The 55,175-nt window shown below is 63.7% G+C and carries 61 protein-coding genes and 3 pseudogenes (1 of these 64 running past the window's edge); 11 read left to right on the forward strand and 53 right to left on the reverse strand.

Annotation, left to right across the window (positions count from 1 at the left end):
- Positions 1-125 precede the first annotated feature (125 nt).
- The 22 genes and pseudogenes from QZM72_RS29875 to QZM72_RS29980 form a co-directional block, all read right to left on the reverse strand.
- A pseudogene (locus QZM72_RS29875) lies at positions 126-467 on the reverse strand (phage major tail tube protein); the annotation flags it as partial.
- Positions 468-522: 55 nt separating this feature from the next.
- The gene (locus QZM72_RS29880) at positions 523-1,707 is read right to left on the reverse strand and encodes a phage tail sheath subtilisin-like domain-containing protein (protein WP_301739860.1); all 1,185 of its coding nucleotides are present in this window, start codon (positions 1,705-1,707) and stop codon (positions 523-525) included.
- 73 nt (positions 1,708-1,780) lie between these two features.
- A complete protein-coding gene (locus QZM72_RS29885) occupies positions 1,781-2,614 on the reverse strand; it encodes a tail fiber assembly protein (RefSeq protein ID WP_301739861.1) in 834 nt (277 codons plus the stop codon).
- A gap of 13 nt (positions 2,615-2,627) precedes the next feature.
- Complete coding sequence (locus tag QZM72_RS29890; RefSeq protein WP_301739862.1) at positions 2,628-4,364, reverse strand: tail fiber protein; 1,737 nt, start codon at positions 4,362-4,364, stop codon at positions 2,628-2,630.
- Positions 4,365-4,569: 205 nt separating this feature from the next.
- Positions 4,570-5,085, reverse strand: coding sequence for a hypothetical protein (locus QZM72_RS29895; RefSeq protein ID WP_301739863.1), 516 nt, complete (start codon positions 5,083-5,085; stop codon positions 4,570-4,572).
- A complete protein-coding gene (locus QZM72_RS29900; RefSeq protein ID WP_301739864.1) occupies positions 5,082-5,345 on the reverse strand; it encodes a hypothetical protein in 264 nt (87 codons plus the stop codon). Before QZM72_RS29900 ends, QZM72_RS29895 begins: the two co-directional genes overlap by 4 nt.
- A gap of 3 nt (positions 5,346-5,348) precedes the next feature.
- Positions 5,349-5,903, reverse strand: coding sequence for a phage tail protein I (locus QZM72_RS29905; RefSeq protein WP_301739865.1), 555 nt, complete (start codon positions 5,901-5,903; stop codon positions 5,349-5,351).
- Positions 5,900-6,820 (reverse strand): baseplate J/gp47 family protein, encoded by a 921-nt coding sequence (locus QZM72_RS29910; protein ID WP_301739866.1) that lies wholly within the window; start codon positions 6,818-6,820, stop codon positions 5,900-5,902. The genes QZM72_RS29905 and QZM72_RS29910 overlap by 4 nt, the downstream gene beginning before the upstream one ends.
- On the reverse strand, positions 6,817-7,194 hold the full coding sequence (locus tag QZM72_RS29915; RefSeq protein ID WP_301739867.1) for a GPW/gp25 family protein: 378 nt from the start codon (positions 7,192-7,194) through the stop codon (positions 6,817-6,819). Before QZM72_RS29915 ends, QZM72_RS29910 begins: the two co-directional genes overlap by 4 nt.
- Positions 7,191-7,910 carry a phage baseplate assembly protein V gene (locus tag QZM72_RS29920; protein ID WP_301739868.1) on the reverse strand — a complete coding sequence of 240 codons (720 nt, stop codon included), beginning with the start codon at positions 7,908-7,910 and terminating at the stop codon, positions 7,191-7,193. Before QZM72_RS29920 ends, QZM72_RS29915 begins: the two co-directional genes overlap by 4 nt.
- A gap of 133 nt (positions 7,911-8,043) precedes the next feature.
- Positions 8,044-8,517: a phage virion morphogenesis protein gene (locus tag QZM72_RS29925; protein WP_301739869.1), complete on the reverse strand. Its 474-nt coding sequence runs from the start codon at positions 8,515-8,517 to the stop codon at positions 8,044-8,046.
- Positions 8,514-8,990 (reverse strand): phage tail protein, encoded by a 477-nt coding sequence (locus QZM72_RS29930; protein ID WP_301739870.1) that lies wholly within the window; start codon positions 8,988-8,990, stop codon positions 8,514-8,516. The genes QZM72_RS29925 and QZM72_RS29930 overlap by 4 nt, the downstream gene beginning before the upstream one ends.
- A complete protein-coding gene (lysC, locus tag QZM72_RS29935; protein WP_301739871.1) occupies positions 8,987-9,220 on the reverse strand; it encodes an Rz1-like lysis system protein LysC in 234 nt (77 codons plus the stop codon). The genes QZM72_RS29930 and lysC overlap by 4 nt, the downstream gene beginning before the upstream one ends.
- Positions 9,108-9,548: a protein lysB gene (locus tag QZM72_RS29940; RefSeq protein ID WP_301739872.1), complete on the reverse strand. Its 441-nt coding sequence runs from the start codon at positions 9,546-9,548 to the stop codon at positions 9,108-9,110. Before QZM72_RS29940 ends, lysC begins: the two co-directional genes overlap by 113 nt.
- Positions 9,545-9,994 (reverse strand): D-Ala-D-Ala carboxypeptidase family metallohydrolase, encoded by a 450-nt coding sequence (locus QZM72_RS29945; protein ID WP_301739873.1) that lies wholly within the window; start codon positions 9,992-9,994, stop codon positions 9,545-9,547. The genes QZM72_RS29940 and QZM72_RS29945 overlap by 4 nt, the downstream gene beginning before the upstream one ends.
- 35 nt (positions 9,995-10,029) lie before the next feature.
- The gene (locus tag QZM72_RS29950; RefSeq protein WP_015875760.1) at positions 10,030-10,434 is read right to left on the reverse strand and encodes a phage holin family protein; all 405 of its coding nucleotides are present in this window, start codon (positions 10,432-10,434) and stop codon (positions 10,030-10,032) included.
- Positions 10,422-10,799, reverse strand: a complete 378-nt coding sequence (locus QZM72_RS29955) for a hypothetical protein (RefSeq protein ID WP_301739874.1) — start codon at positions 10,797-10,799, stop codon at positions 10,422-10,424. The genes QZM72_RS29950 and QZM72_RS29955 overlap by 13 nt, the downstream gene beginning before the upstream one ends.
- A 73-nt stretch (positions 10,800-10,872) precedes the next feature.
- Positions 10,873-11,079 carry a tail protein X gene (locus tag QZM72_RS29960; protein WP_114179911.1) on the reverse strand — a complete coding sequence of 69 codons (207 nt, stop codon included), beginning with the start codon at positions 11,077-11,079 and terminating at the stop codon, positions 10,873-10,875.
- On the reverse strand, positions 11,079-11,624 hold the full coding sequence (locus QZM72_RS29965) for a head completion/stabilization protein (protein ID WP_301739875.1): 546 nt from the start codon (positions 11,622-11,624) through the stop codon (positions 11,079-11,081). Before QZM72_RS29965 ends, QZM72_RS29960 begins: the two co-directional genes overlap by 1 nt.
- A 51-nt stretch (positions 11,625-11,675) precedes the next feature.
- A complete protein-coding gene (gene gpM / locus QZM72_RS29970; RefSeq protein ID WP_301739876.1) occupies positions 11,676-12,374 on the reverse strand; it encodes a phage terminase small subunit in 699 nt (232 codons plus the stop codon).
- Positions 12,375-12,383: 9 nt separating this feature from the next.
- Positions 12,384-13,421, reverse strand: a complete 1,038-nt coding sequence (locus QZM72_RS29975) for a phage major capsid protein, P2 family (protein ID WP_301739877.1) — start codon at positions 13,419-13,421, stop codon at positions 12,384-12,386.
- Between the two features lie 45 nt (positions 13,422-13,466).
- The gene (locus QZM72_RS29980) at positions 13,467-14,339 is read right to left on the reverse strand and encodes a GPO family capsid scaffolding protein (protein WP_301739878.1); all 873 of its coding nucleotides are present in this window, start codon (positions 14,337-14,339) and stop codon (positions 13,467-13,469) included.
- 154 nt (positions 14,340-14,493) lie between these two features.
- Between QZM72_RS29980 and QZM72_RS29985 the strand changes: the two genes are divergently transcribed.
- Both QZM72_RS29985 and QZM72_RS29990 read left to right on the forward strand, forming a co-directional pair.
- A complete protein-coding gene (locus QZM72_RS29985) occupies positions 14,494-16,311 on the forward strand; it encodes a terminase family protein (RefSeq protein WP_301739879.1) in 1,818 nt (605 codons plus the stop codon).
- The gene (locus QZM72_RS29990; RefSeq protein ID WP_301739881.1) at positions 16,311-17,372 is read left to right on the forward strand and encodes a phage portal protein; all 1,062 of its coding nucleotides are present in this window, start codon (positions 16,311-16,313) and stop codon (positions 17,370-17,372) included. The genes QZM72_RS29985 and QZM72_RS29990 overlap by 1 nt, the downstream gene beginning before the upstream one ends.
- A 198-nt stretch (positions 17,373-17,570) precedes the next feature.
- Here the strand turns inward: QZM72_RS29990 and QZM72_RS29995 are convergent, their stop codons facing one another.
- On the reverse strand, positions 17,571-18,719 hold the full coding sequence (locus QZM72_RS29995; protein WP_301739882.1) for a TIR domain-containing protein: 1,149 nt from the start codon (positions 18,717-18,719) through the stop codon (positions 17,571-17,573).
- A gap of 519 nt (positions 18,720-19,238) precedes the next feature.
- Here QZM72_RS29995 and QZM72_RS30000 point away from each other — a divergent pair.
- The 3 genes from QZM72_RS30000 (at position 19,239) to QZM72_RS30010 (ending at position 21,039) form a co-directional block, all read left to right on the forward strand.
- Positions 19,239-19,493 (forward strand): type II toxin-antitoxin system HicA family toxin, encoded by a 255-nt coding sequence (locus QZM72_RS30000; RefSeq protein ID WP_015875749.1) that lies wholly within the window; start codon positions 19,239-19,241, stop codon positions 19,491-19,493.
- The gene (locus QZM72_RS30005) at positions 19,490-19,849 is read left to right on the forward strand and encodes a type II toxin-antitoxin system HicB family antitoxin (protein ID WP_301739883.1); all 360 of its coding nucleotides are present in this window, start codon (positions 19,490-19,492) and stop codon (positions 19,847-19,849) included. Before QZM72_RS30000 ends, QZM72_RS30005 begins: the two co-directional genes overlap by 4 nt.
- A 116-nt stretch (positions 19,850-19,965) precedes the next feature.
- Complete coding sequence (locus tag QZM72_RS30010; protein WP_301739884.1) at positions 19,966-21,039, forward strand: hypothetical protein; 1,074 nt, start codon at positions 19,966-19,968, stop codon at positions 21,037-21,039.
- A gap of 49 nt (positions 21,040-21,088) precedes the next feature.
- Here QZM72_RS30010 and QZM72_RS30015 read toward each other — a convergent pair whose 3' ends face one another.
- The 11 genes and pseudogenes from QZM72_RS30015 to QZM72_RS30065 form a co-directional block, all read right to left on the reverse strand.
- Positions 21,089-22,012 (reverse strand): ParB N-terminal domain-containing protein, encoded by a 924-nt coding sequence (locus QZM72_RS30015; protein WP_301739885.1) that lies wholly within the window; start codon positions 22,010-22,012, stop codon positions 21,089-21,091.
- Entirely contained in the window at positions 22,009-22,149 is a 141-nt protein-coding gene (locus QZM72_RS30020) for a hypothetical protein (RefSeq protein ID WP_301739919.1), read from the reverse strand. Before QZM72_RS30020 ends, QZM72_RS30015 begins: the two co-directional genes overlap by 4 nt.
- Positions 22,150-22,155: 6 nt before the next feature.
- Positions 22,156-22,374: pseudogene (locus QZM72_RS35715) on the reverse strand (ogr/Delta-like zinc finger family protein); the annotation flags it as partial.
- Entirely contained in the window at positions 22,292-22,570 is a 279-nt protein-coding gene (locus QZM72_RS30030; RefSeq protein WP_301739887.1) for an ogr/Delta-like zinc finger family protein, read from the reverse strand. The gene QZM72_RS30030 and the pseudogene QZM72_RS35715, both read right to left, overlap by 83 nt.
- Positions 22,567-24,474 (reverse strand): replication endonuclease, encoded by a 1,908-nt coding sequence (locus QZM72_RS30035; RefSeq protein ID WP_367620044.1) that lies wholly within the window; start codon positions 24,472-24,474, stop codon positions 22,567-22,569. The genes QZM72_RS30030 and QZM72_RS30035 overlap by 4 nt, the downstream gene beginning before the upstream one ends.
- A gap of 11 nt (positions 24,475-24,485) precedes the next feature.
- Entirely contained in the window at positions 24,486-25,460 is a 975-nt protein-coding gene (locus tag QZM72_RS30040; RefSeq protein WP_301739889.1) for a phosphoadenosine phosphosulfate reductase family protein, read from the reverse strand.
- A gap of 15 nt (positions 25,461-25,475) precedes the next feature.
- Positions 25,476-25,619: a hypothetical protein gene (locus QZM72_RS30045; protein ID WP_301739890.1), complete on the reverse strand. Its 144-nt coding sequence runs from the start codon at positions 25,617-25,619 to the stop codon at positions 25,476-25,478.
- 19 nt (positions 25,620-25,638) lie between these two features.
- Entirely contained in the window at positions 25,639-25,854 is a 216-nt protein-coding gene (locus tag QZM72_RS30050; RefSeq protein WP_175754532.1) for a hypothetical protein, read from the reverse strand.
- Between the two features lies 1 nt (position 25,855).
- Positions 25,856-26,761 (reverse strand): DNA adenine methylase, encoded by a 906-nt coding sequence (locus QZM72_RS30055; RefSeq protein WP_301739891.1) that lies wholly within the window; start codon positions 26,759-26,761, stop codon positions 25,856-25,858.
- The gene (locus tag QZM72_RS30060; protein ID WP_301739892.1) at positions 26,758-26,988 is read right to left on the reverse strand and encodes a hypothetical protein; all 231 of its coding nucleotides are present in this window, start codon (positions 26,986-26,988) and stop codon (positions 26,758-26,760) included. Before QZM72_RS30060 ends, QZM72_RS30055 begins: the two co-directional genes overlap by 4 nt.
- Positions 26,985-27,164, reverse strand: coding sequence for a hypothetical protein (locus tag QZM72_RS30065; protein WP_301739893.1), 180 nt, complete (start codon positions 27,162-27,164; stop codon positions 26,985-26,987). Before QZM72_RS30065 ends, QZM72_RS30060 begins: the two co-directional genes overlap by 4 nt.
- A 207-nt stretch (positions 27,165-27,371) precedes the next feature.
- Between QZM72_RS30065 and QZM72_RS30070 the strand changes: the two genes are divergently transcribed.
- Positions 27,372-27,701: a hypothetical protein gene (locus QZM72_RS30070; protein ID WP_301739894.1), complete on the forward strand. Its 330-nt coding sequence runs from the start codon at positions 27,372-27,374 to the stop codon at positions 27,699-27,701.
- On the opposite strand, the gene QZM72_RS30075 is transcribed toward QZM72_RS30070, so the two are convergent.
- Positions 27,692-28,570: a dATP/dGTP pyrophosphohydrolase domain-containing protein gene (locus QZM72_RS30075; protein ID WP_301739895.1), complete on the reverse strand. Its 879-nt coding sequence runs from the start codon at positions 28,568-28,570 to the stop codon at positions 27,692-27,694. The genes QZM72_RS30070 and QZM72_RS30075 overlap by 10 nt on opposite strands.
- 383 nt (positions 28,571-28,953) lie before the next feature.
- Here QZM72_RS30075 and QZM72_RS30080 point away from each other — a divergent pair, with 383 nt between their 5' ends.
- Positions 28,954-29,283 (forward strand): helix-turn-helix domain-containing protein, encoded by a 330-nt coding sequence (locus QZM72_RS30080; RefSeq protein WP_301739896.1) that lies wholly within the window; start codon positions 28,954-28,956, stop codon positions 29,281-29,283.
- Between the two features lie 136 nt (positions 29,284-29,419).
- On the opposite strand, the gene QZM72_RS30085 is transcribed toward QZM72_RS30080, so the two are convergent.
- The 5 genes from QZM72_RS30085 to QZM72_RS30105 all read right to left on the reverse strand — a co-directional run bounded on the left by QZM72_RS30085 (position 29,420) and on the right by QZM72_RS30105 (position 37,094).
- Complete coding sequence (locus QZM72_RS30085; protein WP_301739897.1) at positions 29,420-30,277, reverse strand: ATP-binding cassette domain-containing protein; 858 nt, start codon at positions 30,275-30,277, stop codon at positions 29,420-29,422.
- Positions 30,274-31,905 (reverse strand): cyclic peptide export ABC transporter, encoded by a 1,632-nt coding sequence (locus QZM72_RS30090; RefSeq protein ID WP_301739898.1) that lies wholly within the window; start codon positions 31,903-31,905, stop codon positions 30,274-30,276. Before QZM72_RS30090 ends, QZM72_RS30085 begins: the two co-directional genes overlap by 4 nt.
- Before the next feature lie 94 nt (positions 31,906-31,999).
- Positions 32,000-33,988 carry a Fe(3+)-hydroxamate ABC transporter permease FhuB gene (gene fhuB, locus QZM72_RS30095; RefSeq protein WP_301739899.1) on the reverse strand — a complete coding sequence of 663 codons (1,989 nt, stop codon included), beginning with the start codon at positions 33,986-33,988 and terminating at the stop codon, positions 32,000-32,002.
- On the reverse strand, positions 33,985-34,944 hold the full coding sequence (locus QZM72_RS30100) for an ABC transporter substrate-binding protein (RefSeq protein WP_301739900.1): 960 nt from the start codon (positions 34,942-34,944) through the stop codon (positions 33,985-33,987). Before QZM72_RS30100 ends, fhuB begins: the two co-directional genes overlap by 4 nt.
- Before the next feature lie 5 nt (positions 34,945-34,949).
- On the reverse strand, positions 34,950-37,094 hold the full coding sequence (locus tag QZM72_RS30105; RefSeq protein ID WP_256979611.1) for a TonB-dependent siderophore receptor: 2,145 nt from the start codon (positions 37,092-37,094) through the stop codon (positions 34,950-34,952).
- A gap of 221 nt (positions 37,095-37,315) precedes the next feature.
- On the opposite strand from QZM72_RS30105, the gene QZM72_RS30110 reads away from it, so the two are divergent.
- Positions 37,316-38,104: a helix-turn-helix domain-containing protein gene (locus tag QZM72_RS30110; protein ID WP_089467494.1), complete on the forward strand. Its 789-nt coding sequence runs from the start codon at positions 37,316-37,318 to the stop codon at positions 38,102-38,104.
- Between the two features lie 284 nt (positions 38,105-38,388).
- Positions 38,389-39,300: a LysR family transcriptional regulator gene (locus QZM72_RS30115; RefSeq protein ID WP_301739917.1), complete on the forward strand. Its 912-nt coding sequence runs from the start codon at positions 38,389-38,391 to the stop codon at positions 39,298-39,300.
- Positions 39,301-39,465: 165 nt separating this feature from the next.
- Here QZM72_RS30115 and QZM72_RS30120 read toward each other — a convergent pair whose 3' ends face one another.
- The 11 genes from QZM72_RS30120 to QZM72_RS30170 form a co-directional block, all read right to left on the reverse strand.
- On the reverse strand, positions 39,466-40,626 hold the full coding sequence (locus tag QZM72_RS30120; RefSeq protein ID WP_301739901.1) for a mandelate racemase/muconate lactonizing enzyme family protein: 1,161 nt from the start codon (positions 40,624-40,626) through the stop codon (positions 39,466-39,468).
- 60 nt (positions 40,627-40,686) lie between these two features.
- Positions 40,687-41,877 (reverse strand): benzoate/H(+) symporter BenE family transporter, encoded by a 1,191-nt coding sequence (locus tag QZM72_RS30125; protein WP_301739902.1) that lies wholly within the window; start codon positions 41,875-41,877, stop codon positions 40,687-40,689.
- Between the two features lie 40 nt (positions 41,878-41,917).
- Positions 41,918-43,579: a glutamate--cysteine ligase gene (gene gshA / locus QZM72_RS30130; RefSeq protein WP_301739903.1), complete on the reverse strand. Its 1,662-nt coding sequence runs from the start codon at positions 43,577-43,579 to the stop codon at positions 41,918-41,920.
- A 36-nt stretch (positions 43,580-43,615) separates the two neighbouring features.
- Complete coding sequence (locus QZM72_RS30135; protein ID WP_021156686.1) at positions 43,616-44,932, reverse strand: LLM class flavin-dependent oxidoreductase; 1,317 nt, start codon at positions 44,930-44,932, stop codon at positions 43,616-43,618.
- A gap of 68 nt (positions 44,933-45,000) precedes the next feature.
- Entirely contained in the window at positions 45,001-46,191 is a 1,191-nt protein-coding gene (gene metC / locus QZM72_RS30140; protein ID WP_089467498.1) for a cystathionine beta-lyase, read from the reverse strand.
- 2 nt (positions 46,192-46,193) lie between these two features.
- Positions 46,194-48,035 carry a dihydroxy-acid dehydratase gene (gene ilvD / locus QZM72_RS30145; RefSeq protein ID WP_089467499.1) on the reverse strand — a complete coding sequence of 614 codons (1,842 nt, stop codon included), beginning with the start codon at positions 48,033-48,035 and terminating at the stop codon, positions 46,194-46,196.
- A gap of 51 nt (positions 48,036-48,086) precedes the next feature.
- Positions 48,087-49,157 carry a DUF6421 family protein gene (locus QZM72_RS30150; RefSeq protein WP_226144601.1) on the reverse strand — a complete coding sequence of 357 codons (1,071 nt, stop codon included), beginning with the start codon at positions 49,155-49,157 and terminating at the stop codon, positions 48,087-48,089.
- Positions 49,158-49,183: 26 nt separating this feature from the next.
- The gene (locus QZM72_RS30155) at positions 49,184-49,708 is read right to left on the reverse strand and encodes a flavin reductase (RefSeq protein WP_089467500.1); all 525 of its coding nucleotides are present in this window, start codon (positions 49,706-49,708) and stop codon (positions 49,184-49,186) included.
- 37 nt (positions 49,709-49,745) lie between these two features.
- The gene (locus QZM72_RS30160) at positions 49,746-51,050 is read right to left on the reverse strand and encodes an MFS transporter (RefSeq protein WP_301739904.1); all 1,305 of its coding nucleotides are present in this window, start codon (positions 51,048-51,050) and stop codon (positions 49,746-49,748) included.
- Between the two features lie 467 nt (positions 51,051-51,517).
- Positions 51,518-52,033 (reverse strand): gamma-glutamylcyclotransferase family protein, encoded by a 516-nt coding sequence (locus QZM72_RS30165; protein WP_301739918.1) that lies wholly within the window; start codon positions 52,031-52,033, stop codon positions 51,518-51,520.
- On the reverse strand, positions 52,033-52,338 hold the full coding sequence (locus QZM72_RS30170) for an acyl carrier protein (protein ID WP_089467503.1): 306 nt from the start codon (positions 52,336-52,338) through the stop codon (positions 52,033-52,035). The genes QZM72_RS30165 and QZM72_RS30170 overlap by 1 nt, the downstream gene beginning before the upstream one ends.
- Before the next feature lie 169 nt (positions 52,339-52,507).
- On the opposite strand from QZM72_RS30170, the gene QZM72_RS30175 reads away from it, so the two are divergent.
- The gene (locus QZM72_RS30175; protein WP_089467504.1) at positions 52,508-53,143 is read left to right on the forward strand and encodes a glutathione S-transferase family protein; all 636 of its coding nucleotides are present in this window, start codon (positions 52,508-52,510) and stop codon (positions 53,141-53,143) included.
- A gap of 386 nt (positions 53,144-53,529) precedes the next feature.
- Here QZM72_RS30175 and QZM72_RS30180 read toward each other — a convergent pair.
- Positions 53,530-54,060, reverse strand: a pseudogene (locus tag QZM72_RS30180) (integrase core domain-containing protein); the annotation flags it as partial.
- Between the two features lie 117 nt (positions 54,061-54,177).
- Entirely contained in the window at positions 54,178-54,666 is a 489-nt protein-coding gene (locus QZM72_RS30185; RefSeq protein WP_027784485.1) for an aminoacyl-tRNA deacylase, read from the reverse strand.
- Positions 54,667-55,131: 465 nt separating this feature from the next.
- Here QZM72_RS30185 and QZM72_RS30190 point away from each other — a divergent pair, with 465 nt between their 5' ends.
- Positions 55,132-55,175, forward strand: the beginning of a protein-coding gene (locus tag QZM72_RS30190) for a YciI-like protein (RefSeq protein WP_089467505.1). The gene runs 250 nt beyond the window's last position; only the first 44 of its 294 coding nucleotides appear in the window; the start codon lies at positions 55,132-55,134; its stop codon lies off the right edge, out of view.

Raw genomic sequence — 55,175 nt, forward strand, 5'->3', positions numbered from 1 at the left:
GCAGTTCAGGCAGCGGCCCGCGAGCCGCCGCCTGACGCGCTACAGTTTGCCGTTTCTTCTTCATTGGCATATCCATGACTTTTACACCTCATGATATGCCTCGCCCACGAAATCACGGATAGGTCCCCGAAATCAACTTCGGAATAGCGACCGCGTGCAACGATTTCGACAGCGGTCCACTGGTCGTCGCTGTCGTTCTTGTATGCCCCGGCGAAGCGCAGCATCACGCCATCTACCGACTGCGTTCCCCACTGGCTCAACATGTTCTTGTCGATCCCGCCGAGCGACCATTCCAGTTCCATCGCCTCCGGCCCGAAATCGTATTTGACCGGCGCGACCATGCCACCACCACGCCATTCCTCCATCTTGCGCGTGAGCTTCGGCAGCGTCAGTTCCGCCGTCTGCCCGATGTACGACACGCCGTTGAGAAACACGTTGAAGTGTTTCAGTTTGGACGGCATTCCCATTTTTCTATCCTCCCTTCCCTACGTCTGACCCGGACCGGTTGTCCAGGCGGCTGTGTTACGCGTTGACCTGCGCAGCGAAATCGACCAGATAGCGGTCTGTCTGGCGCTGTCGCAGCTTCAGGTTTTCGAGCGGCGGCGTCGGCGTGTAGTCGTAGATCAGCGCCAGCGTGCCGTCTGCGAGCGAGGTTACGTCGTTGTCGTCTTCGTCGTACCATGCGTCTGCCCCGATCAGTTCTCGGCCGACCATTTTGCGCAGACTCGCCCGAATGCTTTCGAGCATGTCGCGCGGCAGCATCGGCTGCATGACGCCGTCGATATCCGGCATCTGTGCTTCGGCGATCGTGTCAGCCAGCACCTGCGCGGTGCGCGTGTAGTTCTCGAACGAAAAGCGGGGTTCGTCGGATGCCGTGCGCGAGCCCCAGAAGCGGAAGCCGTTTCGGTTGATCAGGGTCGTGACTTGATTCTCGTTCAGCAAACCCGCATCGGTCGCCGGGTTTTGCAAATCCCACGACACGGGCTTGCTGATTCCTTCGATACCGTTCACGGCAACGTTCGAAATCGTCTTGTGCCAACCGATCTGTTGATCGATCTTTGCGCGCAGCCCGACGGCGTATGCCACGGCGGGAACAACCGCCTCTTTCGATGCAAGGTCGTCCCACGCGACAAAATCCGGCCAGATCACCATGACTTCACGCTGGCTGAACTTCTTCCGGTACGCAATGGCATCTGCCAGCGTTTCGACCAGCTTGCCATCTTCCCCACGCGCTGCAACGTAGACCATCGCCCGCAACACTTGCGCCGTCGCCGCGAGCGCATTCGCGACCGGCTGCGTATCGAGATCGGGCACCGCGAGAATGCGCGGCTTGACCTGCACGGCGGCCGGGGCTGCTTCCAGCGCCTTGAGCCCTGTTTTCGTCCCGTCCGGATGCACCTCGCCGATGATGTTCGACGTCGTTTCGGCGAGGGTGGCGCCCTCCTGAACACGCACGACGACAGTCACCGGCCGGGTTTGCAGCGAAATCGCGCGAAGCGTCTTGTACAGCGTGCCCTTGCGCCCCGCCTTCCCCATCGCCGCCTGAACGTTCGTGAGCAGAACGGGTTTGTTGAGCGGAAAGGTGTCGGAATCCGCGTCCTCACCGGTGCAGACGATTCCGATAATGGCGGTCGAGACGGTCGTAATCGGGCGGGCGCCCGACGTTTCTTCGATTACGGTTACGCCGTGGTGATAAGCCTGCGGCATGGTATGTACTCCTATGGTGAGAATATTCGGGAGCGCGTCGAAGTGTTTCTATGCCGCGCGTTGCGTTGCTCTGCTATGCCGAGTCGTCGGACGATTGCGACGGCTCAGGGGGGCGCACAATCTGCATCGGCTCGTCCGGCCATTCCGGCTTCCCATCGAGCAGATGCGCATCCACGGTGCGATCAAGCGCGGCGGCATACTTCGCGTACTCGCGATAATTCGCCTCATCGACGGGGTCGAGCTTGCCGCTCTTGAACGCCTCCGCGTTCGCATCGAGATACGGACGCACAGAAGCCATGCGCGCGTCGTATTCAGCCAACATTGCGCCACACGCCGACTCGTACGGTGCCGGATCGTCGGGCCATTTCACCGACTGCGGAAAGCCCTTCGCCTCGATCGCGCGTACCAGATCAAGCTGATAGGACGACCACGCGAGGAACGAATAAGCCTCCTTTCGCGTGAGCATCCCGGCCGCGTATGCGTCTGCCTTGCCGTGATTGATGGCCCGCGCGCGTTCGAGACGCGATGTGAATTCCGCCATTGCGGCCGCCCGCTCGCGTTCGGCAATACGTGCCGGATCTGCGAGCCATTCGCCATCGACCCACACGTGATCGGGCGACGGTCGCGGGGCTTCGGTCAAACCTTGTGCCTCCGGGGTCAGCCCGGCCGTCATAAGCTCGGCGGGCTCGCCGGTGTCCTGGCGGTACAGCATCAGCCCGCGATAGTCCGGCAGCATCACCCACTTATTGCCACGTCGAAACGGCCACGTTTTCGGTTTGCGTTCCGGGAGCGGGTCCACCGTACTGAACGCCGGAATCAACCATTCGGCGGGATTTTTCGGGTTGATATCGGCCAAGCGGCTGGCGATGTATTCGCCGGTGTCGGAGCTATATTGGTGAATCAGCATTTCTCAGTTCCTGTTAGAAAGCGCGAATCATGGCGAGCAGCGCGAGATTGCGCGGCCGCGCTTCGTTTCCACCGTCACCGCCGATCGAGATAGCGTGCGAGTGGGCGCCTGCGCCGCCAATTCCGACGTTGTGTCCGTGTCCGCCCGCGTTGTTGAGCCAGATGCCAGTCCCCGAACCCCACGTCCCGTGCACGTCCTGTCGGTCCCAGTTGTACGGCCCCCACCCCTGCCCGTAGGACGTGGCCACGACACCGACGCGGCCCATCGGAACTTGGTGCGCGTGGCCCGGATCGTTGACGTAGTGGCTGTGTTCGCCTTGGCCGTCTGTCCATGCCGAATGCACGTGATCACCCACGGCAGCAGCAGATGCACCATGCGCGTGCCACGCATTCGTGAACATTTGATGGCTGCCGATGCTGCGCCCACTATCGGCACCGCGGCCGTCGTCCCAAAAGCGGGGGAACTCGCCGCGAAACTCAGGAATTCGGAACGTCGTCGTGCCGTCGCCCGTGGAGAAGCAACCAAACCGCCCATTACCCCAATCGGCCTCAGAAACGAGTGCTCCGCTCGCCTGTGCATAAGCCCAAAGAGCCGGGTAATCGGCACGCTTGATGACTGCGCCATTCAATTTCAGGCAACCGGCCCGGGCAGTGGTGCGCACTTCGAGAATGATCGTTCCGACAGATTGCGCGCCGACGGTAGCGACGACCCATTCCGTGGTCGGAACGCGCGTTGACGCATCACCCAACGGCGGCGTCTGTGCCGTGATCGCCCCCGCGACCTGCAACAGACCGATGTTGTCGTCGGTCGTCTTGCCAACGAACACCCGGCCGCCCCACGGGGCGAGCGCAATAGGCTTTTTCAGTTTGTTGTCGAGATCGGACGCTTCGAGCGTCAGCCCGTCGAAACTGGTATCGGCCGAGATAACCGCCTGACGAGCGCGGCGCATCGTGAGCGACCCACGCATACCCGTGTTGCCGGTGCGTGCGTCGAACCAGTGCGAATACTCGCCTTTCGGAACCGGCATCCCATCCACTTCCGGTGCGAAGCCGATCCCATACCACGACCGCACGGCCAGATTTGCGACAGTCGCGGAAGCACCGTCGCCGTTTCCGGCATGTACGCCGCTCACACCCGATCCCGGCGCATCTGAGACGCGTACCGAGCGTTTGACAGAAATCGGCCCGGCGAAATCGTCACCGGCAATGTTCGCCTTGCGTGCCAACACAGGCTTCAACGTGGCGGGCGTCACGACACGGATATCGTCTATGCCCTCATCGACCTCGCCCTGCGTAGCCAGTTCGACCACGCCTTGCATTTCCGTGGTGGCTGGCGGGTTCAGAAACGTGGCGTCACCGAAAACCAATTGCGTTGCGTCGATATCGGTGAATTGCACATCACTGGAAAGCAGCATCTGTGCTGCGGGCGATTTTTCCATGATGGGCGTGTCTTGTACGTAGACGGCGAACAGCACGCCCGATTCGAGATACCACCCGAAGGCGTACATCGCGTACTGATCTTCGGTACTGTCTTGGATCGTCACGTGAATCGTATCCGGTGAGACGTTTTTCCCACCGAACGTATCGATCCGCTTGCGCTCGTTCGGCAACACCTTCATACCGGCATCGAACTTGAACGGTGCAGTGCCGATACCGACCTTCGTCACGCGATGTTCAGCCGTACCGGTGTTACCCGTTGATACGAGCGCTTTGCGTCCCGCGTCGGTAATTCGGATCAATGGCGTAGTCATATATCGAAACTCGATTCGTCTGTATCCGGAGCCGAGCCGCTCCCCTTAGCTTGTTGCGCTCCGGAGCCATCGCTGTCCGGTATCTCGTCGCCCGGCAGGTACACCGCATAGGACGCCCCGTCGCATCGCACTGCTATGGCTGCCATCGGTATCGGTTCAGACGGTCGTAGTGCGCCGCCTCCGTCGCGAATCGCCGGAATCGTAATCACGGGTTCAGTACCTCAATGGTGTAGCCTTCGAGCGAAACCGAATCGTTTGCATCCGCGACAGACGCATAGAACTCGATTGCGTTTTCCTTCGCCGTGTCGACCCCAAGTGCGGTTACCTCCCCTTGAGAGCCGCCAATCCCTGCGTTTCCAGTCGCGGTGGTGATCTGGCGGTTCAGCACGCCGCGATTGCGAACGATGGTGATCACCTGCACCGAGGCATACGACGGAATGTTCTGATTCGTCGCGAGTACCGTGTATCCGCCGTATTCGATGATCATTCGCTTGTCGTTCGTGCTTCGCGTAAACGACCAAAGCGCCGTTATTCGAAACGCACCATGTTCACCGAGCACACCACCAGCAACCGGTATCGACGCAAGCAACGTCTTCTCGCTCACGCCCGATACGACCACCGAGGCGCCCGATTGCGCATGCACGTAGCTCGACGGCTGACCGGCACCACCACCGCCGATTCGGCAGATCGCCAAGTATTTTTTGAACTCCGCCAGCGTCACTTCGACTCCCACGCCGTGTGTGAAATCAAATTCGGACCGTCGTACGTGTAGCGCTGCACACGCTCGATACCTGTAATCGGCTCGATTGCCGTGTCGGCAACGAGATTGCCGGACGCGTCGTACTGGAACACGTGGCTGCACGACGACGGCGAAAACACAACACCAGCCGCGTCGACCACTACATCGAGTGTGTCGGCGGCCCGGGCCAAGCCCGATTGCGTGTCGCCTCTCCCGCTATGCCTGTCAACGAGGTTTCCCATTTCTCAACCTGCCTCACTATCTGAAAGAGTCAATCGGCGATACAGCGCCGCTTGCATACCGGCACCGATCGGTTGACGCCCCTGCATCGAAAAACCTTGCGTGAACGTGTAGTGCGCGCGCACCGGCTTCGCACGATCCACTTCGGCGAGGATTTCGGCAACGTATGCGGCCGTCGGCGCACTGCCGTCTTGTGCCGCGACCGTCATCACCAAATCGAACGTGTATGGCTTGCCGGGCGGCTCTTGCTCGAACCACTCCCGCAAAACGATGTTTCCGCCGAAACTCTCCACGACCTCCCGGACGGCGGCGGCCGTGCCGTTCTTTCTCGCGATCGGAATTGCAGCCTTCACCCGCGCTCGTTTAACGCGCTCTGGCCAGTCCTCGCGCCATGTCACGACACCGAGGTGCCACGCCAGCCACGGCAGCAGATCAAGCCGAATTGCGTCCGGGTTCATCAGGTCGCGAATCGGAACGTCGATTTCGCCGAGGCGCGCGTTCGCCGTCGCGATTGCGCGCATCAGAGGTGTCGCGTTCGGTGGAAGGAGATCGTTCGTCATTCGCGCTCGCTCGTGGTCGGTGCCGCCGCAACGGCGACGTTGACCGATGCGCAATACGGCGCCTGCGTTTTCGTCACTTCTACGTCCGCCGCCGGCGAAGCGAGATCAACCCGTTCCACGCCTTCAACGTGTAGCGCCGCGATGATCCCGGAGCGGGCAACGACGCGCCCGATCCGATGCGTGTCGGCGATGTACCGATCGAGGCGTGAGCGCGCCTCCTTCAGCACAATGCTCGAATCAGGGCCGGGGAACGGGTAAATCATCGCGTCGATCCCGTAGCCGATGATCATCGCGGGACCGACCGTAACCTTGTCCGTCAGCGGGCGCACGTCGTCGGGGCGCAACGCAGCATCTACCGCGTCGATCACCTCCTGATTCGGCGTTCCGTCGCCGTCACGCGCAAGCACTGACACGAGCACTTCGCCCGGCGACGGGCTCGTCGCCGACGCGTCGAGTACCGAACCATGCGCCGCGAGTGCGTGTGAACGATAGGCACCCTCTGGACCGGCAACCGAAAAACCTTGCGGCGCGAGCTGCGTGCGATAGCGCAGGTCGGAGTCGCCCTCCATCACAGCGGGCGTGCCAGCGTCCGGGTCTTCCGGCACGATCTCCAAGCGCTCAACGCCCAACAGGGCGGCCAACTGGTCAAGATCACCGCGCATTGCGAATGCGAGCATCACCGCGCGAGCGGCATCGTTGATGCGCTGGCGCAGGTAGATTTCGCGGTAGACGCTCTCCTGTAGCTGGATCGTGATCGGCTCGGATTCCAGTTCGAGCGCGGCGGCTACTTCGGCACGGCGATCCTCCGGCACAAGCGCCAACGTACCCGCCTTGCGTTCGGCGAGCAGTTCCTCGAAATCGATCACCTCAACCACATCAGGGGCGGGCAGGCGCGACAGATCGATTGGCGTACTCATGCCGCCACCTCGCTATCAGTGCCGACCGTTGTCCGGAACCCGGCGCGCATGCCGTTGAGGTTCGTATATCCCTCGATCACGATTGGCACTGCGCCGTCAGAAAATTCGCCTGACGTGAAAGCATCCGCGTCGATCGCCACACGTGTAACCGTTAGGCGTGGTTCCCAACGCATCAGCGCCGTGGCGATGTCTGCGTACACCTGAGTGAGCACGGCTTGATTGCCCGGCGCGTCGATGCGATCCGGCAAACCGCAGCCGAACAGGCGCCGCTTCACGCGAGAAAACATGGGCGTTGCGAAAATGACTGCCACCGACTGGCGAAGGTGATCTTCACCGCCGATGTAGCGCCCTGTTTGCGCGTTCATGCCGATCATTGCTTCCCCGCGATCGGCGGCGACACGAGCGCGAATTCTCCCTGCGCCATGTGCGGATGGAATCTGAGGCTGATGTCGCCAGCCTTTACGTCGTCCGTGAAATGGGCCGAGCCGCGGATCTGCATAACGGGACCGGCGCCGCCCTCACCCGATTCGCCGGTCGCGCCGCTCAGGAACGTGAACGGCCCTTCGACCGTGAGCTTGCCCTTGCACGTCGTTTGCTTTGCGTCGAGCGTGACGGTTTCGGCCTTGATGGTCGCGTCCTTCGTTTCGACGACTACGGACGCGGGCGCAGCGAAATGGATCGTGGCGCCCGCAGGCAACGCAACCGTGAGCGCATGGCTCGCGTCGTCGTACACGATCCGGCCGCCGTCGGGGAAATCGATCAGGTGTTCGTTCGGGCTGGTGCTCGGGGCGGGATAGTCGTCGGAATACTCGGCGCCCGACACAACGCCCTGCGACGGATCACCGCCCGGGCAGTCGATCACCACCGGCTCGCCGATGCTCGGTGCGCTCCATGTGCGGACCTTGCCCGCACGCGCGGCTTTCCACGGAAGCCAGTTCGTCGTCAGCCCTTCGCCGTCGGTGTCAGGGTCGCCAACGGCGACGCGGCACCGGGGCGCGGTGGGGTCGACCAGATCGAGCGCGACCACGCGGCCGCGCAAAATCCCGTTCCGCTGTTGTCGCTGTGCTTCGTTCGCTTGTGCCTGTCCCACGTGTGCCTCACCGCTGTATCAATCGATACGCCCATCGTGCCGCGCGCGCGATCGTCAGGCGAGCGACCGCGCCACGGCTCAGGCCGGGTACAAAATCAGCGAGGGAAAAGCGACGGACGCGCGCGACCGCGCGTCACCGGAAGGAAAGGTGTTTGAGGTAGTGGTCGCGAATCATGCCGCGTTCGGGCTCAGTGAAGCCGAGCAGCACGCGACGGGGATATCTGTATTCCGGTCCGCCCGGCGCCACCGGGGCGCGCTCGCCGTGTTGGTGGACGGCTGCAATCTGCGCGACGCGCCCGGCGAATCCGACCGTGCCGCCGTCGGCCGTCGCCGCGACCGTCATAAACCGCGTCGTGCGCAGCTTCATGAACATGGCCTGACGCCTGATCCGGCCCACACTGGCGCGCGCAGGCGGGCGTTTGCCCGACGCACGCTTTCGCGGTTCGAACGGCGCTCCGTCCGGGTTTGTCTGCTTCGCGATGCGGGCCGCCTGACTGCGCCGTAGGTCGCGAACGACGGCGCGCAGCACGCCGCGCCGCTGCGCGGGCGTGAGCTTCGCCAGCAGTTCGCCCGCCCACGCCTCGAATGCGGTCAGATCGTCCGTCACGGTTTGCGTGCCGCAAGGATCGCGTCAACCGGGTCGACCAGCCACGCGGCAGAATCCACGTTGCGGTTTCCGGGCGCGCTGTCGTCCACGGACGAATACGACCGGGTACCGTCCGGTGCCACCTTCACCACGACATTCTCGGTCAGGGGGACCCGGATCGACAGATCGACGGCGCCGTGATTCAACATGTCCGCTTCGAACGTGATGCCGTTCTGCCGCGTGTCCGGGTTCTGCACGATATCCGGCTGATTGCGCTTCGCCCACTCGACAATATCGCCCATCAGGGCGAACGTCGATCCGGCGAAATCGAGCAGCACGATACGCGCCACGTAGCGAATCACGTACGACTGCGCGCGCGACGCGTTCGATTCGGTCACACCTTCATCAACGAACACGAGCAGGCGATCGGGGTTTTCGGGCAGGTAGGCGACGGCGCCCGTGATCGCGGCACGCAGGGAATCGAGCTTTTTCACCGTGCACCGTCCGGATCTGCGACCGTAGCCGCGCGCGCCTGGCAATCGGCAATCGCATCGACTGTCGCCGCACACTGCGCCCACGCGACCTTCGTCATCAGCAGCGCCGCATTCATGTCACGGTTCGTTTGCGGCGCCATCGCAGGCAACGCGCACCGCGTTACCGGCTGGCACGCGTTGAAGGTAATCACAGGCGCCGGTGAGATCGGGGCTTGCTTGCAGGCGGGCAACGTCAGCAGGCAGGACAGTATCAGCCCATGCGCGAGATTCGGGCGTTTCATTGAGGATTCTCCGGGTTGCGGCTTCGATGCGCGCCTGCGCCGCGCTGATCTGCGTGCGCGTCGTATCGAGCCGCCGTTGTAGTTCGGCGTTCGACTGCGCATTCGCTTCCAGTCGCGCAATCGTCTGATCGCGTGCCGTCACCTGATCGCGCGCAGCGCGTGCGGCTTGCTGTGCGTCCGCAACGTCCGCACGGAGTGATTGGACGTAGCGAACGCCACCCCATGCGGCAAGTGCAGCCGCACCGACCGCCAGCAGCTTCACGACAAGCGGACTCATGCGCCCACCGTGTACGACGCCGATTCGCCACTGAAATGAGCGGTCAGCACCTGCCGACGCGGTTTCACGCCGTCGGCCGCGAGGCCGATATGCACCCACCGGCCGCCCTCGTGAATGAGCTGATCGAACGCGAGATTCGACGCCGCCAGCTTGCGTACGACGTCGAGCGGTGCGCCGAATTTCGGGCACACGAAATCGGCCGCGAGCCCGGCAAGGTGCGCGCTACTGGCGACGCCGCCCACCGCGCGATTCAGTGCCGGGCAACGATAGCCCGACGTGATCTGCATCGGCTTGCCGCCCAGCAGCACGCGAGCCTGTTCCAGCGTCTGCGCCAGACGCCGCAGGTTTTCGACCGTCGCGGCCGACGGCGTGTTGTCGATCTGCCGCGTGCGCGCTACGTCACTGCCGATCAGTTCTGCCAGTGTGAAGTGGTCCGTCAACTGCATAGAGCCTCCCTGATTGCCTGTGTGCGGAGCGCGCCTTATCGGCCCGCGTCTGCTCCGCGATCCACCTCGCGCAACGCGCGATCGAGCGCCCGATCGAGCACCCGCGAACCGCCGTACCCGGCAAGCGTGATAACGCCCGCCTCAAGCACCGCTTGAAAATTCATCCATTCGGACGCGAAGAACGCCAGCAGCCCGGCCACCAACGACACCACTAGATCCTTGGCGATTTCCAGCCCGATCGAGCGGACCGGCGCCACGTCGGCCGCAAGCTTCTGCAACGTGCTCGCGAGCCCGCCAATGAACGACAGGAACAGGCACAGCGTCACGGCCGCGAGCGGAATGCTCGACAGATCGTCGCCGAACGTGACCGTTGCAGCCCACGCCGACGGCGGCCACACCACCGCCAGCCAGACCCACCGATACCGAATCAGGTTTTGCACGCAGCCCTCCGATGACGTTTTTCGAATTGATCATGGAACGCCAGCACCAGACTGGTAACGGCCATTCCGACATACAGCAGATAGGCGCCCCAAGCGTTGCCGAGGATCGGCGCAAACACGAAGGGCGGCACGAGATAGCAGAACGCCGCGCCGACATAGAGCGCGTGGCGATGCCGCACGAGCCACACGCACGTACAACGTCGCGGCAGGATGCCGTTCAGCAGCACGTCGGCGACCTGCACCATTGCGATTCCGATCATGGCGAGCGTCAGGATTGCGCCGGGCAAACCCTCCCGCCGCATCATCATGTCCGCGAGCGCGTGCGGTGCCGACACACTGCGCGTGACGACCACGAGCGCGAGCACTGCATACAGAGCGCGGAACGCGACCGCGCGTGCGCCGTGATCTTGAAAACCGGGGTCTTTTCGCATACGAACCTCAATCGAATAGCTGAACCAGCGGCGCCGTTCCCGCGATCCCCGTCGAGTCCGGCATTTCGACCTCGAACCCGAGCGGGAGAAACAGACCGATATCGGCCAAGCCCGGGTTCGCCTCTAACACCGCCTCGACCACGCCATCGGTGCGGCCATACCAACGCCAGCAGAGCGCGTCGACGGTTTCGTTTTGTTGTGCACGTGCCTTCATCAGATCAGGTCCACCGTGACGCGTCGGCGACGTATGATGTCCGAGACAGCCCAATACGCGTCACGTCGCGCGTCTTCTGGCAGGCAGTCCAGCGCCTCCGCTCGGCGCGCGCCACTGGCCGACGTGTCGTAGCCGCGATAGCGCTCAACCAGCCACGCAAGCGCCCATGCGTACACGGCCCGGCGAAAGCGCGACACCTGCACGTTCACGCCGTCCACTTCGCTGCTCAGGGTCGCCGCCAGATCGGCCGCACCTTCGCGCTCGCGATCCGCGCGCCACTCGGCGAGCACGTCGCGGGTATGCGCGATGCCCTCGACTACCGCATCGCGAAACCGAGCGTCGGTGATCGTGCCGTCTTGCAGGCGCATCACTTCACGCGCGACGCGCAAATCGATTTCGGGAAACCAGCCATCGCCCGGGATAACCGAGGCGACAGCAGGATCGTCCGGTTTCGGCGCGGTCGCGGCCGGGACGGGCGCGGTCGAAACGAAATCATTCATCGCGGCACCGTTTCGGGGTGGCGGTGGACGCGTGCCGCTTGGCAAGGCGCAATGCCTGCCGCCCGGCACGCGTGCCGCCACGTCGCGAGGGACGCGTTACGCATCCGAGCCCTCACCTTCGGGGCCGAGTGCAGATTCTTTGCCGGACAGCAGCGTTTCGAGCCGCGCGATATCGCGCTTCACGCCGATTTTGTCGTTCAGTTCGAACGCGCGCCGGAACGCCGCAAGCGCGGCATCCGGATCGACCGCGGTCAGCGCTACGCCGTACGCCTTGAACAGCTTCGCGCGGATCTGATCGACCATATCGAAAGGCGCGGTCAGGTCGATCACTTCGGCCAGCATGCCCGACGGCACGTCGGCAGTGTCCGCGAACCCTTCGGCCACCGTCGCCGGCAGCGTGCGGTCGAAATGTGCGGGCATGGTCAGCCCGTGGCGGATCGCGTAGCGGGCGATATCCATCGCCCCGCCCATGTCGCCCGCGTCGAGCCGCCACAGCATGATCGTTGTCACCACGTCATCCTGACCGCCTGCATCGCGTTCCAGCACTTCGCTGATGTACGGCACATAGTCGGGAAGGATTTCGCGCTTGATTTCGACCTTGCGTTCGACGGATTGCGTTTCCTTCAATCGCCGCTGATCCGTTGCAAGCTTCGCGCGCATCATTTCGAACGCCCTGTCCTGCCCGCGCTGCGTGCTCGCCGCGACCTCGCCGCGCGTGTCGCCCGGTTCGGGGACGAACGCGGCCGACGCGGCGACGCGCATCAGGTGCCGAGTGATCGGGGTATGTCGCGTCATCGCCGCACCTTACTGGCCGCCGACCGGTGCAGGCGCACCAGCGATTTCGACGTTCTCGATCAGGCAACCGGCGCCGAAATCCTCGACCACGTACGCTTCGTTGCTCGATTCGAAGAACTCGACCTGATCGCGCTTCGGGTTGTCGATCACCGCGCGTCGACGGCCACTGATTTGCCAGTAGATCGACAGGGTTTTCGGGATGGTGATGAACAGCTTGCCGCGCGGCATGAAAGGCACCTGCACGGCTTTCAGATTGCCGATGCGCTTCTGGCTGATGACGAGACCGGCCGCGAGCGATTCCGTCGGCGGGTTGTCGCGATCGAGAATCGGAAAATACTTGTCCAGGAGCGTATCGCGGCCGCAGAGAACGACCAGTTCCGGGCTTTCCGCATACCACGGCTCGATCAGTGAATTCGTCGCCTCGTACACGAGTGCGTCGAGGTTCTTGTAATCGCCATCGGCGCCGCCGATCACCAGCTTGCCCGAGCCCTTCTTTCCTTCACTGATCACACGGTCCTTGGCCTGATCGCGGTACTTCTGCAACCAGCCCTTGTTCACATCTTCGAGGTTCGGGTTCTTCGTGCGATCGGACGTTGCGGCCCGGCCAACACCATTGAAGCCGATACGAATCCGATCGAGCGCTTGTTGCTGCGCGTTCACGTCGCGCACCATCGTTTGGAAGTTCGGGAACTGCGCCCACGCGTCGAGCTTGCTGTACTTCAAATGCGTGTCGAAATTCGTCTGCGTGCAGACGTATGCGTTCGGGTCCATGTCGGTCAGATCGACCGTGGTTCGATCGGACTTCGTGGTGTCCGTCGTGCTCGCGATCGGTGCGCCGATCAGCAGGCCGAGCTTTTCGCCCATCTGTTCGGTCACGCCCTGCACGTTGATCTGTTGCAGGAATGCCGCCGATTCTTGAATGCGTTTTTCGAGCGTTTGTTGCACGCTCGGCGCGACCGCGAATTTTTCCGCGACGCTCGCGACGCCGTTCAGCTTCGCGATGTTGTCCATGTAGCGCGTCAGTGCGCGCCGGGTAATCGGGTTCATGTGTTCTCCGGTGATTCGATGTGTGGTGGGTGAGCGCGGCCGCCGTCAGCAGTCGGTCGCTTCCCAATCGGCGCCGCCCTTGGCGCTCGGTCGCGCGACCCCGCCCGGCTCGCTTTCGAGCTGCTTGCTCAGGGTGTTGAACGCTTCGCGGTCTTTCTCGCGATCGGCCTTGACCGAAGCAAGGTCACGCGTCAGGTTCTCGATCAGCACCTGTTGCGACGCGCAGTGCATCGAGAGGCGTGTCACGGCATCCGCGTTCGAATCGCCGCTCACGCCATTGCCGGGCGCCGGATCACTCGACGCGCGATCACCCTTCGGCGTCGACGGTTGCGCCGTATCCTTCGCGCCCATGCCGAACATTTCGGCGAACTTCGTCGCTACGGCCGAGGCGAACGACGCAGGCGACGCGGCCGGGTCGGCGGGCAAATCGGCGACAAGCGACGCCGCGTCGACCTCAACGGCGACCGAAAACAGGTTTTCCGGTGCGAGCTTTCGCGTCTTGAAGTGATCCGGGTGTTGCTGCGAGAACGTGAGGATTTCCGTGCCGAGGCTGGCCGGGCTGTCGGTGACACCGAGTCCGACGAGATATGCCTTGCCGGAGTCCGCGAAATTCGGCGCAATCTCGATGCTCGAATAGATCTTCTGGCGGGCCTTCGTCATCGCACGCAGATCGTCGGTCGGGTCGATTTGTGCGAACAGCGCGAGCTTGCCGTCCTCGACCGTCCGCGCTTCAGCGGCGCGAATATCACCGTATGCGCGAAACTGACCGTCGGGCAGAACGCCGCGAATGTGTTCCAGAAACACGCGCGCGCCATACGTCGCCGGGTTGTACGTGTCCGCCATTTCTTGAATCTGTTGTCGCGTGATGGCGCGACCATCCGTCGTCGCGCCCTCCGTTGCCACCCGCACAAACTTCATTGTGTTTTCTCCCTGTTGATTCCTGTCCGCTTATCGAGCGTGAACACCATCGTGCGTGAGCACTGCAAACGCTTCAACGCACGCTCCCGTGTGACAGGCCGGGTACAGATTCAGACGGTCGATTTCGCGCTCGCGCGCGCGATACGCTCGACGCATGGTCAAACCTGCAAACCCCTTCGCCGACTTCCCGGCATCGAACGATGTATCCGCAACGAACGTGACGAGTTTCGCCACGCGCCGCGTCGCGCGTGATCTGTTTTGGAGCGGATGGAAAATTGCCGCCATCGCCGAGTACATCGGCGAGCCGCGGTCAACGGTGGAGACGTGGAAACAGCGCGAGGGATGGGACAAGGCAACGTCAACCGACAAGGTTATCGATGCGCTCGTGCAGCGACAGCGCGTATTGATCGCGAAGGAAAACAAGGACGGGAAGGACTTCAAAGAACTGGATTTGCTCGGCCGAGAAATGGAGCGTCAACAGCGCATACAGGCGCGCGCCGAGCGGGCCGAAGGTAGCGGGAGCGACAGCGGCCCGGCTAACGAAGGCAAGACGAGTGCATCGGCGCGCTCGTCGTCGCGCAAATCGAATCGCAACGTCATCACGGCCGAGCAGGAACAGCGGCTGAAGGACGCGATGCGCGAACAACTGATCGGCCATCAAAACAGGTGGTTCGAGAATCGACACCTGCGCCGCCGCAACATCCTGAAGTCACGACAGATCGGCGCCACGTTCTATTTCGCGCACGAGGCGCTCGTGCGCGCACTGGAAACCGGCACGAATCAGATTTTTCTGTCGGCGAGTCGCGCACAGGCGCACGTGTTCCGCTCGTATATCCAGAAATTCGCGTGGAACGCTGCGCAGGTTGAGCTAACCGGCGATCCAATGCGGCTGTCGAACGGTGCGGAATTGATTTTTCTCGGCACCAGTTCCCGCACGGCCCAAAGCTACAACGGCGACCTGTATTTCGATGAGTATTTCTGGGTCAGCAACTTTGCGACGCTCAACAAGGTCGCGATGGGGATGGCGACGCATTCGCATTTGCGGATGACGCACTTCTCAACGCCGTCCACGACGACGCATGAAGCCTATCCCTTCTGGACCGGCGCGCACTTCAACCGCGACCGGGCCGACGACGAGCGCGTCGAGATCGACATTTCCCACACATCGCTTGCACCCGGCCGCCAGTGCGGCGACGGGCAATGGAGGCAGATCGTCACCGCTGAGGATGCGGTTGCGTCCGGGTTCACGAAACTGGATCTGGAGGACTTGCGCTCAACGAACAGCCCCGCCGATTTCGAGAACCTGTACATGTGCCAGTTCGTGGACGACACCAGTTCGGTGTTCGCCTTCCGGCTCGTACAGGCGTGCATGGTCGATTCATGGGACGTGTGGACGGACGTAAAGCCGTTGCTCGATCGGCCGTTCGGCTGGAAGCCGGTATGGATTGGCTACGACCCTGCCCTTACTGGCGACTCGGCCGGGTGCGTCGTGATCGCCCCGCCCGAGCAGCCGAACGGAAAATTCCGCGTGCTCGAACGGCATCGCTGGAAGGGCATCGACTTCGAAACGCAGGCCGAGAAAATCCGCGAATTGACGCAGCGCTACCACGTGACCTATATCGCGATCGATACGACCGGCATCGGTCACGGCGTGCATCAGCTTGTGCGCCAGTTCTTCCCGCGCGTCGTACCGATCAATTATTCGCCCGAGGTGAAAAACCGCCTTGTCCTGAAAGGCATGTCGGTGATCGGGAAAAAACGCCTGGAATTCGACGCGGGTATGACCGACCTCGCGCAATCGTTCCTGTCCATCCGCCGAGCCATGACGCCGAGTGGCACGAAGATGACCTACACCGCCGCGCGTAACGAAGAAATCGGCCATGCTGACCTCGCATGGGCCTGCCTTCACGCGCTGGATAACGAACCCCTCGAAGGTGCCAGCCGCGCACGCAGCACCGTGGAGATTTACTGATGAGCACTGCCCTCGTTTCGACCGCCGACGCGCACAACGTTGCAACGCGCGCGCCGCTGTCCTCAATCGAAACATTCACGTTCGGCGATGCGGTCGCCGCGATCGACGGCGCCGACATTCTCGACTACGCCGAACTGTGGGCGATCGATGATTATTTCGAGCCACCGATCAGCCGCGCCGGGCTGGCGAAATCGCTTCGTGCAGGCACGCATCACGCGTCCGCGCTGTACTTCAAACGGAACGTGCTCGCGTCGACGTTCATCGAACACCCGAAGTTTTCGCGCGATGCGTTCCGCCGCCTCGCACTCGATTTTTTGGTTTTCGGCGACGCGTACCTCGAACGCGAGCGCAACCGCGCCGGTGGAGCGCTCCGCTATCGCCCTTCCCCCGCGAAATACACGCGCCGAAAAACGGATCTGGTCAATTTTCTGTTCATCGACGGCTTTCTCAACCGCCACCAGTTTGACACGGGCTCGATCTTCCAGTTGATGGAACCGGACGTGAATCAGGAGGTGTACGGCATGCCCGAGTACATCGCATCGTTGCAATCCGCGTGGTTGAACGAATCGGCCACCCTGTTCCGGCGCCGCTACTACGCGAACGGCTCGCACGCCGGGTTCATCCTGTACCTCAACGACCCGAACATGGACCCGGACGACGTAGACGCGATCCGGCAGGCGTTACGCGACTCGAAGGGCATCGGCAATTTCCGGAACCTGTTTCTGCACTCGGCCGCGCGTAACAGCGGTGGCGAAAAAGGCGCAGTTCAACTGATCCCGATTTCCGAGGTTGCAGCGAAAGATCAGTTTTTCGACATCAAGAACGTGACCCGCGACGACACGCTCGCGGCTCACCGCGTTCCGCCGCAATTGCTTGGCATCGTCCCGAGCAATACGGGCGGGTTCGGCGCGGCCGACACCGCCGCGCGCGTGTTCGGGCGGAACGAAATCGTGCCGCTGCAACAGCAATTCCTCAAAATCAACGAGTGGGCGGGCGAGGAAATCATCCGATTTACTGATTACATCATTCCGAATATGTCGATATCGGCGCCCATCCTCTAGCCGCGGACGATCTATGTCGTGTTCACTCGCCATACTCGCAACGCATAGCGAACCGGTCGCGCCTGCACGGAAGTGCTTCGTGCAGGCGTGCCATCGACGCCCTCCGTCACAATGGGCATGCCGATATTAGCAGCATCGACATTGAGTCTGATTTAAGATCATTACATTTTTCAATACAAGGATCAAAATCACTCCACCCTATATACCTCGAACGGCCGAAAATGCGCCATCTTTAATAAGATATTCCGCTACATCATAAAATGGCACGGTAAAACTCCATGAGCCATAGGAATATGCCGCGATTGAGTAAGGCTCATATAGAAACGTGATGCCATCCGGTGAAATTACAAAATTTCCAAAATTATCAATGTTTGGCGCAAGACCTTGTGAAATCCATTTCTCTTGATCCGCATCCGCCTTTGTGCCATCGCGGTTCCACATTTCACGCAAGGCCGATTTGATGCACAGATCACTGATCACCTTCAAGCTCTCATCCGATATCACAATAAAATCGGAAAGTGACAATTGGTATATTTTTCCGTCGAAAAACGCGAAATTTAAGCATTCGAAGTGACTGTTCGGGTGCGCCGCCTTTGCCCCATACCAACCAACAGTATAAGAGAGGCTCAAAATATTTTTATTGGCAAACGCGACGGAGTAGGAATCCCATCTGCCATTGTTATGCGAAAATCCGAGGTCCCCGTCAAACAAATCAGGCATTTGATCCCAAGGGCGTTGCCTCGATTGTATTCTGACTCGCTCGGCCCTTCCGAGAAACCAACCCGACAATGCTTCGGCCACTTCTGGTTCGCTTACAGATTCAAAGCGCGGAAAACTGATACTGATGTCGTGTCCTGGCCTCGCATCCCACACTTCGCGGAATTCACGCTCGAATATTTGAAATGGGCCGTGAGCAGCCCCTTTCTCAACCACGATCTTTTGTTGATCGGCCGCGATTTTTAGAGATTTAATAAGCTCCGCCCATACATCAGCCGATCCAGCATCCAGATATTGAAGTCGCTTGCCAACCTGCATCGGCACGTCACATTTTTCCAAAATCACCGGAATTGCATAAATGTCAGTCGGTTGTTTATATCGTAAATTCTCAATCGCCTGATTCGCCTCTCTTTGAACGAACCCTCTTTTTTCGACGCTACGAGGACTCATAAAAAGCAAAATTGTATTTGCCTCATTAAAGGCTCGATCTATTTCTGCCTCCCAGTTTTGCCCTGCCACCAAGCACTTACAGTCCATCCAAGGTTCGAAGCCTTCGTTTTTTAGTCTATCAAAGTATGGAGTAACGAGGTTTCGATCTTCTTTTGCGTAACTCAAAAACACCTTCAGCATACATCCCCCGGTTGCGTCAATCGTAACGAAAGCAGTGTTCAGTCTTCGCTTCGGATATTAAGGTAGCCGGTCTAACTTGGAAAGGCTACGTGCAGACATCATAAATACGCCGTTAGCGGTCCACGCGTGACCATGCGTCTGACGCACGGTGACCTGCGTCTGGTTGCGTCGGGGATTTTTGCCCCAAAGTCCCGGAAACCCGCCGTACACGTGGCCTCGTCCATCGGACATATTGCGTCTGGAACAGACTATTATTTTTAGCGGGCAGGCGCGGAGGGGACTGCGCTATCCGGGCGCCGGGGCGCAAGCCCCTCCACCGCCCAGCCCGTGCGACGCGCGCCCACCGAGCCCGCGTCCGGCCCGCCACGAGCACGCCGACGCCTAGGCCAAGGGTCGGGGCGCATTAGGCGTCGAACCGCTCCGAGGCGCGCAAATCGCTCCGGGCGCGGTGCCTCGATTTCCTGATGTGATATCACTTTTTGATTGCACTCTGATAGCATTTTTTGCTATCATCTAGGCATGAAATCGAAACACGCCCGCACCCTCGCCGCGATCTTCACGAAGCCTACTCTGGGCGGGATCGTGTTTTCCGATATTGAATCGCTCGTCGCCGCACTCGGTGGCGAAATCCACGAAGGCGCCGGGTCGCGCATCGCCTTCGAACTGAACGGCACGCGTCGCTACCATCACCGCCCACACCCGGGCAAAGAGGCGAAGCGGTATCAGGTGGAGGATCTGCGCGACTGGTTTATCGAAATGGGAATCAAGCCATGAACAACGCCATGACTTACAAGGGATATTTCGCCCGGATCGATTTCGACGGGCGCGATAACATTTTCGTCGGTCAGGTTCTCGGCGTGGATGACAAGATCAGCTTTCACGGCGAGACGGTCGACGAACTCGCGCGAGATTTTCATGCGGCAGTTGATCACTATCTGGACGACTGCAAACGCGCCGGGCGTGAGCCGCAAAAACCCGCGTCCGGAAAGCTGATGCTGCGCATAGATCCGGCCGTACATGCACGTGTCGGTATCGCCGCCGCACTGTCCGACGAAAGCATCAATCAATGGTCGGAAGAAGTATTGGGGCGTGCAGCCCGAGAAGTGTTAGAACGAGCCTCACTCATTTGATTCAGCCAGCCTCAGTCGGGTATTTTTCATCGTTACCCAACGTAAATAAAATTACGTGCAACGCATAGAAAATAATTTTCACGCCAGTTTAAATACAAATTATCCGGGGAAATTTCATGGAATCAGAATTCGATAAAGTTGAAAAGAAAGTGCGGGATAAAATAAAGAACGAGCAAGAAGTGGCCGCAGAAGAATATCGATTGCTGGTAGCTCGTCGCGACAGACTAAAGACTTTCGAAAGAATAGCCTCAGTTGTTACGCCCATATTTTTCGCAATCATCTCACTATTCATATTCATCGCCAGCTACAAAAGGGGATATTTTGATGTGTTTGGCGTAATCACATCAAGCTCAACATTTTCTTGGATTTTATCCGGAATTGCGGTTACGGTTACAGCGGGAGCACTCCTCTACTATCTTCGTGACGGCGCCTCAACCGCAAATTTTCGGAGATTGTCCGACAAGGTTGAGGAGGTGGAGATATTGCTTAATTCGCAACCCGCATTCGTAAAGAAAGAGATTGGTCGATTTTTTATCTCTGAAGAATTGCGTCAAGATATCATCACCGAAATCAAGGACGAGATTCGCAGCTCCACATTGGATTCCGCACTTACGGCACTCGCAGAAGAAAATCAAGAAGCCAAGAAAAAAATCCAATTCCTTGAGCGAGTTAGCTCCGAGCATTTCGATACGACAGTTCGACTTGACGATGCAATCAGCAATCTGCAGACACGCGCAAATCTCAATCTCGTATTTGGCATAATCCTGACCGGCATCGGCGTTACCATTCTTTGGCAAACTTTGTCACTTTCGATTCATGGCGATTCAATGTGGGATTTTGCGCGAACGTATTTCCCGCGACTATCTCTCGTATTGATTGTTGAACTATTCTCCTACTTCTTTCTTAACCTATACAAGAGCAACCTCTCTGAAACTCGCTACTATCATAATGAGCTAACAAATATATCTAACCGGCGAATTTCATTAATGTGCGCACTGGAGTCAGGTGAGCAAGAAATGCTCACCCCCGTCATCACCGAACTCTCAAAAACAGAGCGAAACAACATCCTCAAGAAAGGACAAACAACGGTCGAAATTGAGAAGGAGCGAATCCAGTCCGACGCAAACAAGAATTTGACATCGATCGTCGAGCGCCTCTTGCAAGCAGCGATTCCATCGAAAAAAGAGTAGCTTGATAAAATCGGGCAAGGATGTGAGACTCCCTTGCCCGTAACGCTGCTTACTGGCGGTGTAAGAAAGCCGCTCGGATTGCTTCGCGCAAGTTACTCCCCTCCCCAACCAGCCGCGCCTCGGTCAGACTGAGTACATCTACACGATGTACTGAAGGCTCTCCGGGGAGGTGCATCTTACTGATGGTCACTGTACTTTGCATCGACAGCCAGTCCAGTAAATCGACATCAGTGAACCTGGCTAGCTGCGCCTGCCCGTTGATCACTTTCAGAGTCTTTGGCGTGACCTTGGTTTTGCCTGCTGCCGTTGCCGCCTCTTGTGCAGCCAGAAGGTGTGCGACAGCGTTCACGCCCTGTTCCTTCATCACCTTGACCGCGCTCGTCGCCGAGACTGCGCCTGACGTGACCATTTCCTTGATCGGCTTCGGCGCGGCCACGAGCGTGAGCGCGTTTCGAATCGAGGCGACGTTGCGCGTCAGGCGCCGGGCGATTTCCTTCTCATCGATTCCGGGGCCGATCAGACGTTTGATGACCATCGCCTCGCCGAGCAGCGTCAGGCGGCGGCCGGAGTTATCGAGAATCAGCCCGAAAATTCGATCTTCTTCGGTCGTGCCGCGCACCTCGTTGATCACAGGCACCGCTTCTATGCCGGCCCCCTCGCTGTTCGCGAGCAACACGGCATCCCACCGCGTATGACCATCGGATACATACAGATAGCCGTCGGACGCTGCCGCGACCTTGATCGGCTTGTGGCGAAAGAACCCGTTTGCCTTGATCGAATCCGCGATTTCCCGAACGGCCGTCGGGTATTCCGGGTCAGCTTCGCGCGCTTCATTGAACTCCGGCCGGACGCGGATCGCGTCGAGCGAAACCATGTAGACGTCGGCCGTGCCCTGCCGGAACGGCTTCACGATCTCTTTCACGTTGCCCGGCACCAGTTCCATTTCTGCCTGTACGGTCGTTACAGCATTCATCGTTCATCCCCTTTCAAGTACCCCGGCGACGGAATGTCGCCATCATCAGAAACCGACCCGCCGTCCGGCGTGTCATCAAAAAGCGAAAGCGACTGCCGCCGCTCGGCGCGGCGCACTGGCTGTTCTGCAGGCGTCATCGTGAGCGCCGTTCGGTACGTGTGACCACACAGCACGTTGTCGCACTGGAAATCCACGTTCCAACATAAATCTGACGTTCGCAGCATCACGCGGGCGATACCCCGCGACTTGCAATGCGGGCATGGCATGGTCCACCGCATGTCACAACCCGATCCGCTTCGACGTGCGGGAATTGACCGAGCCGTCCAGCGGATCAGCACGCACGATCGGCAGGTCGAGCCCATCGCGCGGCGACGCCGACGGAGACAGCGAATACAGGATTTCGAGCGACGCGGGCGCACGAAATCCGCAGGCGGGGCACCAGAAATAGAGGCGGCGCATCGTGTCACTCATCGGCTCAGAATGACGCGCCTCGATTTTCCCGTCGCACGCGGGACATTCGATCGACATGTCGTGCGGATCGCGATAGCTGGCGTTCATAGGGCTCCCGAATGGTTAGGTTGCAAGTGCTGCGTGGCGTCGGCCGTGTCGTAGTCGGCCAGCCAGTCTGATACGTCGTGCGAAACGCGTGCGCGTGCGCCCTCGCGGCGCGTGCGGCCCGGATCTGCCGGCGGATCGATGCGGAAAGACTCCGCGTATTCGAGCCATGCAGCGACCGGCGTTTCTGGCGCTTCGACCCGCTCGGGCTCCTGCGTACAGTTATTGACACCAGTCCAAGGGCGGGCGGCTGCGCCGCCGCGCCGAACCACCCGCCACACGTGACGCGTCGACGGCACGAAAATCTCCGTTTCGCGGGTGTACGAGCAAAGCCCGTCAACGATGCTCGCGACGCCGATAGCCTCGACACCGTGCGGCACGCGCACCGGCGCGATGCCGTATCGCCCTTCGCGGTGCTCGACCGTGTGGCGGATGTAGACCATGCGGGCTTCGCCCGCGATGCCACCCATTGCGCGCGAGTACGCGGCCCAATCGGCGGGTTTGTCGTCGCGCTTCTGCGCTGCCGTCCATGCCGCAACGATGCGCGCCGATTCTTCGATTGCGGGTAAGTCGTCCTCTTTCACGCGGCGCAGCTCGCGCCACACGCCAACCGGTGCGCCGCCGAACTGCTGGAACTGTCGGATGCCCCACAACGCGGCCCATGTCTCAACGCGAGCCGACGGCGTGATTTCGTCGTCGTCCCAGAAGTCCGACTGCACAACGTAGCCTTCGTTTGTCTTGTGGTCGCCGACCGCGTGACCGTCGATGTTCTTGGAAATGTATTTGGCGATGTACCCGACCGCCGACCCTTTCGCCTTGTCGATCAGTTCGAAGCGCACGCGATGCTCGCGCGCGCCCGGTTCGTTGCCGGAATCGCGCAGGCCGTGTTTGCGCATGATTTCGCAGAACCGCTTGATATCGTTCGAGAACACCAGACCGTGCCAATGCGGCGAACCGTCGTGATGCGGCTCCGCAACGCGCATGCCGAAGTACGTCACGCCTTCGCGGCTCAACTCCGCGCGGATGCGTTGCCACACCTTCCGCAAGTACGCCTGCCCGTCGCGCGGCGTGACGCCCGCATAGTTCGGGTTCGGCTTGAACCAGCTACCGGTCTGCCTGACCGCATGGAACCGGCTCGGGCAAGTCAGCGTGAACATGACGCCGCGATAGTGCGCACCATCGGCCAGTTCTTCCAGTCCGCGCAGCCGCGTGAACAGTTCGCCGCGCTTCAATGCCTTGTTCGAAATGCCCTTCGACGCCAGTTCGGCGAGCGTGAAGCGCTGTCCGTCCTCGTTCTCCATCGTCACCGCTTTTAGCGTCCGGTCATTGCGCCGGTTCTGCGCCATGCGCCGCCGAACGGCTTCATCGCTCGCGTACGGCTCCGCTTTCAGGTGGACGAAGTGCAGACGGATGTTGGAGTGTTCCAGGCTACGAATGTGCATCTTGCGCAACTGACGGCGCCACCACAGTTCACACTTCACGCGCACGACCTGATCGGCGGGGTGCTCGAAATTCGGCATCTCGACGTTGTAGGCGCCGCACGTCGCACGCGCGACAACGAGCGCATCGGCCAGTTCGAGCCCATACGAGCGCATCGTCACATCGGATGCGATGCGGCGAGCCTTCATGCAGATTTCATGATCGGTCGCGTCGGGTGAAACCGGCATGCCGTCCGGCGCATGATCTTCGAGAAAGTCGCGCAGTGAGTTAGCGGCGGCGGCCAGATCGAACATGTGCGACGCATTGAACCCGGTTCGCTCGCGATACTTGCGCGCGCTTTCGCGCCCGGCTTCGCGCGCCTGTTCGAGCGCGCGGCGCATCCACTTCACGGGAAGGCGCTTTTTCGCCTTGTTCGCCTCTGGCAGTGTCGGGACGGTGTTTTCTGCGTCGCGCGCGTAAATCCACATTGCCTACGTCCTCACTCGCACAGGCCGTAGTTCGAGGCGCACACCGTCGCGGGTTGAGCGTCCGCGAGCAGATCGTATTGACGCCCACCACGGGTCGTCTTTGACCATTCGATTACCTGCCAAATATGAGATGCGGCACCGGTATGGCCACCGTGCCCGGACAGGTGCATGAATGTCACCGGCGAGCCGGGACGGCACACCGCCGTGACGAGACGCTCCCACTCCGCGATCCGCTCGATGTGCTCGGGGAAACGCCGGGAAATCTCACGCAGTTCGACCTTCGCCGCATTGATGCACGGCATGCAGCCAACGCGGGACATGCCTTGTTTGTAGAGCGGGTTCGGGCGAATGCCAGCAGCCGCATGCGCCTCGAATACGTCATTGACGTTCCACCGCAGAATAGGGCGATAGACAGCGTAATAGCCGCCTCGATCCTCGTAGTACGGTAGCCATCGCCGTGCCTCGCTCTCGTCGGCGCGGACGCCCTGCCATGACTCGATGAAGTACCCGGCGTCGATAAGGTCGAGCGCGTACTCGGTCAGCGGATTGCGCTTCAGGTGTTCAGTGCAATATTGACGCTTGCGGCTCGGGAAACCGCCCTTCAACATGCACAGGTCCAAGAACGGATTCCCGGTCGGGTGCAGCAGTTCGAGGGCACGGGCTGCCGTCTGTTGCGTCCAGGTGTACCGGAACTGACGTGCGCCGTACACAGCGGACTCGGGCTCGCCCGCCGCGATGCGCGCAAGATTGGCGCGCTTGATCGCGAACTCGTCATCAAACGATGCTCGTACTACATCGACCGTGATTCCGAGTGCGCCGGGCAGGTATTCAAGCGCGTACGCATATGTTGCCTCGTGCTCGTTCCCCGTGTCGGCGAACACGGCCCGAACGTTTTCCGCACCATACAGTTCGAGCGCAACAAGTAGCGTCGCCGTGCTGTCTTTTCCGCCCGACAGCGAAACAACCCGCAGGGTCTTTCGATCCATATCAGCCATCGCCCTTCACGCTCGATGCGTCGACTGAACCGGCCACGCCGGTTCCGTGCCTTCATCGGGATGGGTGCCGCACCACGCGAGCACACCCACGATCGTGATCAGCCAAATCGCCCAAAGCGGCATCGGCTTTTTCTCGTGCGTTCGTTTCATCGTGTGAATCTCCAGTGGGTCAGCGAAATAGAAATCGGCGTTTCGACAGGTCGCGCAGCAGCGGGCGAAGAACGCGCATTGCGTCGGATTCGGCTTGATCGGATCGCGCGGTGCGTGGCGGGCTGGACAGATTCGGCGCGGCGGCCAGCGCACCAGCGCCGATGCCGAAGTCGGCCAAGTCCTCGATCAACAGTTCGCGCGTCGAAACCGGGGCGTCGTCGCGGATCTGAGTCATGTCACGGCCGCGCGGCAGTCGCCGCAAACAGTGGCATTTCGTCCGCGTCCGGATAAACACATGCCGACGCCCGGGGGTCAATGCCAGCAGCAGCGCATGCCGACGGAGAAACCCAAATCACTTCTTCGCGCGGCACCGTGCCCGCCTGCCCGTTCGCGCGCGTCTTGCGCGTGAAGCGCGCCCAACCCACCAGAGCACGGTCATACATTCCCGACGCGTAACCGCTGACGACCGCCATACCGCGCAGATTCGCGAGCATCGCCAGCAAATCGGCGTGCTCGAACGCGGACATTTCGCAGCGGTAGTCGCGACCAAGCCCGCGCGACACGCTGTTGCGCACTTCGGGCAGATACGGTGGGTCGACGTAGAAGAGGACACCCGGCGCGTCATACTTCGCGATCAGTTCGACGGCGGGCATATGCTCGATCATGGTTCCGCGCAAACGGGAGCCGACTGCCGCAAGGCGCGCCGGGTACCGCAGCCATTGCCCCGGCCCGTCGGACCAAACGTCGGCCGCAAATCCGATCGGCGAATGCAGCGGGCGCGTCGAGCCCGTGGCACCGAATCCCATCTGGGCACGGATGCACAAGCGCCGCGCGCGCTCGACCGGCTCGTCTGCGACGTGCCACGCCGCTTCGAATTCCGCCCGAGCGTACGGCGTGGCATTCAATGCGTCGATCAACAGCGCCCGCATTGCGGCGTCACGTACCACGCGGAACAGGTTCACGATTTCGCCGTCGAGATCGTTGTAAATCTCGATTCGACTGCGCGCCTTCTGCATGAGAACCGCGGCCGAGCCGCCGAACGGTTCGACGTAGATTTCATGCGGCGGCAGGTGCGAGAGCACCCACGGTGCGACGCGAAACTTGCTGCCGAAATAGCTGATCAGGGGCGCCGTAACGGTCACGCGGCCTCCGCGTAGATCGTTCGACGGCTTTCGCGCGCCGCGCGCAACGCGTCATCGCGTGACATGCAGCAAACGGGGGCGACCCCGCTTTCCTCGTACCAGTGGAATTCCGATCCGCTCACCGTGAAGTAGCCGCCGCGCGTGCGACGTTCGTAGAACGGACCGGTTTCGATAATGCCGCGCTCGATCTGGCGCGGCGCAGCGGCTTGAATGTCGGCAAGCGTCATACCGACCTCACGACAGCGAAAGCCCGCTCGACGCGGCACAAAGTCAACGCCTGCCGCTCGGCCTCATCGCTTGCGCGACGGCGGGCCATTTGCTCGGCGTTACTGGCGCGAATCACTCGCCGGATCGCGAGCGTTTCCGCCTCTTGTTTATTAGGAATGCTATAGATAATAGCCATTTCGTCATCCCTCGATTGAATCCGTTTGCTTTAGGAACTGGCGTCCGCTACTGTCCGAGACGCCTTCTGACGCGCGATATACTCACGCACTTTCGACAACCATTCAGCGGGAGCAGGCGCACCGTCGAATCCACCGATCGAAATCCATTTTAGAAAATAGGACAGTTCATCGATCGGGTCGCGTCGGCTTGTGCTATTGAATCGCCTATGAAAAAGCTTGATCGCGCAGGGGCTTGGGACCCGCTCATTGCCACTTTCAACGCGCAGTTCGAGCCACCCGAATTCGATGCAGAATTGGTTAAATGTCTCGGCCTCGCTCATGTAGACACATTGCGCGAATTCCGCCGATGTGCACCGCGCTTCGTCATTGGCGTTCGCACCGACGCAGGCGATCTGTATCGCCTCATTGGCGCGTACATTACCCCTGACGCGCGGCAAGTAGCGAATTGGTTTCTCGACAACGGTTTCACCGACGAAATCGGCATGGATGCTGTTGTCATTGAAGGTTGCGACCACATTTTCCGCCGTCATGCCTGACCACCTTTTGACGCGTGCTCGACGTGCTCGATTGCCCGATCCGGATCGCACGCGCGCCAGTCCGGCCACGTGCGCCCCTCGTTCGTCGTCAGCTTTGCCGTGAGCGCCGCCGTGATCTGTTCAGGCGTCGCGCCGGTACGCCACGCACCATCCAGCCCGAGCAGGATCACATCGATCCACTCGCGCAAGTCATCGGGCGCGGCCTCGACTTCGGCCAACTCTTTGCGGATGTGATCGCACACGCGAGCCGTGAGAGGGCCCGGACCGTAGGTGCGAGCGGAAAATGCACGTTGACGCCGCAGAAACGCGTGCATGTCGAATTCCGCGGGCATCAGCATGACGCGCGGATCGCGAGGCGCGCTTGAGAGCACGCGCCGCAGCGTTGCCACGTCGGCCGACGACAGTTCGCCAACCGGCTTGAGCACCACCACGGACTGATCGCCGCGCGAGTCACCGGCATCGATCCCAATCTGCGCTACAGCCCGGGCATACGCGGCACGGGCCAACGACGCACCGCGCGCCAGCAACGTGGCCCGAACATCATCACGCGTCGGATGCGACAGGACGACACCGGCTTGACGAGCCGCCACGGCCCACAGTTCGCGCTGATGGTCTGACAGCAACCCGGCTGCATTCGCGATGATTCGGTCGGCACATCGCAATTCGCGATACACGAAATCGGCGTGCGGGCTGGCGATAGCGGCCTGCCGTTCGAAAGCCCGGGTGATGCCCTCCCCGCTCACGTCATCGCGTTCGTTCGCGTTCGACCATGCGATTTTCTGATCGAACGTGAGCACGGAGAGCGCCGTGCGGATGATGACGTGTGCGGCGCGCAGCTCGTCGCGCAGTTCGTTGATGATGGTTTTCATGCCGCCCACCCTGCGCATCGCGCGCCATCGAAAGCAGTCCACTTGCGGACTAAGGCAATCATTGCATCCATCCACGCACGGAAATGCGGCGTGAGCGATTGGCGCATCGGCGCCGAAGGTGTAAGCGTTTGTTGCAGCGAAACGTGCATTTGACTTCCCCTATTCAACCCCTTGAACGGATACCGCGAGAAACATCACCCCGGCGCCTGAGTAGCTAGCTCAAGACCGGCGGGGTTGAGAACCGGTGCCGGGGTGACGGGTCGGAGAATAGTTCATACGGATTGACGCGTCAATATGCGTTAACGTTCATGCGCAACGACGTTGCGCGTCATGAACTGTTCAAATAGTATTGACGCCGGGTTGAGATTCTGATTGGGGTTCGAATGAAAACTACCGTCCAATTGCTGGACGACGTGAAGGCCAAGATGGACCTTCCGTCCGATTACGCCGCAGCAAAGGCGCTCGGCGTTACCCGCTCCGCAGTGAGCCAATGGCGAAATGGAAAGGCTACGTTCGATGACGACACGTGCCTTCTGGTCGCCGAAATTCTCGAAATTGATCCGTTCGACGTGCTCGCCTACGTCAATATCGAGCGCTCGCGCGATGAAGGACGCCGCGCGCGCTGGGTGCATGCACTGGAAAAATTTTCCAAGGGTTTTCGGTGGCTGGCGCTACCCGCTAACGCTTGTGGGGCTTTGGTCCCGCAGGTGTAACGCCAGCTTTAGTTAGCTACCACTGTTGATTATGTCAAATTCGATCCTAACTGATTTTTGGTAGATGGCCCGCGACAACGCCATCTGCTTTTTCAAGACAAGCCAAAGTGGTATCGGTTTGCTACGCAAACGCCACCTAATACGGGAACCCGATGCGCCCGTCGCCCATCGGATGCGCGACCGTCCCCATCCGGACGTCGTAGACGTCGGTCAGCACGGCGTCGCACATGAACTCGGCCGGCGTGCCGTCGACCACGACGCGCCCCTGCCGCAACGCGACGAGTCGGTCGCAGTAGCGCGCGGCGAGATTCACGTCGTGCAGCACCACCACCACGCACAGGCCGCGCTCGAGCGCCAGCGCGCGCACGAGCGCCAGCACCTCGATCTGATGCCGTATGTCGAGCGCGGAAATCGGCTCGTCGAGCAGCAGGCACTCGCTGCGCTGCGCGACGAGCATCGCGAGCCACGCGCGCTGCCGTTCGCCGCCCGACAGACTGTCCGCGGCCCGGTCCGCGAAGGCCGCGGTGTCCGTCGCACGCAGCGCCTCGTCGACCATCGCGCGATCATCGTCGCCGAACCGGCCCAGCGCGCCATGCCACGGATAGCGCCCCAGCGCGACGAGTTCGCGCACGGTCAGACCGTCGGTACCGGGCAGATGCTGCGGAAGATACGCGATCGCACGTGCGAGCGCCCGGTTCGCCCATGCGTCGAGCGGCCGGCCCTGCAGCCGAATCGTGCCGCCATGCGGTCGCTGCTGCCGCGCGAGCAGCTTCAAGAGCGTCGACTTGCCCGAGCCGTTGTGACCGAGCAGGCCGACCACGCTGCCGCGCGCAAACGCAAGATCGACCGGATGCAGCAGCACACGCCCGGCCGCTTCGAACGACACGCGTTCGAGCGCGAAGAACGGCGCCTGCAATTCGGCCACCCGCGCTGCCGCGGCCACGGACGACTCCGGCGCGCAAGCCTGCGCCGGTACGGAAGCAATCGGATTCATGTCGGAGATACCGTCGAATGCGACGTCACGGCACCGGACTGCGCGACGATCCGCCCGTAGTCGAGCTTCACGCTGCGATCGCCCAGCGAGAAATAGCGGTCGTCGTGCGAAATAACCAGCACCGTCTTGCCGCGCGCCTTGAGTTCCGGCAACAGTTGCCGGTAGAACACGTCCCTGAACAGCGGGTCCTGGTCGGCCGCCCATTCGTCGAACACGTAGAACGGCCGGTCCTCCAGGTATGCGACCAGCAGCGCGAGCCGCTTGCGTTGCCCCTGCGACAGGTCGAGCGTCGAGAACGCGGCGCCGTCGACCGCGACCTTGTGCGACAACTGCAGCGCGTCCAGCAACGCGTGCGCCCGCTGGCGCGACGCCGCGTCGATTCCGAACAGCCGCTCGAACAGGAAGAAATCGCTGAATACCGCCGAGAACAGGTGGCGGTAGCGCTCGCGCGACGCCGCGTCGACCGGTTCGCCGTCGAGCAGGATCCGCCCTCCTTCCGGTGCGTAAAGGCCCGTGATCAATTTCGCGAGCGTCGTCTTGCCGCTGCCGTTGCCGCCGATCAGGAACACCGTTTCGCCCGGTACGAACGACAGGTCGATCGGCCCCAGCGTGAACGCTTCGCCGTCGCGCACGTAGCGATGCGTGACGCCGTCGAGCGTGATCCGCGCGAACGCGTGCCCGGGCCGTTCGCCGTCGGCCGGCTCGCGCGGCAGTTCCGCGTCGAGCTGCTCGATACGCTCGAACGCGACGCGCGCGAGGCTGAGCGACGGAATCGCGGCGAGCAGCCCCTCGATCGGCATGATCATGTACAGGAACACCATCGCGTAGCCCGACGCGACGCGTGCATCGATCTCGAACCAGCGCGCGAGCACGAACAGCGTGAGGCCGATGAACGCGAACAACACCAGGTTGCCCCAGCTCGCCGCGGCCGCGTACAGCATGTAGCCGCGCGTGCGCTGCACGCGCACGGCTTCGACGCCCGGCTCCAGCATTTCACCGACGAACGCGTCACGCCGCGCCCGATGAAGCTTCAGTTCCTTCGCCCCATCGAACAGCGCGCGGAAGTGGCGCACGAGATCGTCCTCGCGCCTGCGCGAATCGCGCAGGTCGGCCATCGCGCGCCCCTGGACCGCGCGGAAGCCGAGCATCGCAATCCCGATCGTGACGGCGGCGAACAGCAGGATCTGCCATGACAGATAGCCGAGATACGCGAGACAGCCGGCAATGACCGCGCCCTGCATCGCAATCGTCGGCAAATTCACGAAAAACACGACGATCGTGTCGAGATCCTGCGTGAGCACCGACAGCGATTTCGCGCTGCCGAGCCGTTCGAGATCGGGGTACGACGCGTCGCCGATGCGGCGGATCGTGCGCATGCGCAGCATCGCCTTCGCACGCTGCCCGAGCGACATGAACAGCATCTGCGACACGGCGCGCGCGGCGAGCACCGCGACGACGACAGCCGCGAAACGCCAGCCGAGCGCGGCGAGGCGTTCGGGCGGTGCGCCGAGCGCCTGGTTGATCAGCGCGATCAGCGTCGCATTGCCGATCCCGCTCGCGAGGCTCGTCAACAACGCGAACGGCAGGGTCCAGCGAAAACTGCCGGTCAGGAAACGAAACAGCGACATGGAGTGTCCTTGCGCATGCGACGCGGCCGCGCCGCTCGCGCGACGGGCGGCGCGCCGCCATCGGGTGTAGTGGGGATTGAACGTGCCGCCGGCATCATCGTCGCAGCAGCCAGAACAAATACGGACCGCCGATCAGCGTCGCGAGAATGCCCGCCGGCAGTTGTTGCGGAAACAGCAGGTTGCGGCCGAGCCAGTCGGCGGCCACCATCAGCAGCCCGCCGATGAGCGCCGCGATGAGCAGTTGCGAACGCGCGCGCGCGAAGCCGAGCAGCCGCGCGAAGTGAGGCGCCATCAGGCCGACGAACGACATCGGTCCGATCACGATCGTCGCGCCCGCCGTCAGGAGCGCGGCCACCACGAACAGTGCCGCCCGTGCGTGGCTCGCACGCACGCCGAGCGCGGTCGCGACGTCGGCACCGAGCGGCAGGATGTCGAGCCAGCGCAGCGCCAGCCACGCGAGCGCGCCCCCCGCGACCGTGCAGATCCACACCGCAACCGCAGTCTGCGGCAGGACCACATAAGTCGAGCCCAACAGCAGCGCGCGTAGCAGTTCGGCCTGCACGCCGCCGCGCGCGGTCGCGAGCACGATCGCGGCCTGAGAGAACGCGCTGATCGCGATGCCGGCGAGCAGCATCCGGTCCGGCGCGAAGCCGGTGCGACGCCCGAACGCGATGATCGCCGCCAGGCACGCGAGCGCGCCCGCCGACGCACCGCCGAGCAACGCGGGCGCGGACGGCACGCCCACGCCGAGCGCGACCGCCAGCAGCCCGAGCATCGCGCCGCCGCTCACGCCGAGCAGATCCGGGCTCGCCATCGGGTTGCCGATCAGGCGCTGCAGCACCGTGCCGGCCAGCCCAACCATCACGCCCGCGCCGAGCGATGCAGCGACGCGCGGCACGCGCCAGAACGCGACAGCCGGCCATTGCGCGGCATGCGTCCATTGCCAGCCGTCGATCGTCACCGCGAAATGCAGCGACACCCATACGGCCAGCACGAGCGCAACGCCGCCCGGCAACACGAACCGGACGACGGAACGGCGCCGCGTGTCGTACGTATCGATCGCAGACCGCACGCCGCCGGTACGGACGCCCCGCAGCATCGCCAGCAGCAGCGGACCGGCGAGCAGCGCCAGCGCCGCGCCGGTCGGCAACCGGCCGCCCAGTACGCCGGGCAGGCACTGCACGAGCTGATCCGCGAGCGTCAGCAGCAGCGCGCCGATGCACGGCGCCCACGCGAGCTGGTCGCGCAGCCGGCGCGCCCCCGCGAGCCGCGCGAGCGCGGGGCCGCCAAGCCCGATGAAACCGATCACGCCAACCGCGCTCGTCGCGAGCGCGCTCAGGCACACGGCGATCGCGAGCGCGACCAACCGCACCGCCGTGACCGACAACCCGAGCTGGCGCGCGCCGCGATCATCCAACGCGAACAGCGCCAGCGGCCGCGCGAGCAGCCACGCCGCGACCATGCAGCCGGCCACGCGCGGCACGAGCCAGGCCGCGACCTCCCAGCCGTTCTGCACGAGCGAGCCCGCGCCCCAGATGAACACCGCAACCAGCGAACGCTCGTTCACGATCGCCAACAGCACGGCGAGCGCGCCGCCGTACAGGCTCACGACCATGCCGGCGAGCGTCACCGGCACGGGCGCGAAACCCTTGCGCCAGGTCAGCGCGAGCGTCGCCGCGATCGCGATCGCCGCACCGCCGAGCGCAACCGCGAAGCGCTCGCCCGCCACCAGCGCCGGTGCGACGATCGACGTGGCCGACAGCGCGAGCGACGCGCCCGACGATACGCCAAGCGTCAACGGCTCCGCGAGCGGATTGCGCAGCACCTGCTGAAACACGACCCCGGCCAGTGCGAGCGCGGCGCCCGTCGTCATCGACACGACGACGCGCGGCAGCCACGCATAGCGCGCGACGAGTTGCGCCATCGACACGTCCGCGCCGCCCGTCAGCATGCCGGGCCATTGCGCGACGGGAAGCTGCGCGGCCAGCGTGTGAAAGACGGCCCACACCGTTGCCAGCGCCAGCAGCGCCGGCAGCACCCACGCGCGCGAGCCGGCATCGGCCGTCATCGTCCGCGCCCTCATCGCGCGCCCTCCTGCAATGCGAGTGCCAGGCCATGCGCGAAGCGCATCGACGCAACGACGCCCCCGAGCGATGGCAGCGCGCCGAGCGTGCGCACGCGGCCTGCCTTCACGAACGGGAGCGCATTCCACAGTGGGCCACGCGCCAGCTGCGCACCGACACCGGGCGGCATGTCGAGCACCAGCGCCTGCGCGTCGGGCTGCCGCGCGAGCGCGGCGAGTTCGGTTTGCGTCGCACCTTGCGGATCGGCATCGCCGCGCCATGCATTCGCGATCCCGACGCGCGACAGCACCCCGCCGTACAGACTGTTTTCACCGAGCACCGACATGTGCCGATCGTCGATCGGATACAGCAGGTACACCGGCCGCTTCGTCGCACGAAAACCAGCCAGCTGCCGCGTGACGTTGCCAAGCTGCGCATCGGCCCGCGCCAGCAGCACGTCGGCTGTCGCCGGGCGGTCGAAGACCTGCGCGAGCTGCCGAGTCGCATCGCGAACGGCCGCATACACATCGAGGCCTTGCCCGAACAGACCGACGGTCAAGGTCGGCGCAATCCGTTCGAGCATCGCGCGCAGCGGCGCGTGGAACGGCGTGATCACGATCAGATCCGGCTTCAGCGCATCGAGCACCTCGAAGTTCGGCTGGAACAGCAGCCCCGTATCGGTCACGTCGCGCGGTAACGGCGGAACGCCGTCGACACGCATGTACCACGGCGGACGCGACACGCCCACCGGCACGACGCCCAGCGACAGCACGATCTCGGTCAGCGGCCAGTCCAGCACGACGATTCTCGGTGCGTTCGGTGCGAAAGCCGGCTTCATGGGCAACGATGGCGGCGCCGCAACGACCGCACGCGCCGCGGCGCTCATGCCGCCGAGCGCCGCCGCACACCACGCAAGCGCGCGGCGGCGTGTCGCGTCTACCTGTTGCGCATCGAAACCGCCGATGTTCTTCCGCACCGGGCTCACCATTGATAGCGCGCCGTGCCGAGCACCGTCCGCGTCGCGCCCCAATAGCACACCGACGCCGACGAGCAGTACGAGATGTATTCGCGGTCGAACAGGTTGTTCACGTTCAGCGCGAGTCGCCAGTTCTTCAGGTCGTAGTGCACGCCCAGATCGACCAGCACACGCGCCGGCACGTCGAACGTATTCGTGCTGTCGCCCGCCGAACGGCTCGTGTAACGCACGCCCGACCCGATCCCGAAGTGACGCAGCGGCCCCGACAGGAACGTGTAGTCGGCCCAGGCGGCCGCCGTGTGGCGCGGCGCGACCGTCGGCCGCTTGCCGAGGTTCGCCGTCGTGCTCTCGGTCACCGACTGGTTCAGGTACGAATACGACGCGATCAGCTTCAGGTTCGGCGTGACGTTCGCATGCGCCTCCGCCTCGATGCCGCGCGAGCGCACCTGCCCGGTCTGGATCGCGAACTGCGGATGGGCCGGATCGGTCACTTGCACGTTGTCCTGCGTGAGCGTAAACGCCGCGACCGAGAAGAACCCGTCGAAACCCTTCGGCTGGTAACGCATGCCGGCCTCGAGCTGCTTGCCCTTGGTCGGCGAGTACGGCTGGCCGCCAAATGCCGCGCCGAGCAGCGGCTGGAACGAACGGGCGAAACTGACGTAAGGTGCGATCCCGTTGTCGAAGCGGTATGCGAGGCCCGCGCGCCACGTGAACGCGTGATCGTTCGAGTGATAGAGCGTGCCCGCGCCGGTCGCGATCGACGTGGTCTGCTGGTTGCCGCCGGTCCAGTCCTGACGCACGCCGAGCGTGAGCACCCAGTTCCGGTAGCGCGCCTCGTCCTGCGCGTAGATTCCGAACGTGCTGAGTGCATAGTCGAGCCGCGTGTTGACGGGCTGGGTCGCCAGCGCCGCATAGTTCGGCTGGAACAGGTTGACCGTGCCGACCACGGCGTTGCCTTCGTTGTCACCGAGCATCGAGCGCTGATAGTCGATGCCGAACAGCACCGTATGCTCGATCGGCCCGGTCGAGACGCGCGCCTGCGCATGCGTGTCGACCTCGAACTGCGTGTAGTGCTCGTTGTCGACGTTGCCCCACATCGAGACCGTCTTGCCATCGGCCGCGAATGGACTCGTGACCGACGTCTGGTAGTAGTGCTGGTCGATGTGCAGGTAGCGCAGCGTCTGCGACACGCTGATGCGGTCGTCGAACGCATGCTCGAACTGATAACCGAACCAGTACTGCGTGCGCTGCATGCCGTCCCGGTCGGGATCGCCGAAATAGCGGTCCGGGCCGAGCCGGCCGTTCGGGTTCGCGAACAGCGTGCCGCTCGCGGGCACCGGATTGAACAGGCCGCCGTTCGGATCGCGCTGGAAACCGCCCTGCAGCGTGAAAGTCGTGTCGCGATCCGGGCGCAGCGTGACCGACGGCGCGATCGCGATCCGCTGGTCCTTGATCTGGCTGACCTGCGTGTCGGCCGTCCGGCCGAGGCCCACCACGCGGTACGACACCGTGCCCGCCTTGTCCACCGGGCCGCTGAAGTCGAAGCCGAGCTGGTAGTTGTCGTGGTTGCCGACCTGCAGCATGACTTCGTGATACGGCTCCGCCGTCGGCAGCTTGCTCACGTAATTGACGAGGCCGCCCGGGCTGCCCTGACCGTACAGGACCGACGCCGGTCCGTGCAGGACTTCCATCCGTTCGACGAAGTACGGATCGATGCGCGGCGTCGCGAAACGCGGCGACTGGTACAGATGCAGGCCGTCGAAATAGGAATCGAGCGGGAAGCCGCGCCCCGCCAACTGGTCGAAGCGGATATCGGTGCCGTCCTGCGAATAGACGCCCGGCGTATAACGCAGCGCCTGGTCGACCGTCTGCACGCCGAGATCGTCCATCTGGCCGCGCGTGACGATCGACACGCTCTGCGGCTGCGTGAGTCGGTCCGAATCCGTCTTCGTGGCAGTCGTCGAACGCGTCGCGACATAGCCCACGCCCGGCCCCGTCGGGTCTTGCATCGACCGCGCCCGCACTTCCAGCGCCGGCAGCGTGCCGCCCGATGCGGGCGCGGGCGCGGTTGCGTCGTCCGCGGCGTTCGCCCGCAGCACCGTGCCGCCCAGCAGCGTCGCCGCGATGCCCAGCTTCAATGGCCTTCCCATTTCCCCGAACCTCATTCCAGTCGCCCCTGCGTATGGCTTTCGCCGATTCTCGACATTGCTAATGCGACTCATTACCATTTTTAGTCGCACTATCGTTTTCGTTTATTTGACACCCAGCAAGAATAACGACTACCTTATTTCGCAGGTAGACAAAAAATATTCAATTTCAGCCAAATTCTGTCCGACGCTGAACATCTCGAATCACTCGACCCGGACCCTGGATGAAGGAATTCCTGCTCAATCGCTATCCGCACGAACGGCGGCGCCTGCCGCGCCCGGTCATCGTGCGGGCGATCGCGTACCAGAACGGCCAGCACGAGCCATGGCACCAGCACGAATTCGGTCACGTGATCGTCGCGCTGAAGGGTGTCGTGCGCGTGCTGACGCCGAACCGCACCTGGACGCTGCCGCCGTCGCGCGGCGTATGGTTACCGCCGAACATCGACCACGAACTGCACGCGGTCGGGAGCCTGACTCTGTGCACGATCAGCGTCGAGTCGGACGCCACGCCGTGGCGCTGGTCGACCGCCCGGGTGATCGCGATCGACTCGCTGATTCGCGAACTTGTCGCGAACATGCTGCCCGACGGCTACGACTACCCGCCCGACGGCCGCACCGCGCTGTCGGTACCGCTGCTGCTGAAGCTGCTGGAGGAAGCGCCGCCGCTCGGCGAAGGCGGCTTGCCGCTGCCACGCGACCGGCGGCTGCTGGCGATCTGCGAGCACATGATGACGGACCCGGCGAACGACTACACGCTCGACCGCTGGGCCGACGAGATCGGCACGAGCAGCCGCACGCTCGCGCGGCATTTCCGCGACGAAACGGGAATGAGCTTCGGCCACTGGCGGCAGCACATGCGCGCGAACGAGGCGATGACGCGGCTCGCGCAGGGCGCGAGCGTCGCGTCCGTCGCGCTCGATCTCGGGTACAGCACGCCGAGCGCCTTTATCGTGATGTTCCGGCGGCTGTTCGGGCAGGCGCCCCAGCAATACCTGTCGACCGGAAGCTGACCAATTCCACCAGACGCGCCACTCTCGAACTGAGGGCGGTCGGAAAAATGGAAGCCAACGTTTCGTAAAACCGAGAGACGGAGGCATGGATGAATCGAATTCCAAGCGTGGTCTATACGAAGGAACTTCGCTCTGGAACGGACTCGGTAATCCTCCCGTTTTCCACGGGTTCAGAGGTAGAAATCGTCTCGACAGCATCGATGTCCAGTGCTGCCTCGTTACACCACGACCCGCTTGTCCAATATATTATTCATCACCGTTCAGCCGCACTTCAGATTGAACAAATGCCAAACTTCCCCCCCGATTTACGTCAATGGTATTACTTCGTGGCCGTTGCAGAAGAGCGGCATTTCGGTCGCGCGGCCGCGCGACTATCAATGACCCAGCCTCCGCTGTCACAGGCTATTCGCGCCCTGGAGGGGGAACTCGGCGTAGAGTTATTTGCGCGCACGAAGCGCAGTGTTGCGCTAACCGCGGTCGGCGAAGCACTGCTTCCGGAAGTGCTCAAACTCCTCGCGGCTGCAGAGGCGCTTCCCCCTCTGGCGCAAAGCCTCGCGCTCGGCGAGACCGGGAGGTTGTCACTCGCGTTCGTATCGATTGCCGATTACGGGCTTCTCCCTTCATTGCTACGCGAGTTCGGAACGCGCTATCCGCTGGTGCGGTTGCAACTTACCGAATCGACGACTGACGTGCAAATCGACGAGTTGGCCGCGGGCCACATCGACGCAGGCCTGATTATCGCCCCGGTGCCACCACGTTACGTGGCCGAGATATCGTACTTGCCGCTTCTGAGCGAGCCGCTCGTGCTTGCGATGCCAACTGCCGTGTCGAACGCTCCGGAGGATGTGCCCATCCACCTGAAGGAAGTCGCAACGCTTCCACTCGTGATTTTTCCGCGTCGTCTCGCGCCGGAGTTTTACGATGGCATCATGGGGTGCTACAGCGCTGCAGGCGTTGTCCCGCGAATCGGCCAGGAAGCAATCCAGATGCAGACGATCATCAGCCTCGTTTCCGCAGGCATTGGCGTTGCGCTGGTGCCGCAATCATTGCGTAACCTGCGACGTACAGGCGTCATCTATCGGCCGCTCGCACACGACCCGTTCATCGTTGAAACCGGCCTCGCGTGGCGGACGGGTGATATCAGCCGTGTGCTCGCAAGCTTCATCAACATCGTGCGGACACTGCCCCCCACATGATTCAAACGAGAACCGCGTAAATCCCGGCATGCCGGGACGGATTCTCCTGCCTTCTACCGTACGACGATCAACACACGGATCGCAGCCACGCCGCGCCGTGGACGAAACGGTCGATCGCTAGTAGTTCATCGCACGCCCGATCGACGCGAACGGGCGCGACACCGGTCAGGCTTTACCGTGCCCCTGCGATCCCGGGCCCGACGAGAATTCGCGGACCCCATCGCGATTGATGCCGAAACCGAGGCCCGGCGTGTCGGGCAGTGCCAACGTCCCGTTCTGCGCGGTCGGCAGGCCGGTAAACAGGTTTCGGCAGATATCGACCGCGACGACGTGCCACTCGACCGAGCCGCCGTTCGCGAGTCCGCCGTGCAGATGCATGTTGTGGAACGGGAACGTGCCGCCGTTGTCGATCGGCACACCGAACGCCTGTGCGAGCGCGGCCGCACGCGCCGCGACGGAGAACCCGCCGCACACGCACACGTTTGGCTGGAGGATGTCGACGGCGTCATTCACGAGGAAATCCCTGAACCGGAACAACTGCCCCTCGCTTTGCCCGGTGGCGACCGGAATGCCGCCGCGCTTTCTCAGGTCGGCGAGCTTCGCGGGGTCGTTCCCGGCGATCGGCTCCTCGAAGAAACCGATGTCGCAATCGGCCACGCGCTCGGCAAGCCGCAGCGCGTGATAGTGGTCGAGCCCGCAATTCGCGTCGATGTAAATCTCGGCGGCGTCGCCCACCGCATCGCGCACCGCGCGCACGCGCGCAACGTCGTCCGCGACGACCTGGTCGAGCGACCGCCCTTCGTCGCGGCGCGCAAGCGCGTGATAGCCGACGATCATCTTGATGCGGCAATGTCCGGCGCCGATGAGCGCACGCGCGGCATGTATCAGCTCCGGGCGCTCGAGCGACGCGAAGCCGAACGTCGTATACAGCGGCACGACCGGACGCGCGCCGCCGAGCATTTTCCATACCGGCAGTCCCGCGATCTTGCCGATCGCATCCCAGACCGCGATGTCGATCGCGGAAATCACGTGCCCCGCATAGCCGGTCTGCCCGCGCGGGCATAGCAGCCAGTACAGCTTGTCGAGAATCCGCTCGCGCTCGACGACGTTCATCCCGACCAGGTTGGGTGCGGCGACGTGATCGATCGCCGCGGCCACGACCGCTTCGTCGGTGATCGCCGTGAAGCCGTGGCCGACCACGCCCTGCGACGTCTCGATTTCGACGACGACGCCCGACAGTTTGCCGGACAACCGCACGCCGGCGATCTCCGCGTCGCCACGCGCGAACACCGGCGTCGCGGTCACTTTCACGATGTTGTGCTGCATGTCTTCTCCGTTTTTTTTAAGGGAATGGCAGAACTGCGGGGGCCGCGTCGTCGCGCGGCATCACCGGCCCTTCTCGCGACGCAGCACGCACGTCAGCCCGATGCCGGTCAGCAGGCCCCAGAACGCGCCGCCGATGCCGAGAAACGCATGGCTCGCCATCGTCACGAGGAAGGTCAGGATCGCGGCCTCGCGCGCGTCCTTCTCGGTGAATGCGTTGAGCAGCGCGCCGCCGAGGGCGTTCATCAGCGCGAGGCCGGCAACCGCTTCGATGATGATCGGCGGCGCGACCGCGATGAACAGCGTCGCGGCGCTCGCCGCGAACCCGTACACAATGTACGCGGCGCCGCAGACGATTCCGGCCCAGTAGCGCCGCGATTCGTCGGGGCCGGCCTCCTCGCCGGCGCACAGTGCGGCGGTGACCGCGGCCAGCCCGATCGGCGGCCCGCCGAAAGGCGCGGCGAGCAGACTGCACAGCCCCGTGGCCGTGAACAGCCGCGACGCCTCGGGCCGGTAGCCGTTGACGTTGAGCACCGCGACGCCCGGGATGTTCTGCGACGCCATCGTCACGATGAAGAGCGGCACCGCGACGCTCACCATCGTCGATGCCGAGAACGCGGGCCCGACGAGCGCAAGGTGCGGCAACATCCCGGTCGCGCCGACGCCACCCGTCTTCGCGATGAACGCGATCACGATCAGCGTCGCGACCGCAGCGCAAGGCACGGCGAGAATCTTGCGAACCCGCATGATCACGACCCAGACGAGCAGGATCGGCGCGACGTACAGCGGATACTGCTCGAGTGCGTGTATCGGGGCGACACAGAGGTTCAGGATGATCCCCGCGAGCATCGCGTTGGCGATCGGCAGCGGAATCCTCGAGATCGCGCGGCCGAGCGGCTTCCATAGCCCGGCCAGCGTGAGCAGCACGCCGGTCAGCACGAGCGCGCCGACCGCGGCCGGATAGCCGCCCTTCACGGCGCCCAGGCCGAGCAGCAGCGCCGCGCCGGGCGTCGACCACGCAGCGCTGACGGGCATCCGGGTCCGGTAGCTGAGCACGATGCCGGCCAGCCCCATTACGATCGAGACGGCCATCAGGCCGGACGCGGCCTGCACGCGCGTTGCACCGACGTTCGTCAGCGCATTCACGATCAGCGTGAACGTCGATGCAAAGCCGACGAACGACGCCAACGCGCCCGCGCCGGCCGCCCGCGCCGAGAACCCGCGATCGGCCTTCATTTCCGCGATACTGCTCATCTGTCCTCCGTGAGATGGATTCGATACGGTGGCGACCGTATCAGTGCGCACCATGTGTCGGCTCGCCGCACTCCTGGTTCAGCGTTCCCGCGTGATACGCGGCGAGAAACGCGTCGAAGTTGCCGATCTGCGTGCGCTCCAGGTCGGCCTGCCGGCTCAGCGATTCGGCCGCGGTCGCGTCGAAACGCGCCTGGACGTCGGCCGGCAGCGGACGCGCGCGGAACGCCCCGGTATGCGCGAGCGTCTGCCGCATCCCGAACGCGAAGCACGCGCCGCCCGGCTCGTCGCGCAGCGTGTGCAGTGCATCGAGTACGCGCGCCGACGGCGTCGCCTGCGGATCGTCGAGCTTCGCGTATTGCGCGTCGAGCGCGGCGGTCGTGCGCGTGTCGCCGCGCTGCAGATCCAGCACGCCGGCCGCCTCGTTGATTCGCGCAAGCAATTCGTGCGCCCACATGCGCAGCGCGACGCGCTCACCGCCACGCTGCAACTCGAGCCCCGGGCGCCGCCCCTCCCGCGCGACCGCCGCGAAGTTGCGCCGGCACGCGTCCTGCTCGGCACCCGCGAGGCACGGGCTGTCGTCGAGCGCGCAGAACAGCAGGAACGCATCGACAACGCGCAGCGTCGTCTCGGCGACGCCGTGCGGCGCGAACGGATCGATGTCGAGACAGCGCACCTCGACGTATTCGACGCCGCGGCTGCGCAGGGCATCGATCGGCCGCTCGCCGCTGCGCACCGTGCGCTTCGGGCGGATCGACGAGTAAAACTCGTTCTCCATCTGCAGCAAGTGCGTGCTGAGCTGCAGCCATTCTCCGTCGCGCTTCGCGCCGATCGCCTGGTACTCGGGGCACGGCTGCGCGACGGCCCGCGCGAGGCCGTCCAGGTACGCGGGCAGGTTGTCGAGGCACGGCGCGAACGCGCCCTGCACCCGGTTCTGGTAGCCCAGGTCGCTCATCCGCAAGCTCGTCGCGTACGGCAGGTACAGCGTCTGCGCATCGAACGCGTCGAGCCCGTGCCGGTCGCCGGCGACGAAACCCGCGCACAGCGCCGGCGACGCGCCGAACAGATACAGCAGCAGCCAGCCGTAGCGATGGAAATTGCGGATCAGGGCGAGATAGCCTGCCGAGCGCATGTCGCGCGCATCGCGGCCGGCAGGCTCGCATCCGTCGTGCACGTCGCGCAGCAGCGGCCACACGGCATCGGCGAGCGAATAGTTGTAGTGGATCCCGGCGATGCACTGCATCGCCTTGCCGTAGCGGAACGCCAGCCCGCGCCGGTACACGTGCTTCAGGATGCCGATGTTCGACGTGCCGTACCACGCGATCGGAATGCGGCGGTCGTCGTCGAGCGGGCACGGCATCGACTGACTCCACAGCAGCTCGTCGCCGATCGCGCCGCATGCGAAGCGGTGCAGCTCGTCGAGCCGCTCGATCACGTCGGCCGCATCGTGCTGCGGCGGCGTGACGAACTCGAGCAGCGGCTCCGCGTAGTCGGTCGTGATCGACGGGTGCGTGAGCGCCGCGCCGAGCGCGTGCGGGTGTTGCGTCAGCGCGAGCCGGCCGGCGGCATCGACGCGCAGCGTCTCGCGCTCGACGCCGCATAGCCCGTCACCCAGCAGCGGCAGGTGTGCGGCGTCGCTCAGCACGCCGAGCCGGCGGCGGTACGGCGTCGTCATCCATGTGGATCGGGGTGAATCGTGGGTCATTGCGGTCTCCCGGAACGAAATCTGCCGACGCGCCGCTCAGTCGAGCGGGCTCTTCGGCCGCGGCAGGCCGATGTGTTCGCGCAGCGTCGTGCCTTCGTAGCGGGTGCGAAACAGCCCGCGCCGCTGCAGCTCCGGCACCACCATCGTCACGAAGTCGTCGTAGCCGTCAGGCACCGTATAGAACACGACGATGAAGCCGTCGCACGCCTCCGTCATCAGCCACTCCTCCATTTGGTCGGCGATCTCGGATGCGGTGCCGACCATCTCGCCGGTGCCGGATTCGGCCGCCCGCTTCGCCAGCTCGCGCACCGTCAATCCCTCGCGGCGCGCGAGCGCCGCCCATTCGCGCTGGTTGCCCTGCCCCTGTTCCGTGTGCGGCAGCTCGGGCAACGGCTTGTCGGGGTCGAACTTCGAGCAGTCGACGCCGAGCCGGATCGACAGGTTCGGGATGTTGCTGTCCACGTGGACGAGATCGTCCATGTAGCGCTTCTTCGCCAGCGCCTCCGCGCGCGTGCGGCCGACATACACCTGGTTGGCGGGCAGGATCTTCACGTGATCGGGGTTGCGCCCGGCCGCGACCGCGCGCGACTTCACGTCGCGGTAGAACGCCCGGCCCGTCTCGATGCTGCGCGCGTTGCCGAACACCAGATCCGCCGAACGCGCGGCCATGTCGCGCGCTTCCTCCGACGCACCGGCAAGCGCGATCACCGGCCAGCCCTGCACGGGCCGCGCGATGTTCAGCGGCCCCTTGACCGAGAAGAACTTGCCCTTGTGGTTGAGCGGCCGGATCTTGTCGAGATCGGAGAACACCCCCGCCTCCTTGTCCATCACGAGCGCGTGATCGGACCAGCCGTCCCACAGCCCCGTCACGACGTCGAAGAATTCCTCGGCGCGCTCGTAGCGTTCGGCATGGCGCAGCGCGGTCTCGAGACCGAAGTTGAGCGCAGCCTCCGGGTTCACCGTCGTGACGATATTCCAGCCCGCGCGGCCGCCGCTCAGGTGGTCGAGCGATGCGAAGCGGCGCGCAAGCAGGTACGGATCCTCGTAGCTCGTCGTGCCGGTCGCGATCAGGCCGATGCGGTCGGTGCATGCGGCGATCGCCGACAGCATCACGAGCGGGTCGTACGACGTGATCGTGCCGCTGCGCTTGAGCGCATTCGGCGGCATCGGCATCACCGCGAGGTGATCGGCCGTGAAGACCGCGTCGAAACACGCGTGCTCGAGCTTCTGCGCGAGCGACCGGATCACCGGCCAGTTGAAGTTCGCGAGCGTCGGCGCGCTCGGGTGCCGCCACCACGCTGTGTGCAGGCAGATGGGGCGCATGAATCCACCCAGGCAGAGTTGCTTCGTCATACGGGGCTCCTCGTCATTGGAATGCGGTGCGAAACGTGCGGGCCGCGCGCGTGCTGCTCGTGTCGGCGTCAGCGCGCGGCGTTGAAGCGGGCGAAGCCGGCCTCGAGGTCGCCGATCAGGTCGTCGGCGTTTTCGAGCCCGATGTGAAAGCGCACGCACGGGCCGCCCGGGTCCCAGTGCGACGCGGTGCGGTACGCACTGCAGTCGAACGGCATCGCGAGGCTTTCATAGCCGCCCCATGAATAACCGAGCCCGAAATACGCGAGCCCCTCGAGCAGCGCGGCGACGGCCTGCGCGGGCGCCGGGCGCAGCACGACGGAGAACAGCCCCGTCGCGCCGCCGAAGTCGCGCACCCACAGCGCATGACCGGGATCGTCCTCGAGCGCCGGATAGCACACGCGCCGCACTTCCGGACGCGCGGCGAGCCAGCGCGCGACGCGCAGCGCGTTCGCCTGGTGCTGGCGAAGCCGCACGCCGAGTGTCCGGATGCCGCGCAGCGTGAGAAACGCGTCGTCCGAGCCGACGCACTGCCCCGTGTCGCGCTGATACTGTTCGAGCGCCGGCAGCGCGCGCGCGGACGCCGACACCATGCCGATCATCACGTCCGCATGACCGGCGAGGTACTTGGTGCCGGCCTGGATCACGAGATCGGCGCCGTGCGCGAACGCGTCGAAGAACAGCGGCGTCGCCCACGTGTTGTCGAACAGCACCGCGAGCCCGCGGTCGCGCGCGAGCGCGGCGAACGCCGGCACGTCGCACAGCTCCATGCTCTGCGACGCGGGCGCTTCGAGATACAGCGCACGTGTGTTCGGCCGGATCAGCGCGGCGAGCGCGTCAACCGACGCGAACGGATCGAAGTAGGTCGTCTCGATGCCCGCGCGCCGCAGCACGCCGTCGCACAGCTGGCGCGCGGGCTTGTACACCGCATCCGTCATCAGCAGATGGTCGCCGGCCGACAGGCACGACGACAGCGCGGTCGTGATTGCGGCAAGCCCCGACGGGCACAGCACGACACCCGCGCCGTGATCGAGCGCGCGCACCGCTTCCTGCAGCGCGGCCGTGGTCGGCGTGCCGCGCCGGCCGTACACGTATGGCTGCGTGTAGCCGAGCAGGTCGGCCACGCTCGGCGCGAGCACCGTCGAGCCGCGATACACCGGCGGGTTGACGAAGCCGTGATGCGCGGCCGGCGCGCGGCCGCCCGTGACGAGCACGGTGTCGACCTGCGCATCGGCCGCCGGATGGTTCGGGGCGGGCCGCACGGTCAGCCCTTCACGATCCGCACGGCGCCGCGCGCCGCGCTCGTCGTCATCGCTGCGTATGCGCGCAACGCGCCCGACACGCGGCGCTGCCGCTTCTCGGGCTGCCACGCACGCGCGCCGCGCTCCTCCATCGCCGCGCGGCGGCGCCGCAGTTCGTCGTCGGACACGAGGACGTTGATCGAGCGGTTCGGGATGTCGATCTCGATCGCGTCGCCGTTCTCGAGCAGCCCGATCTCGCCGCCCTCCGCCGCCTCGGGCGATACGTGCCCGATCGACAGCCCCGAGGAGCCGCCGGAGAAGCGACCGTCGGTGATCAGCGCGCACTGCTTCGCGAGCCCCTTAGATTTCAGGTAGCTGGTCGGATAGAGCATCTCCTGCATGCCCGGACCGCCCCGCGGCCCCTCGTAGCGGACGATCACGATGTCGCCCGGACCAACCTCACCGCCGAGGATGCCTTCGACCGCCTCCTCCTGCCCTTCGAACACGCGCGCGGTGCCGGTGAACTTCAGCATCCCGCCGTCGACGCCCGCGGTCTTCACGATGCAGCCGTCGCGCGCGATGTTGCCGAACAGCACCGCGAGCCCGCCGTCGCGCGAGAACGCGTGCTCGGCATCGCGGATGCAGCCGTTCGCGCGGTCGAGATCGAGTTCGTCGTAGCGGTTGTCCTGGCTGAACGCGACATGCGTGCGCACGCCGCCGGGCGCCGCGCGATAGAAGCGCGACACCGAATCGACGCGGTTGCGCATCACGTCCCAGCGCGCGAGCACGTGCGCGACGCTCGGCGCATGGACGGTCGGCAGCGTCGTGTTCAGCAGCCCCGCGCGATCGAGTTCACCCATGATTCCGATCACGCCGCCGGCCCGGTGCACGTCCTCCATGTGGACGTCCTGCACCGACGGCGCGACCTTGCACAGCACCGGCACGCGGCGCGACAGCCGGTCGATGTCGGCCATCGTGAAGTGCACCTCGCCTTCGTGCGCGGCGGCGAGCAGGTGCAATACCGTATTGGTCGAGCCGCCCATCGCGATGTCGAGCGTCATCGCATTCTCGAACGCATCGCGCGTCGCGATCGAGCGCGGCAGCACGCTCGCGTCGTCCTGCTCGTAGTAGCGGCGCGCGAGATCGACGATCGTGCGCCCGGCCTCGATGAACAGGCGCTTGCGCTCGGCATGCGTCGCAAGCACCGAGCCGTTGCCGGGCAGCGCGAGCCCGAGCGCCTCGGCGAGGCAGTTCATCGAGTTCGCGGTAAACATCCCGGAACACGAGCCGCAGGTCGGGCACGCGACGTTCTCGACCGCACGCACCTCGTCGTCCGTCACCTGGGAGTCGGCCGCCACCACCATTGCGTCGATCAGGTCGAACGCGCGGCGCTTGCCGCGGAACGTCAGCTTGCCGGATTCCATCGGGCCGCCCGACACGAAGATCACCGGGATGTTCAGGCGCATCGCGGCCATCAGCATCCCCGGCGTGATCTTGTCGCAGTTCGAGATGCAGACCATCGCATCCGCGCAGTGCGCGTTCACCATGTACTCGACGCTGTCGGCGATCAGCTCGCGCGACGGCAGGCTGTACAGCATGCCGTCGTGGCCCATCGCGATGCCGTCGTCGATCGCGATCGTGTTGAACTCCTTCGCGACCGCGCCGGCGGCTTCGATCTCGCGCGCGACCAGCTGGCCGAGATCCTTCAGGTGCACGTGACCGGGCACGAACTGCGTGAACGAATTGACGACCGCGATGATCGGTTTGTCGAAATCGGCGTCGGTCATCCCGGTGGCGCGCCACAGGCTGCGCGCGCCTGCCATGTTGCGGCCGTGCGTGGAAGTGCGTGAACGATAGGTGGGCATCGTGATCCTCGGTTGATTCGTTGCGAAATGGGGGCGGGTGGCGGGCTGCCGTCAATGCGGCCTGCCGGCCGCGCCCCAGTTGTTGTCGTTCTTCGCGAGCGTCGGCAGCACGAACGACAGGATCTTTCTCCGGTCGAGATCGGACGACACGCTGAGCTTGTATTCGAGCGCCGTCAGCTTGATCACGATGGACCTAAGCGCCTGGGTCAGGCGTTCGTAGCCCCCTTCGAAATAGAGTGAGCCGCCACGCTGCGCGATCACGCCGTGACGGGACAGGTAATGAAACAGCGCGACCGACGAGCGCGCGTCGTAGTTGTCGAGCGGCGGCGCCTGCAGCGGGTAGCGGATCAGGCGCTCGGCCAGGATGTACTGGATCGAAGCGCGCAGCACGCGGTCGTCCGAGCGCAGCCGGAACAGCGCGAGGATCGACAGGATGTCGACCCGCAACTCCTCCGCGCCCGCACCGTTGCGCGTGCTCTTCGCATCGAGGTACTCCGGGATCGGCAGGAAGCCGGTGCGATGGTGGTACTCGTGCAGATGGACCCAGATCGCGCTCGCCTGCGTCAGCAACTCGTCGTCCGCCGCGAGCAGATCCGGGAACGCGGTGGGCGACCAGTTCGCTTCGATTGCCGGGCGCGTATGGCGCTTGAAGCGCTCGACGAACTTGTCGATGAAGTAGTACGCCTTGTGATACGCGCGCAGGTCGGCGTCGATGAAGTTCTCGCCGAATACCGCGACCGCGAGCGGATTGAGAAAGCCGTCCGTGCACATGCGGATCTGCACCGGCAGCGCGTTGCCGTCCGGCGCGATCGCGAGTACGCTCGGCGGAATCGGCACGGGCGCGATCGCGGCCGCCTCGAGGAACGCGTCGGCGTTGTAGGGCACGTCGAAGAACCCGAGGATGAAACTCGGGTCCACCGAGTACGTGAGATCGAGAAGGCGCCCCGATGCGAGGCAGCGGTTCTCCAGCGCCACGAGCAGCGCACGCACATGCGGGTTGTCGGCGTAGTCGCCGAGATGCGTGCGTGCGCACTGCGCGATGCGCGCGACGTCGGTGCGAAAACCACCGGCGAGGATCTCGCCGCGGCAGCGGTTGGTGGCTAGTACGATTTCGCGTTTCATGTCGGTCATCCTGTCGGCACGCGTCGTCACACGACGCGGAACTCCCGCTGCAGATAGACGAGCGTGTCGTCGTCGGGCACCGCACAGTGCAGCGCCACCACTTCGCCGACCAGCAGCTCATGCGTCGCCGCGCTCATCGACGCGACGAGCCGGCAGTCGAGCGCGATGCGCGCGCTCGCCAGCACCGGCGCGCGCGTCGCAAGCTCGCCCCACTCGCCCACCGTGAAGCGCGCGTCGCGCTCGTGCGCGGTCCTGCCCGCGAACACGTCGGCGAGAAACCGGTCGGCGGCGCCGAGCGTGTTCACGCAGAACACCTCGTTCGCGATCAGCCGCTGCGCCGATACGCTGCCGCGATTGACCGACACGAGCACCGTCGGCGGCGCATCGGACACCGACAGCACGGCGGTCGCCGTCATGCCGCAGCGCCCGGCAGGCCCGTCGCTCGTGAGTACGTGAACGGCCGACGCCACGCGGCACATCGCGTCGCGAAAGCGCTGCGGCGAGGCGCCCATCGACTGGTCGGGGAACAGTGCGGGTTCGTTGTGGATCATGTCCTGTCTCCGTGCATGGGGGAAAAGCCGCGCATCGCTACCGGTTCACCAGCGCTTTCGGCAGCGACAGCGCGAGCAGTCCGCCCAGCGCCATGCAGCCGGCCATCATGTAGAGGCCCGCGTCGTTTGATGCGGTCAGTTGCTTGAGCAGCCCCATCAGATAAGGGCCGAGGAAGCCTGCGAGATTGCCGACGGAATTGATCATCGCGATCCCGGCGGCGGCCGCGGTGCCGCCGAGGAACGCGGTCGGCAGGCTCCAGAACAGCGGAATCGCGGTGAGGATGCCCATCGTCGCGAGCGTCAGCGCCGCGATCGCAAGCCCCGTCTGATGCGCCCAGCCGACCGCGAGCACGAGCCCCACCGTGCCCATCGCACCGGGCACCGCGAGATGCCAGCGGCGCTCGCGAAGGCGATCCGAACTGTGTGCGATCGCGATCATCGCGACCACCGCAAGCGCATACGGCACCGTCGACAGCAGCCCGATCGTCAGCGGATCGGCCACGCCCGTCGCATGGATGAGCGTCGGCAGCCAGAAGCCGACGCCGTACAGGCCGATCACGAACGAGAAGTAGATTGCGCACATCAGCCACACACGCGGATTCGCGAGCACCGCACCGAGCGACAGGTGAGACTTGACCGCGTCCTCGGCATTCACGTTGCGTTCGAGCAGCGCGCGCTCTTCGTCGTTCAGCCACTTCGCCTGCGCGATCCGGTCGTCGAGCAGCGCGTAGACGAGCAAACCCGCGACGATCGACGGCAGCCCTTCGAGCAGATACAGCCACTGCCAGCCGTGCCACCCGTTGATGCCGTCGAACGCCTTCAGGATGTAGCCGGAAATCGGGCCGCCGACGACGCCCGACAGCGCGACGGCCGTCATGAACATCGTCGTGATCCGCCCCCGCCGATGGGCCGGATACCAGTAGGTCAGGTACAGGATCACGCCCGGGAAGAAGCCGGCCTCGGCGGCGCCGAGCAGGAATCGCATCGCGTAGAACGCCGTCGGCGTCGTGACGAACATCGTCAGCGCGGACACCGCGCCCCACGTCACCATGATTCGCGCGATCCAGACGCGTGCGCCGATGCGGTGGAGGATCAGGTTGCTCGGCACCTCGAAGATGAAATAACCGAAGAAGAAGATGCCGGCGCCGAGCCCGTAGGCCGCGTCGGACAGCCCGAGATCGCCTGCCATCTGCAGCTTCGCGAAGCCCACGTTCACGCGGTCGAGATACGACACCAGGTAACAGAACAGCAGCAACGGCATCAGCCGCCACGCGACCTTGCGATAGGCGGCGTCTTCCGACGCCCGCTCTGCGGGCAATAGGGTCGATACGAGCGTCTCCATGATTTTTTTCCTTGTTTGCGATCGATTGTCATTCGTTGCGCACGGCGTCTTGCACGCGTCGCCCGACGGCGGCACCCGCGATCCGGCGCACGAGGCGGCGAGCCGTCCTCCTCCGGTCGGCTCGTTCTCGCATGCGGGGTGCCGCGTGCCGCACGCATGTGTGCGGCACGCCGGGCGGGTGTCGATCCGGCTCGCGGGCGCGGATCAGGTGCGCGTCGGCCTCGCGAGGTCCGTTCGTGGCGTTGCCGCAGATCCGGGGGCTCGTTGTACGTCGTTGTGCCCGGGCGCAGCGTCGCAGGCAACGCGCAAGATGCGCATGACGCGCGGATGGTCGAAAGCCTTGTTCATGTTCAACCTTTTGCTCACATGCCCGCTTAGGGCGCCTTTAAAACGCTCGTCGACGTTCGAAGTCGCGAACGCACCGCTGGATCGGGCGCTCTTGTGGAGCGCTCGATGCCTTGATTCCGTCATGCCGCACGCGGCGGCCGATCGCGCAGCCCCGCCATGTAGGCGACCGTGCGGTCGTGATAGGCCGCCGACACGCCCGCGTCGGCCAGCCCGCGAATCAGCAGGTCGCGGTAGCGCGCGCTCGGCGCGGCGTCGCAATCGAGCGTGACCGCACCGCGATACGTCAGCGCATGTACGCGCCGCCCGCCGGGCTCCAGCACCTCGACCGCGTAGCGGACGTAGCGGCCGAGATGCACGCCTTCGCGACGCTCGAGCGCGTCGAGCATGCGCATCGGCAACCGGTACAGCGCGCCCTCGACGAGCGCACCGGCAGCCGGCTCGATGTTCGCGCAGCAGACCGGCTCGTTGAGCGACGCGTAATTGAACGCGAGGCGATGGCCGTCGAGCCGCGCCGCGCCCGCGAAGTACCTCGCCGCGTCGCAGCCGAGCGACGCCGACAGGCTCGCAAGGTTCATGCATGAGCCGTATGCGAAATACGCGAACGGCTCGTCACGAAGCAGGTCGTCCGGCGTCATCACGACGCGCTCGCGGCATGCGGCGTGCCGAGCACGTAGTGGTCGTAGATCGCCGCGACCGACGCGATCGAGTCGAGCACGAAGTCGCCGATCGGGATGTCGATGCCGAGCGTCTGCTCGATGAACAGCACGAAGTGCACAAGCGACAGCGAATCGAGCAGGTTGGCGTCGAGCAGGTTCGTCTGCGCGGTCACGCGCGCCGGCGCGCCCGGGTCGATCCCGGCCAGAAACGTCTTCACGCTGTCGATCAATTCGTCGAGGCTCATCATCCGCATCACGATCACGCTCCAGAAACGCACGTTCATCCCGGCCCGCGCGCATCGCACTGGCCGGCTTCGCCTTCACCGAACCGCAAGATCCTTCACATCGTCCTTCGCTTTTGACTTTCGACCGGGCGTCATGCACCATGCGACGCGTCGACACGACAAACCCGGTCAGCATCTCAACCAGAGATAAATAGGAGACTTAATCAATATGACAACTCATACACTGTTCTACTGCCCCGGCCATCTTTCGTTTGCACCGCACGTCATCTTGCGCGAGCTGGGCGAACCATTCGAACTCGCACTCGTTTCGATCAAGGACGGTGCGACGCAGAGCGCCGAATTCCGGCAGCTCAACCCGAAAGGCAAGGTGCCCGTACTGCATACCGGCGACGAAGTGCTGACGGAGTCGTCGGCGATCCTGCTCTATCTCGCGTTGCGCTTTCCGCAGGCGCGGCTCGTGCCCGATACCGCGATGGGCCTCGCACGCGCCATCGAGTGGATGAACTGGCTGGCGTCAGTATTGCCCGGAACGGTCGCGCTCAACTTCCATCCGTCGCGTTTCAGCGAAGACCCGGCTGCGCACGACGGCATTCGCGCGAAGGGCCGCGCGGGCATCCTCGCTGCGTATGCGCAGATTGACGAACGGCTCGCGGCGCGCGACTGGGCGCTCGGCGAGCACTACTCGATCGTCGATCCGATGCTGCTGATATTTTTCAAATGGGGGAACATGCTGAAGCTCGACATGCGCGGGTTCGAACATTGGGCCGCGCATACGGAGCGCATGCTCCGCCGCCCTGCCGTCGCGACCGCGTTGTCGGTCGAACAGATCTCGATCTGGGCGTAGCGGCGAAGCCGGGTCGGGTTTGCGCCCGATCCGGAATGCCGCCCGCGTCCGTCGCGTCTCCTTCATCTTCTCAGGTCCTTTTTGCCGCTTTTCTTTGCCTGTTGCGCTGATCCTGCTACACGCGCGCGCACATGCGTCGCGCACGCCGCGGATCGTCCAGGCCCCGGCTCCGGGAACAGGAGCCATGACCGCAATCATGTATGGCGCTCTCTGCGTTCGCGTTGCTGCACCGCTCAGCACACTTTCTGCGATCACATCGAATGCGTGAACAATGCAACATCCATTTCGTGACGTCCAATATATTTTTCGTCTTCCACTAAGTCGTCACGCATATTATTCATCGAGCTGCCGGCGGGTCTTGACCTGCCTGATTTCTTCGTGCCATTTCAATCTTGGAGAAGGGCCTCGGCTGCTTCAGCTGAACAATACCGCTGCTTGAACTCGTGGGGCGGCGGATAGGCCAGACTCGAATGTGGTCGGATGGCATTGTAGTGACGCCGCCACTGCTCGATCACAACTTTCGCTTCCATGCGGGTTCGAAACCATTCCAGGCTCAGGCATTCATCTCGGAACTTGCCGTTGAAGCTCTCGTCCGCGCCGTTCTGCCAAGGCTTGCCGGGGTCGCTGAGTGCCATGTCCATGCCATTCTGTGCAGGCCACCTCAGGATGGCGCTCGATACGAACTCTGAGTCGTTGTCCGAACGCAAGTAACGAAGCGCACCATGAAGGCTGACCAATTGGGACAGGACTTCGATGACACGTCCGGAACGAATCGATCCGGCCACGTCGATTGCCAGGCATTCCCGCGTGTACTCGTCGATCACCGTCAGACACTTCAACTGTTGGCCGTCGGCGCACTCGTCGAATACGAAGTCGTACGCCCAGACATGTCGTGCCGCTGTCGCCGGCTGCGGCCGATAACCAATCTATTATCCGAAGCAGGATCTCGCTGCACCGGCACGACTGCATTGCCCTCACCGAACGCGGCCGAAAATGCCTGCGCGCGGGCTTTCTCGACGCCCCACCGACATCGCTCAGGACAGCATCATCCCCTGCATCCTGTGCGAGAAATGCGCGCGCTCGGCCGTCTCCATCAGCATCAGGAATTCGTCCTGCGTCATGTGAATCAGCGCCTCATGATCGCCGGCCTCGAAATAGACTTCCGGCTGCTGCGCGAGGCGTTCCTCGAGGAACGTCTTCATCCCGTACGCCATGCAGACCGGCGGCAGCGCGCCCATGTCGCAATCCTTGAACAGCTCGCGTAATTCGACCTCCCGGGCGAGCACGAGATGGCGTCCCGTCTTCACCCAGAGGTCCGACAGGCGCACGGCGTGCGTCGTCGGCAGTACGGCGGCGACGTAACCCTCGGCGTCCTCGAGGAGCACGGTTTTCGCGAGGCGATCGCCGGGAATGTGCGCGGCGGCAGCCGTCTCCATGCTCGTATGGCTATAGGGGTGGTACACGACTTCGTACCGCGATGACTTCTGGCGCAGGCAATCCTGCAGGGTGGCTGAGACCGGCATGGCGCACCTCGTCTGGGCAAATCGGGCCAATCGGGCGAACGGCGTTCGCTCCGGATTCGTTCAGCATAGGTCGCATTTCGGCCCAATGGAAACGCCCTTGCGCGGCGCCCCGTGCAGATGGCCCACAGCCGGCCACCGGCCCCTTTTCATCGCTCGCCGCCCTCGCCGGCAGGCGAAATTCCGCCTCGGAACAGGCTTGGGCAGCCCCTCATTTTTGTAGACGAATTTAGGCGGTGCCTGTGTAAAGGCGGATGAGCTCGACAATTGGCCGATGACGAGAAGTTCGACCGTTAGTTGCATTTATCTAGGGAAACAAGAAGATACCGCCCGGATGCGACATTCAAAAGCGCGCCCGCGAATGCCCGCCGGCGCGCCGGCAAACGCCGTGGCCCACGGCTTTCCCGGTGCCCTATACTGAGCCGGCCGCCCACTGTCCCGCGGCGGAAACCGACTCCCGGAGCGATCATGCATTACCAGTTGATCTACGAACTCGTCGACGATTACCTGTC

It is taken from the genome of Burkholderia sp. AU45388 (assembly GCF_030481585.1).
GTDB classification, from domain to species: domain Bacteria; phylum Pseudomonadota; class Gammaproteobacteria; order Burkholderiales; family Burkholderiaceae; genus Burkholderia; species Burkholderia sola.

Bases quoted from the DNA above. Each gene is read 5' to 3' on its own strand.
- QZM72_RS29910 (WP_301739866.1), bottom strand. From the start codon at position 6,820: ATGAGTACGCCAATCGATCTGTCGCGCCTGCCCGCCCCTGATGTGGTT.
- QZM72_RS30160 (WP_301739904.1), bottom strand. From the start codon at position 51,050: ATGGAGACGCTCGTATCGACCCTATTGCCCGCAGAGCGGGCGTCGGAA.
- QZM72_RS29885 (WP_301739861.1), bottom strand. From the start codon at position 2,614: ATGCTGATTCACCAATATAGCTCCGACACCGGCGAATACATCGCCAGC.
- QZM72_RS30150 (WP_226144601.1), bottom strand. From the start codon at position 49,157: ATGAAACGCGAAATCGTACTAGCCACCAACCGCTGCCGCGGCGAGATC.
- QZM72_RS29905 (WP_301739865.1), bottom strand. From the start codon at position 5,903: ATGACGAACGATCTCCTTCCACCGAACGCGACACCTCTGATGCGCGCA.
- QZM72_RS30185 (WP_027784485.1), bottom strand. From the start codon at position 54,666: ATGCCGGTCTCAGCCACCCTGCAGGATTGCCTGCGCCAGAAGTCATCG.
- QZM72_RS30020 (WP_301739919.1), bottom strand. From the start codon at position 22,149: ATGACGCCTGCAGAACAGCCAGTGCGCCGCGCCGAGCGGCGGCAGTCG.
- QZM72_RS29915 (WP_301739867.1), bottom strand. From the start codon at position 7,194: ATGATCGGCATGAACGCGCAAACAGGGCGCTACATCGGCGGTGAAGAT.
- QZM72_RS29995 (WP_301739882.1), bottom strand. From the start codon at position 18,719: ATGCTGAAGGTGTTTTTGAGTTACGCAAAAGAAGATCGAAACCTCGTT.
- gpM (WP_301739876.1), bottom strand. From the start codon at position 12,374: ATGACGCGACATACCCCGATCACTCGGCACCTGATGCGCGTCGCCGCG.
- QZM72_RS29900 (WP_301739864.1), bottom strand. From the start codon at position 5,345: ATGGGAAACCTCGTTGACAGGCATAGCGGGAGAGGCGACACGCAATCG.
- QZM72_RS29940 (WP_301739872.1), bottom strand. From the start codon at position 9,548: ATGAGTCCGCTTGTCGTGAAGCTGCTGGCGGTCGGTGCGGCTGCACTT.
- QZM72_RS30045 (WP_301739890.1), bottom strand. From the start codon at position 25,619: ATGAAACGAACGCACGAGAAAAAGCCGATGCCGCTTTGGGCGATTTGG.
- QZM72_RS29960 (WP_114179911.1), bottom strand. From the start codon at position 11,079: ATGAAGGCACGTGCACAACAAAACGAAACCGTCGACGCGCTCTGCTGG.
- QZM72_RS30120 (WP_301739901.1), bottom strand. From the start codon at position 40,626: ATGCAGCACAACATCGTGAAAGTGACCGCGACGCCGGTGTTCGCGCGT.
- QZM72_RS30010 (WP_301739884.1), top strand. From the start codon at position 19,966: ATGGAATCAGAATTCGATAAAGTTGAAAAGAAAGTGCGGGATAAAATA.
- QZM72_RS30050 (WP_175754532.1), bottom strand. From the start codon at position 25,854: ATGACTCAGATCCGCGACGACGCCCCGGTTTCGACGCGCGAACTGTTG.
- QZM72_RS30175 (WP_089467504.1), top strand. From the start codon at position 52,508: ATGACAACTCATACACTGTTCTACTGCCCCGGCCATCTTTCGTTTGCA.
- QZM72_RS30085 (WP_301739897.1), bottom strand. From the start codon at position 30,277: ATGAATCCGATTGCTTCCGTACCGGCGCAGGCTTGCGCGCCGGAGTCG.
- QZM72_RS30125 (WP_301739902.1), bottom strand. From the start codon at position 41,877: ATGAGCAGTATCGCGGAAATGAAGGCCGATCGCGGGTTCTCGGCGCGG.
- QZM72_RS30035 (WP_367620044.1), bottom strand. From the start codon at position 24,474: ATGTGGATTTACGCGCGCGACGCAGAAAACACCGTCCCGACACTGCCA.
- ilvD (WP_089467499.1), bottom strand. From the start codon at position 48,035: ATGCCCACCTATCGTTCACGCACTTCCACGCACGGCCGCAACATGGCA.
- QZM72_RS30040 (WP_301739889.1), bottom strand. From the start codon at position 25,460: ATGGATCGAAAGACCCTGCGGGTTGTTTCGCTGTCGGGCGGAAAAGAC.
- gshA (WP_301739903.1), bottom strand. From the start codon at position 43,579: ATGACCCACGATTCACCCCGATCCACATGGATGACGACGCCGTACCGC.
- QZM72_RS29975 (WP_301739877.1), bottom strand. From the start codon at position 13,421: ATGAACCCGATTACCCGGCGCGCACTGACGCGCTACATGGACAACATC.
- QZM72_RS29880 (WP_301739860.1), bottom strand. From the start codon at position 1,707: ATGCCGCAGGCTTATCACCACGGCGTAACCGTAATCGAAGAAACGTCG.
- QZM72_RS30110 (WP_089467494.1), top strand. From the start codon at position 37,316: ATGAAGGAATTCCTGCTCAATCGCTATCCGCACGAACGGCGGCGCCTG.
- QZM72_RS30105 (WP_256979611.1), bottom strand. From the start codon at position 37,094: ATGGGAAGGCCATTGAAGCTGGGCATCGCGGCGACGCTGCTGGGCGGC.
- QZM72_RS30060 (WP_301739892.1), bottom strand. From the start codon at position 26,988: ATGACGCTTGCCGACATTCAAGCCGCTGCGCCGCGCCAGATCGAGCGC.
- QZM72_RS30115 (WP_301739917.1), top strand. From the start codon at position 38,389: ATGCCAAACTTCCCCCCCGATTTACGTCAATGGTATTACTTCGTGGCC.
- QZM72_RS30155 (WP_089467500.1), bottom strand. From the start codon at position 49,708: ATGATCCACAACGAACCCGCACTGTTCCCCGACCAGTCGATGGGCGCC.
- QZM72_RS30000 (WP_015875749.1), top strand. From the start codon at position 19,239: ATGAAATCGAAACACGCCCGCACCCTCGCCGCGATCTTCACGAAGCCT.
- QZM72_RS30165 (WP_301739918.1), bottom strand. From the start codon at position 52,033: ATGACGCCGGACGACCTGCTTCGTGACGAGCCGTTCGCGTATTTCGCA.
- QZM72_RS30090 (WP_301739898.1), bottom strand. From the start codon at position 31,905: ATGTCGCTGTTTCGTTTCCTGACCGGCAGTTTTCGCTGGACCCTGCCG.
- QZM72_RS30135 (WP_021156686.1), bottom strand. From the start codon at position 44,932: ATGACGAAGCAACTCTGCCTGGGTGGATTCATGCGCCCCATCTGCCTG.
- QZM72_RS30005 (WP_301739883.1), top strand. From the start codon at position 19,490: ATGAACAACGCCATGACTTACAAGGGATATTTCGCCCGGATCGATTTC.
- QZM72_RS29985 (WP_301739879.1), top strand. From the start codon at position 14,494: ATGGTCAAACCTGCAAACCCCTTCGCCGACTTCCCGGCATCGAACGAT.
- QZM72_RS30075 (WP_301739895.1), bottom strand. From the start codon at position 28,570: ATGAAAACCATCATCAACGAACTGCGCGACGAGCTGCGCGCCGCACAC.
- QZM72_RS30080 (WP_301739896.1), top strand. From the start codon at position 28,954: ATGAAAACTACCGTCCAATTGCTGGACGACGTGAAGGCCAAGATGGAC.
- QZM72_RS29945 (WP_301739873.1), bottom strand. From the start codon at position 9,994: ATGCAGTTGACGGACCACTTCACACTGGCAGAACTGATCGGCAGTGAC.
- QZM72_RS30015 (WP_301739885.1), bottom strand. From the start codon at position 22,012: ATGAATGCTGTAACGACCGTACAGGCAGAAATGGAACTGGTGCCGGGC.
- QZM72_RS29990 (WP_301739881.1), top strand. From the start codon at position 16,311: ATGAGCACTGCCCTCGTTTCGACCGCCGACGCGCACAACGTTGCAACG.
- QZM72_RS30170 (WP_089467503.1), bottom strand. From the start codon at position 52,338: ATGAACGTGCGTTTCTGGAGCGTGATCGTGATGCGGATGATGAGCCTC.
- QZM72_RS30030 (WP_301739887.1), bottom strand. From the start codon at position 22,570: ATGAACGCCAGCTATCGCGATCCGCACGACATGTCGATCGAATGTCCC.
- QZM72_RS29890 (WP_301739862.1), bottom strand. From the start codon at position 4,364: ATGACTACGCCATTGATCCGAATTACCGACGCGGGACGCAAAGCGCTC.
- QZM72_RS30070 (WP_301739894.1), top strand. From the start codon at position 27,372: ATGAAAAAGCTTGATCGCGCAGGGGCTTGGGACCCGCTCATTGCCACT.
- QZM72_RS29980 (WP_301739878.1), bottom strand. From the start codon at position 14,339: ATGAAGTTTGTGCGGGTGGCAACGGAGGGCGCGACGACGGATGGTCGC.
- QZM72_RS30065 (WP_301739893.1), bottom strand. From the start codon at position 27,164: ATGGCTATTATCTATAGCATTCCTAATAAACAAGAGGCGGAAACGCTC.
- fhuB (WP_301739899.1), bottom strand. From the start codon at position 33,988: ATGAGGGCGCGGACGATGACGGCCGATGCCGGCTCGCGCGCGTGGGTG.